This window comes from Tabrizicola sp., from assembly GCF_041913445.1.
Lineage (GTDB): Bacteria > Pseudomonadota > Alphaproteobacteria > Rhodobacterales > Rhodobacteraceae > Tabrizicola.
Genome location: NZ_JAYSFG010000022.1, coordinates 1 through 50821, shown reverse-complemented (window position 1 = coordinate 50821; position 50821 = coordinate 1). Strand labels below are relative to the sequence as shown.

Below are 50821 nucleotides of genomic sequence, written 5' to 3'. Positions count from 1 at the left end.
GCCAAGGTGCTCCGGTCAAGGTTTCCCGAAAAGGACAGGCAATGGAACAGACCCGCCAGAATTATCTTGCATGGCTGCGCGAGGCACATGCGATGGAGAGACAGTCCTTCACCATGCTGCAGGACATGACCAGCAAGATGGAAGATTACCCAAGGCTGCGCGCCAGGCTCCGCGAGCACCTGCGGGAAACCGAAGGCCAGCTCTCTGCCCTGGCAAAGCTTCTGGGCCGGAAAGGCGCCGAGACGTCCCTGGTCAAGGACACGATGGGCCAGGTGACCGCCTTCACCCGGTCGATGTCCGATATCTTCACGGGCGAAGAAGTGGTGCAGGGCACGCTGGCCAGCTACACCTTCGAGAATCTGGAAATCGCCTCTTACCGTATCCTGATCACCGCGGCCGAGCAGCTGGGCGATGCCGAAGCGGTCGAGGTGTTCCAGCGCTCCCTCGCGCAGGAAGAGGCCATGGCGGACTGGCTCGCCAGCCATTCAGGCGAGATCACGCGCAGTTACCTCAGCCGGGCCGAACTGCTGCTTTAGAAGCGCAGCCATGACGGGATAAGGAAAGGCCGCATTCCGAAGGATGCGGCCTTGTCCTGCTTGCGGTTGCGGGGGTCAGGGCGAGGTGGTCGTACCGCCCGTGCCGGTGGTGCCTCCCGTCGTGCCCTCGGTGGTCCCGCCGGTGGTGCCACCCGTGGTGCCACCCGTTGTGTCACCCGTCGTGCCGCCGGTGGTGCCTCCGGTGCCTTCCGCATTGTCACCGCCGGTCGTGGCCGGGGCCGGTTCGGCGGGCACGACCTCGGTCGCATCCGGAGCATCGTCGGTAACCGGCTCTGCCGCCGTGTCGACCACGCTTGTCGAGCGGTCCACGCTGAAAGCGATGGCGGCCAGGATCACGGCCGCAAGGACCAGGAAGACCAGCCACATGCTGGCGTTGGACTTGCGGGCGGGCTCGGGAATCGGGCGCGGATCGGTCCGAGGCGGAACGCCGCGCGGCGGCGGGGCATTGGGGGGCGGAACATCTGTCATGGTGTATCCTTTCTGACGAAAAGTCTCCCAGCGGGGTCAACAGGACAGGCCGTCGAATGTTCCGTGAGCACCCTGAAGCGCAGTGTCCATAGGGTTAAGGAAGCGTGTACGCCAAAATCTAACCCGTTGATTTCCATTGCGTCCCAGCGATTGTCCACCGTGGACAGGTCAGATCATCGGCTGCCCGCCGGTCACCGCGATGGTGGCACCCGAGACGTAACTCGACATCGGCTCCGCCAGCATCACATAGGCCGAGGCCAGCTCCACCGGCTGCGCAGGGCGCTTCATCGGGCTGTCCTGCCCGAATTTCGCGACCTTCTCGCCATCCATGCTGGACGGGATCAGCGGCGTCCAGACCGGCCCTGGTGCCACGCAGTTCACCCGGATCCCCCGCTCGGCCAGCAGCTGGGCCAGGCCCACGGTGAAGTTCTGGATCGCCCCCTTCGTGGTCGCATAGGCCAGGAGCGTCGGGTTCGGCTTGTCGGCGTTGATCGAGGTCGTGTTGATGATCGAGCTTCCCGCCCCCATGTGCGGCACCGCAGCCTGGCAAAGGTGGAAGATCGCATCGATGTTGATGGCGAAGGTCTTCTCCCACTCCTTCGGCGGGATGTCCTCGAATTTCTCGAACACCGCCTGGTGCGCGGCGTTGTTGACCAGGATGTCGATCCGGCCCCATTCCTGCACGACCTTCTCGATAATGCGGCGGCAGGCGTCGGGGTCGGCCAGATCGGCCTCGATCCGCACGCAGCTTTGCCCCTCGTCCTCGATCAGCTTCGCGGTGTCCTTCGCGTCCTCGGTCTCCGAGAGGTAACACAGCGCGATGTCCGCCCCCTCGCGGGCGAAGGCGATGGCCACCGCGCGGCCGATCCCGCTGTCGGCGCCGGTGATCACCGCGACGCGACCCTGAAGCCGCCCCGCGCCGACCCAGGTCGTCTCGCCGTGGTCAGGCATCGGCTGCATCTGGACGAAGCTGCCCGGAGGCTCCTGCGTCTGTTCGGGGAAGGGGGGTTTGGGATAGTCAGTCATGTCTGGTTGTCCTCTTCGGTCCGCTGCCCGCCGCGGATACTGCCGCCGGGCTGCTTGCGGTTGGCATCGGGGCGGGCGTCCGGGTCCTCGCGGTGACGACCCGCGGGGTCGATCTGCTGCTGGCGCTGGTCGATCACATTCGGCGCGGGCCGCCGCATCTTTTCGTTGGCGGGGCCGGGGTCAGGGTTTGCGCTGTTGTTGGACATCTTGCACTCCAAGGGCGAAAGAGCGGCCCCGCGATCCGGGCGCGGGGCCGCCTGCTTCGTCCGGCAAAGGGGAGTGACTAGCCGGACGGAGCAGTCGTTCAGGCCGCCTGCAGGGCCGCCTGGTTGATCGAACCGTCGGCGAGCTGGGTCAGCGACTCGTCGGTCATGCCTTCCTCTTGCAGCGTCTGGTCCAGAAGCTTGGCCGCATCCTTCATGCCCATCACCTGGGCCCAGCGATGCAGCGTGCCGTAGCGCGCGATCTCGTAGTGTTCGACCGCCTGGGCTGCAGCGATGAGGCTCGCGTCCAGCGCCGGGCTGTTGGCAAAGGCCTGCAGCGCCTCTTCGCCTTCCTCGATGATCCCGTCGATCGCCGGGCAGGTCTTGCCGCGCGCGGGCTTCCCGATCAGCTCGAACACCTGTTGTAGGCGTTCCACCTGCATCTGGGTCTCTTCCTCGTGCTTCTGGAAAGCCGCTTTCAGCTCTTCCGAGTTCGCCCCCCGCGCCATCTTCGGCAGTGCACGCAGGATCTTCCGCTCGGCGTAGTAGATGTCCTTGAGCGTCTCGTGGAACAGCTCTTCCAGGGTCTTCGTCTTCATGTCGCTCTCCTTGCGTTGCGTGTGTCGTGTTCCCGAGCCTCAACCAAACCGGGGCGCGAAAGTTCCCCGAAGGCTCAGACCTCTTCGCCAAGCGCGGTCTGCAGAAGCTTGCGGCCGCGGTTGATCCGGCTCTTGATCGTGCCGATGTCGCATTCCAGGATTTCAGCGGCGGACTGGTAGCTTTCGCCCGTCACCAGGACGAGCATCACCGCCTCGCGGTAGGCCTGCGGCAGCCCCATCAGCGCCGCTTCGATCTCGCGCCCGCGGACGTGCCAGTACTGGTTGTCGGGCGTGGTCGGGACCGACGAGATGCAATCCTCGGCCCCGGGTCTTTCGCGGGCAAGCTTCACGCGGTCGTTGTAGAACCGGTTCCGCATGATCGTGAACAACCACGCCCGCATGTTGGTGCCGGGCGTGTAGGACTGAGCACTGGCGATGGCGCGGACCAGAGTATCCTGTACCAGGTCATCCGCATCGCCGTAGCGCCCGGTAAGCGACCGCGCAAAGAGGCGCAGTGCCGGGATATGACTCAGCACATCATCGGACATAAAGGCGGGCTCCTGCTGACTGCGGGAGTTAATGCGGCCCGGGGGACACGGTTCCGGTGTTTCTGGACAGTGAAAATCGCCTTGGCGAGTTCCAGCCGAAATCCCGTCCGCGGGTCGGAACCGACCGGCGAGTGGCGCGGTTCAGACTGCGGTCGGGTGTCCACCGGCAGGTCGAAGGGGTTGGAGCACATGGCACCGCGCGCGAACTGGAAGGGTCGGATCCGGCTGGGCGAGATCAGCATCGGGGTGGCGCTTTACACGGCGGCGACGACTTCGGACCGCGTGGCGCTGCACATGGTCAACCGCCGCACCGGGAACCGGCTGAAGAACGAGATGATCGACTCCGAGACCGGCAAGCCGGTCGAGAAAGATGACGAAGTGATGGGCTACGAGGTCGACTCGGGCGACTACGTGCTGCTGGAGCAGGAAGAGATCGCCTCGGCCGTCCCCGCCTCGGACAAGGCGCTGCCCATCGAGGCCTTCATCCCCTGCACAGACATCGACACGCTTTACTTCGACCGGCCCTACTATCTGGGCCCTTCGGATGCCGCCTCGGTCGAAGCCTACGCGCTTCTGCGCGAGGGGATGGAGCGCGAAGGCGTCGCCGCCCTGGCCCGCACGGTCCTGTTCCGCCGCTTGCGCACCGTGATGATCCGCCCGCATGGCGCGGGGCTGATCGCCAACACGCTGAACTTCGATTACGAGGTCCGGTCCGCCGAACGCGCCTTCTCGGACATCCCGGACCTCAAGATCGAGGGCGAGATGCTGGAACTGGCCGAGCACATCATCAAGACCAAGCTGGGCGACTTCGATCCCTCGGCCTTCGACGACAGGTACGAGGCGGCGCTGGCCGACCTGGTGAAGGCCAAGCTCGACGGCCGCCCGCCGCCACGGCAGAAGGAAGCCCCGCGCGAGAAGGTCGTGGACCTGATGGCGGCGCTGCGCGAAAGCGCCAAGGCGGCGAAGGGGCGGAAGGCGCCCGCGAAGGACAAGGAAAAGGCCCCGCGGCGGAAGGCGTCCTGAGATGGTGCTGGAAACCTATCAGTCGATGCGTGACTTCGAGGCGACCCCGGAACCCAAGGGCCGCAAGCGCAAGTCGAAGGGCGATCCGGTCTTCGTCATCCAGAAGCACGACGCCACCCGCCTGCACTACGACCTGCGGCTGGAGATGGACGGTGTCCTGAAAAGCTGGGCTGTCACGCGCGGGCCAAGCCTCGTCCCCGGAGAAAAACGGCTCTCGGTCCATGTCGAGGATCACCCGATGGACTATGGCGACTTCGAGGGCACGATCCCGGAAGGCCAGTACGGTGCCGGCACCGTCATTGTCTGGGATCGGGGCACTTGGACACCCGTCTTCGATGCGGCCAAGGGCTATGCCAAGGGCCATCTGGAATTCGAGCTGAAGGGCGAGAAGCTTTCCGGCCGCTGGCACCTGATCCGGATGCGCGGCAGGCCCCGCGAAAAGCGCGAGAACTGGCTGCTCATCAAAGGCGAGGACGCCAGCGCCCGCGATGAGGGCGCACCGGACATCCTGGAGGAGCGCCCGGAATCCGTGAAGACGGGCCGCACCATCGAGGAGGTCGGCCAGAAGCCGGCCCGCAAGACGAAGGCGCGGAAGACGGGTGCGGCGAAGGCCAAGGCCCCGGACGCCGCTGAAAGCCCGAAGGCCGAGCTTCCCGGCTTCATCCCGCCGATGCTCGCAACTCTGGTCAAGTCCACCCCGGGCGACGAACGCTGGCTGCACGAGATCAAGTTCGACGGCTACCGCATCCAGGCCCGGATCGCCGAGGGCAAGCTGACCCTCTTCACACGGTCCGGCCGCGACTGGACCGACCGCTTCGGCCCCGCCATCGCCAAGGCCCTGACCGCTCTGCCCGTCCGGCAGGCGGTGCTGGATGGGGAAGTCGTGGTCGAATCCTCCGGCCGTTCCTCGGACTTCTCGGCACTGCAGGCCGACCTGGCCGAGGGCCGCACCGACCGCATGGTCTACTACGTCTTCGACCTTCTCCACCTCGACGGGCGCGACCTGACCGGCCTGCCGCTCGTGGACCGCAAGCGATTGCTGGAAGGGCTGCTTTCCCCCGCCTCTGGCCCGCTTCGGATCAGCGAGCACCTTTCGGACAAGGGCGAGGTCGTCTTGCGCCACGCCTGCCGGCTGGGTTTGGAGGGGATCATCTCCAAGCTGCGCGATGCACCCTATCTGCCCGGCCGGGGCAAGGCTTGGGTCAAGTCGAAATGCTCGGCGCGGCAAGAGTTCGTCGTGGCGGGCTTCCTGCCCTCGACCGTGTCGCCCCGCGCCATCGGGTCCTTGGTTTTGGGGGTCTATGAGGGCGACCGGCTGAAATCGGTGGGCCGGGTCGGGACGGGCTTTTCGGTGACGCTGGCCGAACAGCTGTTCACGAAGCTGGAAGCGCTTCAGACCGACAGCCAGCCCTTCGATCCGCCCCTTCCCCGGGCCGAGGCGCGGGGGGTTCGTTTCGTCCGGCCCGAGCTGGTGGCCGAGGTCGACTTCCGCGCCTGGACCGGCGACGGCAACCTGCGCCACGCCTCGTTCAAGGGACTGCGCGAGGACAAGGACCCGCGCGAGGTGACGGGCGAAGGGCTGCCGCCGCAGGTGGCCGAACCCACCGAGCCACCCCCGGTGCGCCGGATCAAGCTCACTCATCCGGAACGGGTGTACTGGCCGGACGAGGGGGTGACGAAGGCCGGCCTCGCCGACTACTACACCGAGGTCTGGCCCTGGATCGCCCCGCATATCGTCGGCCGCCCGCTGGCGCTTCTGCGCCTGCCCGATGGGGTCGGCGGGCGGCAGCAGTTCTTCCAGAAGCACGAATGGAAGGGCATGAACGCCGCCATCCTGAAGGTGCAGGACCCGGCGGAACCGAAGGACGCCCCCTCGCTGGCCATCGCCGACCTCGACGGGCTGATCGCGCTGGCCCAGTCGGCGGCGCTGGAGATCCATCCCTGGGGCAGCACGCTGAAGGACTGGGAGCGTCCCGACCGGATCGTCATCGACCTGGACCCCGGAGACGGGGTGGAGTGGCAGGACCTCGTTACCGCCGCGCAGGAGGTGAAGGACCGGCTGGAAGCCAAGGGCCTGGCCGCCTTCGCCAAGACCTCGGGCGGGAAGGGCCTGCACGTGGTCGCACCCCTGAAGCCCAAGGCGAAATGGCCCGAGGTGAAGGCCTTCTGCCACCAGCTGGCGCGCGAAATGGCCTCGGACGATCCCTCGCGCTATGTCTCGACCATCACCAAGTCGAAGCGGCAGGGGAAGATCCTGGTCGACTACCTGAGGAACCAGCGCGGAGCGACGGCGGTGGCCGCCTTCTCGACCCGCGCGCGGCCCGGCGCCCATGTTTCGGCGACCGTGACTTGGCAGGAGCTGCAGGCGGGCATCGCGCCGTCAGATTTCACCGTCCTCACCATGCCCGTGCGCCTGTCAAACCTGCGCGCCGATCCCTGGGAGGGCTTCGCCGAAGCCGCGCGGCCCATAAAGGCCTAGCGCTTCCGGGTGGCGGGCTTCTCGGCGGCGATGCTGCGCTTCAAGGCGTCGATGATGCTGACCACTTTGCCGGTCTCGCGCGGCTCCTCGGACTTCGACTTGCGGGACGGCTTCCGGCCCTTCTTCTTGTCCTCGATCAAGTCCAGAAGACGGTCCTGCACCGGGTCCTCGACCATCTTCGGGTCCCATTCCGTCGTCCGCGCGCGAATCAGCTTCGACACCAGTTTCAGCGCCTCGCTGTCCGGCTTCACCTCACGCAGGTCGTCGAAATAGTCGCGTTCATCCCGCACCTCGTCGCCATAGCGCAGGGTCCAGAGCACGATTCCCTTGCCGCAGGGCTGCAGCATCACCGCCCGTTCGCGCCGGTACAGCACCAGACGGGCGATGCCCACCGTCCCCGTCGATTGCATCGCGTCCCGGATCACCGAAAAGGCCTCTTCGGCCACCGTGTCGTCGGGCATGAGGAAGTGCGGACGGTCGAACCAGATCCAGGCGATCTTGTCCGAGGGCACGAATTCCTGGATGTCGATGGTCCGCGTGCTTTCCAGTGCGACCTCGTCCAGCTCTTCCTCCTCGAGGATCACGTGGTCATGCTCGCCCCGGGGATAGCCGCGGGCCTGGTCTTCGTCCTCGACCCGCTTTCCGGTTTCGGCATCGACATACTGGCGCTGGATGCGGTTGCCGGTTTTGCGGTTCAGCGTGTGAAACCGAAGCCGGCCGCCCTCGGTCACGGCGGGCATCATCGCCACCGGGCAGGTGACAAGCGAAAGCTTCAGGTAACCCTTCCAGAAACTGCGCGGCGGCACGGCGACCCTCCCTTTGACATGCGGGACAACCGGCTGCGGCACTGCCGGTTCCTGCAACCAGGCCGGGAACATTTGGGGTCGACGCCGGTTCTTCCATTCCAGCCGCCTCGCACGGCGGTCCAACTGCAACAGGAGAAGACCAATGGCGAACAACCAGAATCAGCAGGGCCAAGGCCAGCAGGGTCAGCAAGGCCAACAGGGCCAGCAGAACCAGCAGGGCCAAAAGGGTGGCCAGCAGCAGCAGGACCAGGACCGGAACAAGACCCAGCAGGGTGGCCAGTCCGGCCAGGGCCAGCAGCAGCAGAACAACCAGCAGAAGGGTCAGCAGCGCTGACGGCTGGAGGCGCGTGGCCCGAAAGGGCCATGCGTTCGCGGATCGCGGGACACCGCACCGCAGTCCACGCAGGGCCACGGCATGATGTCCCCCCGACCTTGCGATGCTTCGCCCTTCGTGACGGGAAGCCCGGCCCCCTGGCCGGGCTTCGCCTTTCCTACTCTTCGGCCACCGGAGCGGCGGCAGGCTCGGTGCCCGTCTCGGCAGGCTGGACGGTGTCTGGCGTCGGCGAGTTGCCCTCGGCGGCTTCCTCGAACTGCCAGAAGACGATCAGACCGACGCCAAAGATCACCACCAGCGCCATGCCGATCAGGGGACCGATGTGCCGGCGTTTCTGGGTTTCTACGTTGGTTCTCGGGGCGGACATGGGTTTCTCCCTGAAGGTGACTCCAGGGAGGGAAACCCCCTCTCGGGCGTGAAGTTCCCTCAGACCTTGTCCGCCAGCCCCCGCGCGACAAGGTTCCGCATCAGCGCCCGGGTGCCGAAGGTCCATTCCGGGCACTGGTCGGTGCGCATCACCCGGTTGACCAGACGGCCAAGGCGGGGGGTCGCGATCTCGACCATATCGCCCACCTCGTGCGTGAAGCCCTGGCCCGCGCCCCGCCGGTCCTTCACAGGGGCGAACATGGTGCCAAGGAACAGGACCGCGCCGTCGGGATACTGGTGGTTCCGGTTCAACAGCTGCCGCGCAAGGTCCGAGGGCTTCCGGCTGATCGCCGCCATCGCGCTTTCGCCGGTCATCTCGAACCCGTCCTGCCCGGTCACCCGAAGCGAGACCTTCACCGCCTCCAGCGCCGCCATGTCGAAATCGCCGTGGAACAGCCGGATGAACGGCCCCACGGCGCAAGAGGCGTTGTTGTCCTTGGCCTTGCCCAGAAGCAGCGCCGAGCGGCCCTCGACATCACGCAGGTTCACGTCATTGCCCAAGGTCGCGCCAAGGATGGTGCCGTCGGACCGGATCACCAGCACGACCTCCGGTTCCGGGTTGTTCCATTCCGAGATCGGGTGGATCCCCACATCCGCCCCGCAGCCGACCGAGGCCATCGGCTGAGCCTTGGTGAAGATCTCGGCGTCAGGACCGATCCCGACCTCGAGGTACTGCGACCAGAGGCCCAGGTCCTGCAGCACCCGCTTCACCTCGCGCGCCTTCTCCGATCCCGCCGGGACGCCGCGCAGGCTGTCGCCGATGACGGGGGCCAGCCGGTCGCGGATTTCCTGCGCGCGGCCGCTGTCGCCCTTCGCCTGCTCTTCGATCACCCGTTCGACCATGCTGTCGGCAAAGGTCACGCCCGCCGCCTTCACCGCCTGCAGGTCGATGGGCGCCAGAAGCGTCAGACCCTTGCCCGAAAGCGCGTCGTCCACCGACCCAAGGTCCGCCAGCCCCTCGGCCTGCGCGAGCCAGTCGGCCAGGCCGTCGATCTCCATCAGGCCGGAAACCGTCGCGGCCAGCGTGGTCAGGTCCAGAAGCCTGCCGTTCCGCACCAGGACGGGACAGGGCCCTCCCGCCGCATCCGACCAGACCCGGCCCACCAGGATCGCCTGACCGGCATCAACGGGAAGCACGTCACGCGCGGAAAGTTGCATCTGTCTTCCTCCTCGACCGGGCGGGCCGAGAGATAGCCCGCTGCCTGCCGCGCGTCTACGACAACCTGACCTGCCGGACAGGCCTTGTACCAAGCGGGTTCCCCTTGGGAACATCTTGGGTCCGGGCGGGTTGATGCCGGGAACCACCCTCGTAGTCGTTTTTGGGAGAAACCGATGGAACCCCCCCGCATCCAGGAAGACCAAGTCCGCGAGCGCGCCTACAGCCTGTGGGAAGCCGAAGGTTGCCCCGATGGCTGCGCCGACCGTCACTGGCAGCAGGCCGAGGCAGAGCTCTTCGCCACCGGCGACGATGGTCAGGGTGCAGAAGCGCGGAATGCCAGCACTGCCGAACTGCAGCCGGAAGACGCCGCCAGCGACGCCCCCGGTGTCGCGGGCAGATCGCGGCGCAGGGCCTGAATGGCGCGGTATCTGGCAGGAGCCGCCTGATCGTGGCGCAGATCGGTTTCCACGCGTCGCACGAACAGTTTGCCCCGTCCCGCCTTCTGACGCTGTGCCGCAGCGCTCAGGATGCGGGGTTCGACATGCTCAAATGTTCCGACCATTTCCACCCCTGGAGCGAGCGCCAGGGCCAGTCCGGGTTCTCCTGGGCCTGGCTTGGGGCCGCGATGCAGGCCTGTGACCTGCCCTTCGGGTCCATCGCCGCGCCGGGCTACCGGACGCATCCGGCCGTGCTGGCCCAGGCCGCCGCCACGCTGGCCGAGATGTTCCCCGGTCGCTTCTGGTTAGCCCTTGGCAGTGGCGAGGCGATCAACGAGGCGATCACCGGTCTGCCCTGGCCCGAGAAGGCCGAGAGGAACGCGCGCCTCAAGGAATGCGCCCAGATCATCCGCGCCCTCTTCGACGGCGAGGAAGTGACCCACCGGGGCGGCGTCACGGTGATCGGCGCGAAGCTCTACTCTCGGCCGAAGGAGCGGATCCCGCTGTTCGGTGCCGCCGTCAGCAAGGAAACGGCCGCCGAAGTGGCGGCCTGGGCGGATGGCCTTCTGACCGTGGGCGGCAAGGCCGAGGATGTGGCCCCCGTCCTCGAGGCCTTCCGCGAGAACGGCGGCGAGGGCAAACCCGTCCATATCCAGCACGCCCTGTCCTGGGCCCCGGACCGCGCAGCCGCGATGGCCGAGGCGATGCACCAGTGGCGTCACGCGGTTCTGGGCGGCGAGGCCATGTGGGACCTGCGGCGCCCGCAGGACTTCGATACGGCCTGCGACGCGGGCTCTGAGGACGCGCTGGCGGACCGGCTGACCATCTCGGAAGACCTTGGCCGCCACACCGGCGATATCGCTGCACTCCTGGCGCTTGACGCGACCGTGCATCTCCACTGCGTGGGCCGGAACCAGGAGGCGTTCATCGAGGCCTTCGGTGCCAACGTCCTGCCGAACCTGAACTGAAGATGGGAAGAATGGACTTCGTAAAGCACGACGGGCCAGGGATCGCCTCCCGGCAAGTTTGGGGGGCGCGGCCCGCAGGATCGGGCTGCTGGACCATCGCGCTCTGGGCGCCGTCCACCGACCAGCTGATGCTGCATCTGGGCGACCAGCCGCCTTTCGCGATGCAGCGCGGCGAGGATGGCGTCCACCGGGCCGAGGTCGAGGCGCGCGAGGGCACGCGCTATGCCTTCTCGACCGGCGGCGCACCCTTCGCCGATCCGGCCTCGCTCCAGCAGGCGGACGGGGTCGAGGGGTGGTCGATCCTGCGCGATCCGGCAAGTTTCCGTCAGGCGACCGTCACCGTCCCCGACCGCGCCTTCGACGAGATGGTCTTTTGCGAGCTGCACATCGGCAGCTTCACCCGCGAGGGCACCTTCCCCGCTGCCGCGCGCTCTGCCGAATTGCGTCGGCTTGCCGACATCGGCATCACCGCCATCGAGATCATGCCCCTCGGCCAGTTTCCGGGCGCTCGTGGCTGGGGCTACGACAGCGTCCTGCCCTGGGCCCCGCAGCACAGCTACGGCACGCCCGAGGACCTGGCCGCGCTGGTGGACGCGGCGCACGGGATGGGACTGTCGGTCTTCCTGGACGTCGTCTTCAACCACTTCGGCCCCAAGGGCTGCAAGCTGGACGAGATCTGCCCCGAATTCTTCCTGGATGAAGAGAACGACTGGGGCCGCAAGATCGACTACAGCCGCCCCGAGGTCCGCGCCTACTTCATCGGCTGCGCACGGCACTGGCTGGACGCCTATGGCTTCGACGGGCTGCGGGTTGACGCGGCCCATTCGATGGAAGACCCCTCCGACCCGCATATCGTGGTCGAGATGGCCCAGACCCTAAGCCAGACCGATTTCGGCCACCGCATCCACCTGGTGGCCGAGGACAGCTCGAACAAGGTCGGCTGGTACGACCCGGCGGCGGGCCTCTTCGATGCCACGTGGGACGACGACTACCACCATGCGTTGCACGTCCTGCTGACGGGGGAAGGCTTCGGCTACTACAAGGATTTCGTGAGGGACCCCCACGCTGACCTGCGCCTTGCACTCCGCGATGGCCAGGCGCTGCAGGGCCAGCCCCGTCGGTCGGGCGACGTGAAGGGCGAGCCTTCGGGCCACCTGCCGCCGCGCTGCTTCGTGAACTTCAACCTGAACCACGACCATGCCGGGAACCGGCCAAAGGGCGAAAGGCTGATCTCCTTGATCGGCGCCGACCGCGCGCTGGCGGCCCATGCCCTGCTCTTGTCATCCCCCTGCATCCCCCTGATCTTCATGGGCGAAGAGATCGGCTCGCGCCGGCCCTTCCCCTGGTTCGCCGATTACGGCGGCAAGGCAGCCCAGAAAATGCGCGAGGGGCGCGTCAAGCAGTTCGAGGACCTGCCCGGCAAGGGAAAGGACATGATCGACCCCTTCGATCCCGCGACGCTGCAGCTTGCCTTTCCCTATGCCGGACCGGAACCCCGCGACGCCGAGCTTTGGCTTCGGGTGACGCGCGAGGTGTTGGCACTGCGCCGCGACCGTCTGGTGCCGATGTTCCGGTCAGGCCGCAGCCAGGAATTCGAAATCTCGCGTCTTGGCGACCGCGGCCTGTGCGCCCTGTGGCATTTCAACGCCGGAACGCTGCAGGCCGAGGTGGCCTTCGATCCGGGCGATCCGGAACCGGAGGTCCCGACCGACTTCCGACCGCTTTACCAGCTGGGCCAGGCGGGGGCGCCCCGGTTCCGGTTGGGGATCCTTACCTAAAGCGGGGTGCCAATGATCTTGTCGTCCCGAAGGGTCGCTGCCCGTCGGCGACGCTCGCCGTCCAGGCGGTCGGCACTGCGTGAGGACCAGACCAACCCGGCAAAGGAAATGGCCAGAAGGATCAGGAACACCACGGCTCCGATGGTACGTACGTCGTCCATTGTGTCGCTCCATTGCGGTTTCCGGCCCGTCCGTCCGGGCCTGCCGACCAGCAACCCCGCCGCCGCCGCATTGTTCCCCCGCGGATCCCGACTTGGACAAAGGCGTTAGCGCCACATATCAACGGCCAAAGGCAGTCCGGACGCAGCATGGCGAAAGAGCCGCTTCTCCTTCCCCGGCCCGAGGGGCTGTACTGCCCCGCCGGGGATTTCTTCATCGACCCGCTGCGCCCCGTGCCGCGCGCGCTGATCACGCACGGCCATTCCGACCACGCTCGCCCCGGCCACGGGTCGGTGCTGGCGACGCGGCAGACGCTGGACATCATGGCGATCCGCTATGGCGAGGATTTTGCGGGCAGCCGTCAGGCCTATGACGGCCCGGTCACGCTGGGCGAGGCGAGGGTCACCTTCCACCCGGCGGGCCATGTCCTTGGCTCGGCCCAGATCGCGGTCGAAGGCCGGGGCTGCCGGATCGTGGTCTCGGGCGACTATGCCCGCGTCCCCTCGCCCACCTGCGCCCCGTTCGAGCCGGTGCCCTGCGACATCTTCGTAACCGAGGCGACCTTCGCGCTGCCCGTCTTCCGCCACCCGCCGCCCGAGGTGGAGATCGCGCGCCTTCTCGCCTCGGTCGCGGCCTTTCCCGAACGGTCGCACCTGATCGGGGCCTATGCGCTTGGCAAGGCCCAACGGCTGATCGGGGCGCTGCGCCAGGCCGGGTGGGACGCGCCCATCCACATCCATGGGGCGTTGCAGCGGCTTTGCGACTACCACATCGCGGAAGGCATCGACCTTGGTGACCTGCGCCCGGCGACGACGGGGACGAAGGCGGATTTCGCCGGGGCCATCGTCATCGCCCCGCCCTCGGCCTTCGCCGCCACCTGGGCGCAGCGCTTCCCCGACCCGGTGATCTCCGCCTCGGGCTGGATGCAGGTCCGCGCCCGCGCCCGCCAGCGGGGCGTCGAACTGCCGCTGATCATCTCGGACCATGTCGACTGGCCGCACCTCACCGCCACCATCGAGGAGCTGAACCCCGCCGAGGTGTGGATCACCCACGGCCGCGAGGACGCGCTGATGCGCTGGTGCGAGTTGCAGCAGAGGAAGGCCCGCCCCCTGCACCTCGTCGGCTACGAGGACGAAGCGGAATGAGCCTCGTCGCCTTCGCCACACTTCTGGAACGCCTCGCCTTCACGCCGCAGCGGCTGGGGAAGGAAAGGCTTCTGGCCCAGGCCTTTACCGACAATCCGGACCCACAGCGCGGGCTGATGCTGGCCGCGATCACCGGGGATCTGAAGCTGCGGCAGGTCACACCCAGCCTTCTGCGCGGCCTGACCGAAACGCGAGTAGATGCTCAGCTTTTTGCCGCAAGCTACGACTTCGTCGGCGACCTGGCGGAGACGATCTCGCTGATCTGGCCCGAGGGCACGCGGTCCGACCCGCCGCTGTCCGAGGTGGTGGAGGAACTCGCGACCACGCCCAAGACCCGGCTTCCCGCCGTGATCACCGGGCGGCTCGACAGCCTCGGTCCGTCCGAGCGCTATGCCTACCTGAAGCTTGCCACCGGCGCGCTGCGGGTGGGCGTCTCGGCGCGGCTGGCACGGGCGGCTTTCGCCGGGTGGGCCAACCTGCCGCTGACCGAGGTCGAGGAAATCTGGCACGCCCTGCGCCCGCCCTACCTTGACCTTTTCGCCTGGGCGTCCGGTGCCACCCGCCCCGAGGCTGCCGCCCGCGCGCCGTTCCGGCCGGTGATGCTGTCCACTCCGACCGACCTGGAGCAACTTTCGGCTCTGGATCCCGCCGCCTATGCTGCCGAATGGAAATGGGACGGCATCCGCATCCAGGCCGTCAGCGACGGCGGGACGCGCAGGCTATACTCAAGGACAGGAGAGGACATCAGCGGGGCCTTCCCCGACATCGTTGACCTGATGGACTTCGAGGGAACGCTGGACGGTGAGCTTCTGGTCCGCCGCGGGGACGAGATCGCCAGCTTCGGCGACCTGCAGCAGCGGCTGAACCGCAAGACGGTGACGCCCGCCATGCTCCGTAGCCACCCGGCGGGCCTGCGGCTTTACGACGTGCTGATCTGGGACGGCGAGGACCTGCGCGACCAGCCCTACGACGCCCGCCGCGCGGTGCTGGCCCGGGCGGTGGCGGCGCTGGACGCGCGCATCGATCTGTCGCCCGAATTGCCGTTCCAGACCTGGGACGATCTCGCCGCCCTGCGGGCCGATCCGCCTGCCACGGTGATCGAAGGCGTGATGATCAAGCGCCGCGACAGCCTCTACATGGCGGGCCGGGTGAAAGGCCCCTGGTTCAAGTGGAAACGCGACCCGCACCTGATCGACGCGGTCCTGATGTATGCCCAACGCGGTCACGGCAAGCGGTCGGGCTATTATTCCGACTTCACCTTCGGTGTCTGGAAGGACGACGAGCTTGTCCCCGTCGGCAAGGCCTATTTCGGCTTCACGGACGCCGAACTGAAGGACCTCGACCGCTTCGTCCGCAACAACACGGTGGAACGCTTTGGCTCGGTCCGATCCGTCGCACGGACCAAGGTGGTCGAAGTGGCGTTCGAGGGCCTGAACCGATCCACCCGCCACAAGTCCGGCGTGGCAATGCGCTTCCCCCGGATCAACCGCATCCGCGACGACAAGCCGGCGGCCGACGCCGATCACCTGTCCACGTTGCAGGCGATGCTCAACCGCGACGCCTAGCGCGCCGGATGCGGCCAGCGCGGGTGCAGGGCGTCGATCACGAAGGCATGGCGATGCGCAGCCCCGTGCGCCAGAAGATGCGGATGGTCGGGCGCAAGGTCGGGGTGGTCATGCCTCAGCGCCTCGGGGTCCTGCGCGGGCCAGAGCCGCAGGGTCAGCCCCAACGCCGCGGCGCCCAGCCCCGCCAGCACCAGCGCGACAGCCGACAGGCCCAGTCCCGCACCCAGCCATCCCGCCAGCGGATAGGTCACCAGCCAGCAGGCATGGCTCAGCGCGAACTGCGCCGCAAACAGGGCTGGGCGGTCGCTTTCGTTGGCCGAGCGGTTCAGGATCCGGCCGATCGGTGTCTGGGTCAGCGAGAAACCGAACCCCGCCAGGGCCCAAAGCAGGACCAGCCCCGCGAGTCTTCCCGCCAGCGGCACGGAGGCGACGGCCGCGACCATCAGCCCGGCCCCGCCCAGCATCAGCGGCCGGTCCTCCAGCCGCTGCAGAAGCCGGGGGAGCAGGAGCGCCGCCAGGATCGACCCTCCCCCGAACCCGACGAAGGCAAGCGCCACCTGCGGCGCGCCGAGGTCGAGGCGCGTTTCCACCAGCACCACAGTGTTGACATAGACCATCGCCCCCGCCGCCGCGACGGCTGCCTCCAGCGCCAGAAGCCCCCGCAGGCGCGGGGTGGCGGCATAGATGTGCAAGCCGCGTGTCGCTGTGGCAAGGAACGGCTCGGCCGTTGCCGGTGTCCGCGCGGGCAGGCGTGAGGTGCCGACCAGCAGGGCGGACAGCAGGAAGCCAAGCACCGTGCCGCCAAACAGGACCGGGAAGGAGACCAGCGTCAGCAGGGCGGCGGCGATCAGGGGCGAGGCGATCTGTTCCAGATCCTCGGCCAGGCGCATCAGCGACAGGGCCTGGGTGTAGTCATCCTCCTGCGGGAGGATCTCGGGGATCGTGGCCTGGAAAGCAGGGGTGAACCCGGCCGAGGCGGCCTGGAGGAGGAAGATCAGCACATAGACCTGCCAGACCTGGTCGACGAAGGGCAGCGCCAGCATCACGACCGCGCGGATCAGGTCCAGCGCCACCAGGAAAGCCCGTCGCGGCAGGCGCGCGGCCAGGGCGGCGGCAAGGGGCGCCAGGGTGACATAGGCCACCATCTTGATCGCCAGCGCGGTGCCCAGGACCGCGCCCGCACTATCTCCGGCGAGGTCGTAGGCAGAAGGCCCAGCGCCACGGTCGCCAGACCCGTCCCGGTCAGCGCAACGGCCTGTGCGGCGAAGAGGCGGCGGAAGACGGGATGGGACAGGGGCGCGAGCATGGGCCAAGGCCGTATGGCGGAGAAAAGGCCCGACCGTTGGGCCGGGCCTTGTGGTCCCTGCGTCAGGCCCAGGGACGCAGCGTGGCGTTCTTCTTCTCGAAGCTGTCGATGGCCGCGGCCTTCTCCAGCGTCAGGCCGATGTCGTCGAGGCCGTTCAACAGGCAATGCTTCTTGAACGCATCGACCTCGAACTTGAACGTCTTGCCGTCCGAGGCGGTGACGGTCTGGCTCTCCAGGTCCACCGTGATGCGCGCGTTGGCGCCCTTGCGGGCGTCGTCCATCAGGTGGTCGACCGCGTCCTGCGGGAGGACCACGGGCAGGATTCCGTTCTTGAAGCAGTTGTTGAAGAAGATGTCCGCGAAGCTGGTCGAGATCACGCAGCGGATGCCGAAATCCAGCAGCGCCCAGGGCGCGTGTTCGCGCGACGATCCGCAGCCGAAGTTGTCGCCCGCGACGATGATCTGCGCGTTGCGGTAGGCGGGTTGGTTCAGGACGAAGTCCGGGATCTCTTTCCCGTCCTGGGTGTAGCGCATCTCGTCGAACAGGTTCTTGCCCAGGCCCGACCGCTGGATGGTCTTCAGGAACTGCTTGGGGATGATCATGTCGGTGTCGATGTTCACAAGCGGCATGGGCGCTGCGACGCCGGTCAGGGTGGTGAACTTGTCCATGTCTATCGTCCTTCTTCGCCCGCAAGGGGCACGGGTTGCGGGATCGGTCCCTTGGGATCAAGGACCCAGTCGTAGATCGCGCCGATCTGGCGCGCTTTCCGGTCCCAGGTGAAATGCGCGTCGACGCGGGCCAGGGCGGCGGCGGCAAGGGCTGGGATGGTTGCGGGGGCGGCAATGAGTTCGGCCAGGGCCTTGCGGAAGCCCGCAACGACCTCGGACCGCGAGCCCATCTTGACCTTGATGCCGGTGCCTTCGGTGACAAGTTCTCCTGGTCCGGCGTAGTCGGCGATGACGGGGACGACGCCAAGCGCCATCGCCTCAAGCACGACGCCACCGCCGAATTCGCGGACCGAGGGGAAGGTAAGGAGCTGCGACCGGGCGAGAAGGGTCTGCACGTCCTTGTGGTCGATCCAGCCGTGCAGGGTGACCGACTGCGACAAGCCCCTGGCGGCGATCATGTCCTTCAGCGCGGGCATAAGCGGGCCATCACCCAAGATGTCGAGCACCATGGTGCCGTCGCGCAGGAAGGGTTCGGCGGCCTCAATCAGCATGTCGGGGCCCTTGTAGGGCACGAGGCGGCCGACGAAGGCGCAGCGGATGGGAAGGGTGCCGGGTTGCGCGGCGCGGAGGGAAAAGCGAGCTGGGTCGATGCCGTTTTCCGGGATCAGGGTCAGGCGGTCGCGGGCGGCGCGGAACTCGGACGCGGTGTGGCACGAGCCTGCGATGATGGCGGCGCTGGCGCGGATCATGCGGCTGCGCGCGGGCGACAGGCGATAGGCGCCCCGGACGTAAGAGAGCCATTCCCGTTCGCGCCTGCGTTCGGCGTCAAAGCCCTTGGGCCAGGGGACGCCGCCGTTGAGCGGGCCCATGACGAACGGGACGCGCGCCTTCCGGCAGCGGGCGGCGATCAGGCTGTTCGCCGTGGGGGTCAGCGGCGTGACGCGGTGGACGATATCGAACGCGCCCGCCTGGATGCTGGGGCCGAACTTGGCCCAGAGCTTCCGTTCGAAATAGGGGTAGGCGAGTTTCGAGGATAGGGCCGTGACCATGGTCCAGCCCTTGCCCTTGCCCATGCGCAGGACCTCGGCCAGTTTCCAGATCGGCCTTGCGACGGCCTCGCTGTCGATGGCGGTGAAGTCCTGACCCTCGACCAGGCCCGCGCGCAGGAAGGCGTCGCGGTTGCGGATTTGGGTCACGATGTGGACGTCGTAATGGGCGCGCAGCGCGGTGGCGATGGACCAGCCAACCAGCGGGACCGAAACCCATTCAGGGTTCGCGGCCTCGGCAATGACCAGGACCCGCATCCGAGGGGCGGGGGGCTGGTCATCTGGGGTCGGCTGGTCGGGCATCGGTCAGACTGTCTCGCCCATCAGCTCGCGCACGTCGGTCAGGTGGCCGGTGATCGCCGCCGCCGCCGCCATCGCGGGGGACATCAGATGCGTGCGACCGCCCCGGCCCTGACGGCCCTCGAAGTTGCGGTTGGACGTGGCCGCGCAGCGCTCGCCCGGTTGCAGCTGGTCGGGGTTCATCGCCAGGCACATCGAGCAGCCGGCAAGCCGCCATTCGAAGCCCGCGTCGATGAAGATCTGCGCCAGGCCCTCTTCCTCGGCCTGCGCCCGGACAAGGCCCGAGCCGGGGACGACCATCGCCCGCATCCCGTCCTTGATCTTCTTGCCCTTCAGGATCGCCGCGGCGGCCCGCAGGTCTTCGATCCGGCCGTTGGTGCAGGAGCCGATGAAGACCGTGTCGATCTTGATGTCGGTCAGCTTCATCCCCGGCGTCAGGCCCATGTAGTCCAGCGACCGCTTCGCCGCCTCGACCTTGCCACCAGAGAAGCTTTCGGGCGCCGGGACCAGGCCGGTGATCGGCAGCACATCCTCGGGCGAGGTGCCCCAAGTCACGACCGGCGCGATATCCTCGCCGCGGATCGTCACGACCTTGTCGAAATGCGCGCCCTCGTCGGTGAAAAGGGTCTTCCAATAGGCCAGAGCGGCCTCCCACTTCGCGCCTTTCGGAGCGTGCGGGCGGCCCTTCACATACTCGAAGGTCTTCTCGTCCGGCGCAATGAGGCCCGCCCGGGCGCCGCCCTCGATCGCCATGTTGCAGACGGTCATCCGGCCTTCCATCGACAGCTCACGGATCGCCTGGCCGCAGTATTCGATCACATAGCCCGTGCCGCCCGCCGTGCCGGTGGCACCGATGACCGACAGCGTGATGTCCTTGGCCGTCACGCCGGGGCGCAAGGACCCGGTGATCTCGACCTTCATGTTCTTCGACTTCTTCTGGATCAGCGTCTGGGTGGCCAGCACATGCTCCACCTCCGACGTCCCGATCCCGTGCGCCAGCGCGCCGAAGGCCCCGTGCGTTGCCGTATGCGAGTCACCGCAGACCACGGTCATCCCCGGCAGGGTCCAGCCCTGTTCGGGGCCGACGATGTGGACGATGCCCTGGCGGATGTCGGTCACGGGATAGTAGTTGATCCCGAAATCCTTGGCGTTCTTGTCCAGCGCCGCCACCTGGATGCGGCTTTCCTCGGGCATCTGCGCCGGGTTCTCGCGGCCTTGCGTCGTCGGCACGTTGTGGTCCGGCACGGCGATGGTCTTCTCCGGCGCGCGGACCTTGCGGCCGGTCATGCGCAGGCCTTCGAATGCCTGGGGGCTGGTCACTTCGTGGACCAGGTGCCGGTCGATATAGAGGAGGCAAGTGCCATCCTCGGCCTGATGGACGACGTGGTCGTCCCAGATCTTGTCATAAAGCGTACGAGGAGCCATGGCTCTCACCTGTTCTTGGGATGGCTGGGATAGGCGAAGCGGCGCGGGCGCGCGGGACGGCGGGCGTCAGGCGCGGGCGAGGATCGAGCGGGTCATGCCGAAGAAGCGGGCCGGAAGCCGCGCATGATCGGTGATGTTGAAGTAGATGAACCCGTGCATGGCGGCGATATACGCTCGAAATCGCCGTGAAGCAAGCTATCTGCCCTTCCCAGACAATGGAGAATGGCGATGCGCGGGGCGATGATGGCGGTGGCACTGGGGGCGGCGATGGCGACAGGGGCGATGGCCGAAACCTACAAGGGCTACGAGATGCCGCCCTACCGCGTCGAACAGGCCGACGGGCCGATGGAACTGCGCAGCTACGACACGCATGTCGTGGCCGAAGTCACCGTGCGCGGCGGGCGCGAAGGCGCGATCGGGGCCGGGTTCCGGACGCTTGCGGGCTACATCTTCGGCGGCAACGAACGGGGCGAGAAGATCGCGATGACCGTCCCCGTGGCGCAGACCCCGGTGGCCGAGGGCACCTGGACCATCCGCTTCATGATGCCCGCCGCCAAAGCCCCGGACCTGCCCGCGCCCGAGGCCGGCGCCATCCGCTTCGTCACCGTCGAGCCGGGCCGACAGGTGGCCCTGCGCTTCTCCGGCGGGCGGGGCGAGAAGGTGCTGGCCGAGCGCGCCGCCGAACTGCGCGACTGGGCTGCGTCCAAGGGTCTGACGATCACGGCGGGACCGCACTACTACTTCTACGACGGGCCGATGACCCTGCCCTGGAACCGCCGGAACGAGGTCGCCTTCTCGGTCGAATAGCCGGCACATCGGGCCTTTCGCCGCCCCACGGCAGGTGATAGCCAGCCCGCGTCATGACTTCCTCTCGCAATCCGGTCCTGGGCATCTGGCTGATGGTCGCCGCCGTCGCGGCCTTCGCCGCGCAGGACGCCTTCGCCAAGCATCTGGCGGGGACCTATTCGACCCAGATGATCATCATGATCCGCTACTGGGTCTTCGCGGGCTTCGTCCTCCTCCTCGCCCTGCGTCGACCCGAGGGACCACGCGCCGCGATCCGCTCCACCCGCCTGCCCGCGCATCTGGTCCGATCCTGCCTTCTGGTCGCCGAGATCTGCCTGATCGTCTGGGGCTACACGCAGATCGGCCTGATCAATTCCTTGGCCGTGTTCTCGGTCTGCCCGCTTCTGATCGTCGCGCTTTCTGGCCCGATCCTGGGCGAGCGCATCAGCTGGCAACGCTGGGCTGCCGTGGGCGCGGGGCTGGTCGGTGTCCTTGTCATCCTGCGGCCCGGAATGGGCGTCTTCTCCTGGGCCGCGATCCTGCCGCTGGCGGCGGCCTTCCTCTTCGCGCTCTACTCCGTCCTGACCCGGCTCACCACGCGGGACGAGCCGACCTTCCCCGCCTTCTTCTGGCCCGGCGTGATCGGAGCGGTGCTGATGACCGGCCTCGGCCTGCCGCATCTGAAGCCGATGCTCCCCAGCGATGCAGGCTTCCTGGCCGTCTATGTCGCGCTCTCGATCCTGTCGCACTGGCTGCTTCTCAAGTGCTACGAACAGGTCGAGGCGTCGCGCGTGCAGCCCTATTCCTACCTGCAACTGGTCTTCGTCACCGGCATCGGCATGGCGGTCTATGGCGAGGTGCTGGAGCTTCCCGTCGCCATCGGCAGCGTCATCGTGGTCGGCGCGGGCCTCTATGCCCTCTCGCTGGAACGGAAGACCGCATGACCCACCAGGCGGTGCAGAACACCAGGCTCGGCATCTGGCTGATGATCGCGACGACGCTGGTCTTCGCGGCGCAGGACGGCATCTCGCGCCACCTTGGGTCGAACTACCCGGTGACGATGGTGGTGATGATCCGCTTCTGGTTCTTCGCCCTTTTCGTCCTGGTGCTTGCGGCACGGTCCGAGGGCGGCCTGCGTGCGGCGGCCCGGTCGCATTTCCCCTGGGTGCAGCTTGCCCGCGGCCTGATCCTGGTGGCGGAGATCGCGGTGATGGTCGTGGGCTTCGTGAAGCTGGGCCTGATCAACGCCCATGCGGTCTTTGCCTGCTATCCGCTTCTCGTCGCCGCCCTCTCCGGTCCGATCCTAGGCGAGAAGGTGGGGTGGAGGCGCTGGCTCGCGATCCTGGCCGGGGCCGTCGGCATCCTGATCATCCTGCAGCCCGGCATCGGCGTCTTCTCGCCCTGGTCCCTGGTCGCGCTGTTGGCCGCCGCCATGTTCGCGGTCTACGGCCTTCTGACCCGCTACGTCGCGCGAAAGGACAGCGCCTCGGTCAGCTTCTTCTGGACCGGCGTGGTGGCCGCGATCGCCGCCACTCCCTTCGGCCTGATGCACTGGACCTGGATGACCCCCGCCGACTGGGGATGGATGGCGGTCCTGTGCTGCACGGCCGTGCTGGGGCACTGGCTTCTGATCAAGGCTTTCGCCGTGGCCGAAGCCTCGGCAATCCAGCCCTTCGCCTACCTGCAACTCGTCTGGGCCTCGGGCATCGGCCTTGTCCTCTTTGGCGAGACGCTGCAGATCAACGTCGCCATCGGCGCGGGGATCGTCGTCGCGGCGGGCGTCTTCACCCTCTGGCGCCAGCGCGTGCGCGAGAAGGCTGCGCTGCGGGACGCCTGAAGCGGCAGTTGCCCCGGCCCCGGCCACAGCGTAAAACCGCCGCGGAACCAGACCGGAGACCGCCATGCCCGCCCCGAAACCCGTCGTCCTGTGCATCCTCGACGGCTGGGGCATCGGCCCGAACCCGGAAACCTCGGCCCCCGCCCAGGCGCACGTGCCGACCTTCAACCATCTCTGGGCCACCTGTCCCCATGCCACGCTGACGACCTTCGGCCCGGACGTGGGCCTGCCGACCGGGCAGATGGGCAACTCCGAGGTCGGCCACACCAACATCGGCGCGGGGCGAGTCGTGGCGATGGACCTTGGCGCAATTGACTTGGCCGTCGAGGACGGAAGCTTCGCGAAGAACCCGGCGATCCTGGACTTTGCTGCCAAGGTGAAAGCCAAGGGCGGCACCGCGCACCTGATGGGCATCGTCTCGGACGGGGGCGTGCATGGCCATGTGAACCACGTCCTCGCCGCCTGCCGGGCCATCACGGCGCTTGGCGTCCCCGTCGCGCTGCACGCGATCACCGATGGCCGCGACGTCGCGCCCTCCTCGGCGCAGGGCTTTGTCGAGGCACTGGTCAAGCGCCTGCCCTATGGCGCCAGCATCGCCACCGTGACGGGCCGCTATTGGGCGATGGACCGCGACAACCGGTGGGAGCGGGTGTCCCGCGCCTACGACGCGATCATCCGCGCGCAGGGCGAAACCGCGCCCGACGCTTTGACCGCCGTGTCGAACAGCTATGGCAAGGGCGAGACCGACGAATTCCTCGCCCCCACCGTGATCGACGGCTACTTCGGCGCGCGCGACGGCGACGGCCTCTTCTGCCTGAACTTCCGCGCCGACCGCGCGCGCGAGATCCTGGCGGCTATCGGCGCGCCGGATTTCTCGGCCTTCGAGACCGGCCCGCGCCCCGACTGGTCGGCCCTTCTGGGCATGGTCGAATACTCCGACCTCCACAACGCCTACATGGCCACCGCCTTCCCGAAGCGCGTGCTGGTCAACACGCTGGGCGAATGGGTCGCCGCCCACGGCCTGACCCAATTCCGCCTGGCGGAAACCGAGAAATACCCCCACGTCACCTTCTTCCTGAACGGCGGGCGTGAGGCACCCTATCCCGGCGAGGACCGCGCCATGCCGCCCTCGCCCAAGGTCGCGACCTATGACCTCATGCCCGAGATGAGCGCGGACGAGGTCTCCGACCGCTTCGTCGAGGCGATCGAGAAGGGCTATGACCTGATCGTCGTGAACTACGCCAACCCCGACATGGTCGGCCACACCGGCAGCCTGCCCGCCGCGATGAAGGCCTGCGAGGCGGTGGACCGCGGCCTGACCCGGGCCTTGGCAGCACTGACGGCCAAGGGCGGGGCGATGATCGTCACCGCCGACCACGGCAACTGCGAGGTGATGGTGGACCCGGTGACCGGCGGTCCGCACACCGCGCATACGGTGAACCCGGTCCCGGTGATCCTGGTCGGCGGCCCGGCCGGGGCAACCCTCCGCACCGGGCGTCTTGCGGACCTGGCACCTACGCTCCTCCAGCTCATGGGCCTGCCGCAACCGCCCGAAATGACCGGACAATCGCTCATCGCATGATCCGCACCGCCGCCCTTCTCTGCCTTCTGGCGCTGCCCCTTCGGGCGGAAACCGTGGCCGAACAGGCGGCGAGGGCAGCGGCCGACCTGCAAGAAGCCGTCGCTGCGCTGGAAACCGCGACCGAGACGCGGGACCGGGTTTCGGCCCTGTCGCAGACCATCCGGGCCTATGAAGCTGGCCTTGCCGCCCTGCGTGGCGCACTGCGCGAAGTCGCGCTTCGCGAGGCCGCGCTTACCCGGGCCTTCGACGCCAAGCGCGAAGGGATCGGCCGGCTTCTTGGCGTGCTCGCCACGATGGAGGCGAACCCCGGCCCGCTTCTCCTTCTGCATCCCGAAGGCGCCGTCAGCTCGGCACGGTCCGGCATGATCCTCGCCGACGTCACCCCTGCGCTTCAGTCCGAGGCCGCCCAGCTGAAGGTCGAACTCCAGGAACTCGCCGACCTCCGCGCCTTGCAGCTTTCGGCGGGCGCAGTGCTGGAGAAAGGCCTCGCCAGCGCTCAGGCCGCGCGGACCGAACTGTCGAAAGCGATCTCGGACCGGACCGATCTGCCGAAACGTTTCACCGAGGACCCCGAAGTCCTGAAAGGCCTGCTCGACAGCGCCGACACGCTGGACGCGTTTGCCGCCGGCCTGTCGCCCGATGCGGAAAGCGGCACCTCCTTCGCGGGCGAAAAGGGCCGCCTGCCGCTGCCGGTGCTTGGCACCATTCTCCGCCGCCCCGACGAGGCCGACGCCGCCGGTGTCCGCCGCCCGGGCGTGACGCTTGCCACCCAGCCCCTTGCCCTTGTCACCGCGCCGTGGCCCGCGACCATCCGCTACCGCGGTCCGCTGCTCGACTACGGAAATGTGATGATCCTCGAGCCGGGGGACGGCTATCTGTTGGTTCTTGCAGGGATGGAAACCCTGTATGGCGAAGTGGGAGAAGTGGTCGCCGCGGATGCTCCGCTTGGCCTCATGGGCGGGTCCTCGGGCGGATCGGCGGAATTCGTGGCGGGGTCGCCAGATGGCTCTGGTGGGCGCGACACGGAAACGCTTTATATGGAACTCAGACAGGGGGCCGCCCCCGTGGACCCGATCCCGTGGTTCGCCGGACTTGCCCGCACAGGAGACTGACGAGGATGAAGAAGCATGTGATGGCCGCCCTGGCCGGAACCGTCGCCGGTGTGATCGCCACCACCCAGATCGCCGGCCCCCTCGTCGCGCAGGAGGCGGTCCAGGAAAGCACGGTCTACGATCAACTCGACCTCTTCGGCGACATCTTCGAACGGGTGCGCGCGCAATACGTGGAAGAGGTGCCGACCGACGAACTGGTCACCGCCGCGATCAACGGGATGCTCACCTCGCTCGACCCGCATTCCAGCTACCTCTCCGCCAAGGACTTCGAGGACATGCAGGTCCAGACCCGGGGCGAGTTCGGCGGCCTCGGGATCGAGGTCACCCAGGAAGAGGGTTTCATCAAGGTCATCGCGCCGATGGACGACACCCCCGCCGACAAGGCCGGGATCCTGGCGGGCGACTACATCACCCATGTCGACGGCGAGCCGGTCTCCGGTCTTCTGCTGGACGAGGCGGTGGAAAAGATGCGCGGCCCCATCGGGTCGGAAATCATCATCACCATCGTCCGCGAAGGCACGCCCGAACCCTTCGACGTGTCGATCATCCGCGACACGATCAAGCTGACGGCCGTGCGGGGCCGCGTGGTCGGCAATACCGTCGTGCTGCGGATCACCACCTTCAACGACCAGACCACCAGCGGGATGACCGAAGCGCTGAAGAAGGGGCTGGAGGAACTTGGCGGCATGGCGAACCTTGACGGCGTCGTCGTCGACCTGCGCAACAACCCGGGCGGCCTTCTGAACGAGGCGATCACCGTGTCCGACAGCTTCCTCGACAAGGGAGAGATCGTTTCGACCCGGGGCCGCGACCCGCAAAGCGGCGAGCGTTACAATGCGCAACCCGGTGACCTGATCGAAGGCAAGCCGATCGTGGTCCTGATCAACGGCGGCTCCGCCTCGGCCTCCGAAATCGTCGCCGGCGCGCTGCAGGACCACCGCCGCGCCATCGTCGTCGGCACGAAAAGCTTCGGCAAGGGGTCCGTCCAGACGCTGATCCCGCTGCGTGGAGACGGGGCGATGCGGCTGACCACGGCGCGCTACTACACGCCGTCGGGCCGTTCGATCCAGGCGCTTGGCATTTCCCCGGACATCGTCGTCCAGCAACCCGCCCCGCCGCCCGCGGACGAAGCTACCGCCGAAGAGGAGAAATCGGCCGCACTGCGCGAACGGTCCGAGGCCGACCTGCGCGGCGCGATTTCCAACGACTCGATGACCGACGAGGAAAAGCGGCTCTACCAGGAAGAGCAGCAGCGTGCCGAGGAATCGGCCAAGCTGAGGGATGAGGACTATCAGCTCGCTTACGCCGTCGACATCATCAAGGGCCTGACCGCCATCGCGCAGGAAGAACCCTGACGCGATGGCTGACGCCGACGGCCTGCCCTATCGTCCCTGCGTGGGCGTCGTCCTGATCGACGCCCGCGGCCTGGTCTTTGCCGGCCAGCGGATCGACAGCCCCTCGCCCGCATGGCAGATGCCGCAGGGCGGGATCGACGAGGACGAAAAGCCCAAGGAAGCCGCCTACCGCGAGCTGTGGGAGGAAACGGGCGTCACGCGCGACAAGGTTGATTTCGTCGCCAAGACCCACGGCTGGGTGACCTACGACCTCCCGCCCGAACTGCTGGGCAAGGTCTGGGGCGGCAAGTATCGCGGCCAGCGGCAGAAGTGGTTCCTGTTCCGTTTCAAGGGTCAGGACAGCGACATCAGGATCGCCACCGACCACGCCGAATTCTCGACCTGGCGCTGGATCCTTGCGGACGAGATGGTGGAAAGCATCGTGCCCTTCAAGCGCGCGGTCTACGACGAAGTCATCCGCAGCTTCCGGGCCTATCTGGCCTGACCCCGCATTGATGTATCGCAAGGCTTGCAGGGCGGGTTCCCGCTACCATATCGCTATGGTCAGCCGGGGTGCCTTACATGAACATCGCCTTGTCCTTGGTCCTGGTATTCGCGTCGCTCCTTCTGGCCGAGTTGGCCGCGCAGGCCCTGCTCGTTGCGGCTTCCGCTGCGCCCGAGCCGGCGCACGGCCCCTTTGGCCTTCTTCCCGGGCTTGCTCTGACCCGGCTTGGCATGGCGCTCGCCTTCGTCGGCCTGTGGTTGATGGTGCGCTATGACCAGGTCGAGAGGATCTGGACCTTCGTCCTCTTCTGGTGGGTGATGCTCGCGCTTTACGAGGTCGGCCAGGCCGTCGGTCCCAGCTATGGCTGGAGTGACGCGGTCAGCGGGATTGTTGCCGCAAGTGTCGGGCTGCCGCTCGCGGGACTCGTCGTTTCGCGGTTGCTGCGGGCCTGACGCGAAAAGAGGCGGACGAAGGAACCCGTTCCCGAAACCGGCGGTCTTTGCCGATCCGGCGGGAAATCCATCCAGCCCACCCTTGCATCGCGGAACACCTGCCCGCGCCATTCCCGCAGCACGGCATTTCCGCCTTTTCTTGTGCGCGCCAACCGGCGGTTGCTTGAATTCCGCCCCTTTCCCGGGCTACGGACCCGCGCAACTGCGGCCTTGTCCGTGCTGAAAGGTTGTCCGATGTCCCTGCAAATCCACGCCCCGATCCCCGAGCTCTACGTCTCCTACGACAGCGCCCAGAAGCTGAAGGTCGAGGCCGGGAACCTTCCCTCCTGGGATCTGACCCCGCGCCAGATCTGCGACCTGGAGCTTCTGATGAACGGCGGCTTCCATCCGCTCAAGGGGTTCATGAGCGAGGCCGACTACGACGGCGTCGTCGCCAACATGCGCACCGCCGATGGCACGCTTTGGCCGATGCCGATCACGCTGGACGTGTCGGAGGCCTTCGCCGACAAGGTCGAGCCCGGCCAGGACATCGCGCTGCGCGACCAGGAAGGCGTGATCCTGGCGATCCTGTCGATCAGCGACAAATGGGTCCCGAACAAGGCCGTGGAGGCCGAAAAGGTCTTCGGCGCCGACGATCTCGCCCACCCGGCGGTCAACTACCTGCAAAACCAGGCGGGCAAGGTCTACCTCGGCGGCCCGGTGACCGGCATCCAGCAGCCCGTCCACTATGACTTCAAGGCCCGCCGCGACACGCCCAATGAACTCCGCGCCTTCTTCCGCAAGATGGGCTGGCGCAAGGTCGTGGCCTTCCAGACCCGCAACCCGCTCCACCGTGCGCACCAGGAACTGACCTTCCGCGCCGCGCGCGAGGCCGAAGCCAACCTCCTGATCCACCCGGTCGTCGGCATGACCAAGCCGGGCGATGTCGACCACTTCACCCGTGTCCGCTGCTATGAGGCAGTGCTGGACAAGTACCCGGCCCAGACCACGGCGCTCAGCCTCCTCAACCTCGCCATGCGCATGGCCGGCCCGCGTGAGGCGGTCTGGCACGGCATCATCCGCAAGAACCACGGCTGCACCCACATGATCGTCGGCCGCGACCATGCCGGCCCGGGCAAGAACTCCCAAGGCAAGGACTTCTACGACCCCTACGCCGCGCAGGAGCTTTTTGCCCAGCACGCCAAGGAAATCGGCATCGAGATGGTCGACTTCAAGCACATGGTCTACGTGCAGGAAAAGGCCCAGTACTACCCCGCGAACGAGATCCCGGAAGGCTCCACGGTCCTCGACATCTCGGGCACCGAACTGCGCCGCCGTCTGCGCGAAGGCCTGGACATCCCGGAATGGTTCTCGTTCCCGGAAGTCGTCGCCGAACTCCGCAAGACCAGCCCCGCGCGGTCCAAGCAGGGCTTCACCGTGTTCTTCACCGGCCTCTCCGGCTCGGGCAAGTCCACCATCGCCAACGCGCTGATGGTCAAGCTGATGGAGATGGGCGGGCGCCCCGTGACGCTTCTCGACGGTGACGTGGTGCGCAAGCACCTGTCGTCGGAACTCGGCTTCTCCAAGGAACACCGCGACCTGAACATCAAGCGCATCGGCTATGTCGCCTCCGAAATCACCAAGAACGGCGGCATCGCGATCTGCGCCCCCATCGCGCCATATACCGCGACCCGCCGCGCCGTGCGTGAGATGATCGAGGCCTTCGGCGCCTTCGTCGAGGTCCACGTGGCGACCAGCCTCGAGGAATGCGAACGCCGCGACCGCAAGGGTCTCTACAAGCTGGCGCGGGAAGGCAAGATCAAGGAGTTCACCGGGATCTCCGACCCCTATGAAGCCCCGACGAACGCCGAGTTGGTGGTGGACACCGAGAATGTCGACGTCGACCACTGCGCGCACCAGGTGCTTCTGAAGCTGGAGCAGATGGGCCTGATAAAGGCCTGACCGACCCGGCAACAATCGAAAAGGCCGCGCTTCCGGGCGCGGCCTTCTGCATTACTCGGCCCGCATCATCCGGCGCAGCAGCCCGTCCTTCAGCACATACTGGTGATAGAGCGCCATCAGCGCATGGCCCAGGACGACCAGCATCAACAGGTTCGCGGCCAGCCCGTGCACCTCGCCCACATCGAGGCCCAGGAAGAACACGCTGATCCCGCCCAGCGGCACCGCGATCATCAGAAGGTAGATCAGCCGGTGGCCCCAGTCGGCGGCCATCACCGACAGGCTCCCCGGCTCACCCGGGGCCGCGGGGGCACCTCGGCCAAGCCGCACCAGCACCCGCACCACGACCAGCGCCAGGATCGCCAGGCCGATGGCGACATGGGGCACGAAACCCGCCGCGCCGCCCTCTTCGACGACCTCCATCGCCTCTTCCGCGCCCTCGCCGGTGAACCAGGCGGTGACGATCAGGATGGCGATCAGCCAGTGCAGGCCGATCTGCAGGCCGGAATATCCCGTGGTGGTTTTCATGACTGACCCTCGTTCGTGACGGAACCAATACGGCAAAGTCTACCGGTTCCGTCGCAGAAGGCCAGTCAGCACGCGCCTTGCAGCGCGGCGCGTCAGTGCACGCTTACGGGCGTGAAGTCATGTTCCCGCGCCAGATGGAAAGCGAGCTTCTTGTCCGCGACCAGGGCCAGCTGGCGACCATCCGCCCCATGGACCGACCAGATCACCTCAACCTCGCCCACCTGCTCACGCACTTCGTCCGGCAGCTCGGCCACCGCGACCTCGCGGACATAGACGATGCGGTCCGCGCCCTGCGGCAACCCGTTGAATGGCGTATTCATCATTTGCCCCCTTTCTGGCTGGCATCCTTGCGGCCGATCCGGATCGTCTGCACCACGGTTTCCGGGACATGGCGGCGCAGGTCGACGTGAAGAAGCCCGTTCTCCATCGTGGCCCCTGCAACCTCGACCCCGTCCGCCAGCACGAAGCTCCTCTGGAACGCGCGGCTGGCGATCCCGCGATGCAGGAACACCCGTTCCCCCGCGTCGTCGGCCTGACGGCCCCGGACGACCAGTTGGCGGTCCTCCACGGTGATCGACAGGTCTTCCTCGCGGAAGCCCGCGACGGCCAGCGTGATCCGGTAGGCGTGTTCCGCCACCGCCTCGATGTTGAACGGAGGATAGCCCTCGGCCCCCGATTTCGCGGTGCGTTCCACCAGCCGTTCCAGCTGCTCGAACCCCAGAAGGTAGGGATGGGCCGTGAAGCTCAGTTTCGTCATCGGACAGTCCTTGGCATAAGCGACGGTTCGGTCTTCGCGGCCCTGGATCAGGCACCGCATGGCATGAATATGGGGCCGCCGAGAGAACCCCGCAAGCCCCCGCCGCCCCGCAGAATCCGGTCATTCCGATGCGAATTCGCGCAGAAACCTTCACGCTTTGCCAAGGCTTCCTATATCCTGTCCGAAAGGCAGGAATCGATTCGTCAGCCATGAACGCCCCCACCGAACTCAGCCATGAAGAGATGCTGGGCATCCGTCTGGAAGTCCTCCGTCGCGAACACCGCGACCTGGACGAGGCCATTCATGCCCTGGAAACCAACGGCCGCCCCGACCAGCTGACCCTGCGCCGGCTCAAGAAGCAGAAGCTGGCGCTGAAGGACCAGATCGTGAAGATCGAGGACATGCTGATCCCCGATATCATCGCCTGACGCTTGCCCCTTTGTGCAAGCCAAGGTAATCGCCCCTGAAACCAAGGGGGCGCGCATGGCCGTATCCGTCGGAATCATCATGGGGTCGCAAAGCGACTGGCCCACCATGAAGGCCGCCGCCGAAATCCTGGACGACCTCGGCATCCCTTACGAGGCGAAGATCGTCTCTGCCCACCGCACCCCGGATCGCCTCTGGGACTACGGCAAGACCGCCGTGGCACGGGGCTTGAAGGTCATCATCGCGGGCGCGGGCGGGGCCGCGCACCTTCCCGGCATGATGGCGTCGAAGACCCGCGTGCCGGTGATCGGTGTGCCCGTCCAGACCAAGGCGCTGTCGGGCGTCGACTCGCTCTATTCCATCCTCCAGATGCCCAAGGGCTACCCCGTCGCCACCATGGCCATCGGCGGCGCGGCCAACGCGGGCCTGATGGCGGCGGCGATCCTTGCCACCTCTGATCCCGCCATCGCCCAGCGTCTGGACGCCTGGCGCGACGCCCTCTCCGCCTCGATCCCCGAGGAGCCTTCGGATGACTGAACTCCCCCAAGGCTCCACCATCGGCATCCTCGGCGGCGGGCAACTCGGCCGGATGCTCTCGGTCGCCGCCAGCCGGCTTGGCTACCGCTGCCACATCTATGAACCGGGGGCCGCCCCCGCAGGCGACGTGGCCCACAGCGTCACCACCGCGCCCTATGAAGACGAAGCCGCCCTTCGCCGCTTTGCCGAAGCCGTGGACGTCATCACCTACGAATTCGAGAACGTCCCCACCTCGGCCCTCGACCTCCTGGAATCGCTGAAACCCATCCGCCCGAACCGCCGCGCCCTGGCGATCAGCCAGGACCGGGTCAGCGAGAAGAGCTTCCTGAACGACCTCGGCCTTGCCACCGCCCCCTGGGCCGCCGTGAACTCCGAGGCCGACCTCCGCGCCGCGGTCGACAAGCTCGGCCTCCCCGCGATCCTGAAGACCACGCGCCTTGGCTATGACGGAAAGGGCCAGGTCAAGCTGACCGCCGCCGCAGATATCCCCGCGGCCTGGGCCTCGATGGACGACGCGCCCTGCGTCCTGGAAGGCTTCGTCGCCTTCGACCGCGAGGTCAGCGTCATCGCCGCCCGCAGCCTCGACGGCCAGGTCGCCTGCTTTGACCCGGGTGAGAACGTCCACCGCGAAGGCATCCTGCGCACCACCACGGTCCCCGCACGCCTGTCCCCCAGCCAGCGCTCCGACGCCATCCTGCTGGCCGCCCGCATCCTGAACGCGCTGGACTATGTCGGCGTCATGGGCGTCGAACTTTTCGTCACCCCGCAGGGCCTGCTAGTGAACGAGATCGCCCCGCGCGTCCACAACTCCGGCCACTGGACGCAGCAAGGCTGCACCGTCGACCAGTTCGAACAACACATCCGCGCCGTCACTGGCCTGCCCTTGGGCGACGGCAACCGCTACGCCGACGTGGTGATGGAGAACCTGATCGGCGACGATGTCCTCAAGGTCCCCGACCTCCTCAAGGCCCGCAACATCGCCGTCCACCTCTACGGCAAGGGCGCCCCCCGTCCCGGGCGCAAGATGGGCCATGTGAACCGGATCACTCGGACCTGACGCCTCCTCGTGCGCCTTCGGCTTCTCGTCGGAAGACCCCGCGAGGAGAACCGAAGTGCACGACGAGCCCGCCGGTTGATCCCGATCAGGGCACCGATCCCCACCTTGTGCGTTACCTCGGTCATCGACCCCCGCCGAGGCACATCATGGCCGAGAAATCCTCCGTCTACACCCGCACCGCCCGATGGATTGCGCAGCTTTCTGGCCGCCCGATCACCTTCCTCCTGGCCGTCGCCTCGATCGTCGTGTGGCTGGTCACCGGTCCCATCTTCGGCTTCTCGGACACCTGGCAACTGGTCATCAACACTGGCACCACCATCATCACCTTCCTGATGGTCTTCCTGATCCAGAACACCCAGAACCGCGACACCACCGCGATGCAGCTGAAGCTGGACGAGCTGATCCGGGCCACCAAGGGCGCGCACCTGTCGCTTCTGGACCTGGAAGAGCTGGAAGAACGCGAGCTTGCCGCCTTCGTCAAGCAGTACGAGGAACTCGCCGCGATGGGGCGCAAACAGCTGGACAAGGGCAAGCCCGATACCGGGACGCCCGAGATCGTCAGCCAGACTGCACCACCTGAAAAGTCTCTTTCACAACGGCGGCCAGCGTCAGCGAAGGATCGAACCGCCCCTCGCGCAAGAAGGCGATCACCTGGCGGATGACCACGGGGTTCACCATCATGAAGGTATGGGTCACCGGCAGGACGAGGTGGTCGGCCATCCCTTCCAGCTTGGTGCTTTCCACTGTGACCTTGCCGTCATTCGCCCCCGGCAGCATCGCGTTCCACACGGGGTTCAGGCTGCGAGTCCCCGCGATTATCCCCAGCGGGTAATCGGCAGGCGGCAGCCGGTTCGGCCAGCTTTCCGGCCCGGTCCCCAGCGACAGGCCCGCCTTGCCGTTCACCATGCTGAACACCGGATTGTCGCCAAGGCGGTCCACCAGTTCGGACCCGTGGTTCGGCGGGGCCAGCATCACGACCCGACCCATCAGCGCCGGACGCTCCCGCGTCAGCCAGTCGCGCAGAAGGATGCCGCCCATCGAATGCGTGACGAAATGCACCCGGCCCGGCCCCGCCGCCGTCACGGCGCGGCCGACTTCCTCGACCAGGTCCTCGGGCGCGGCCTTGGTCGACGGATAGGCCCAGTTGACCACCCGGAACCCCGACTTCTTCAGCGCAAGGGCCATCGGCGCCAGCGAGGCGTCGGTCCGCGCCAGCCCATGCAGCAGCACCACGACCTCACCCGGCCCCGCGCCTTCCTCGGTCGCAGGGGCGGGCAGGAAGCGGGCAAGGCGTCCGGTCAGCCACATGGCGGCAGCTTGCGCCCCGCCGTCCCGCGCCTCAAGCCCGGAATTCCTCCCACTGGACAAAGCCGACGCAGCGTCACAGGCTTCCCCGCATGGCAAAGTTCAAGCCCCGCCTCGCCGCCCGCGCGCTGATCCTGCACGAAGACCGGCTCTTGCTGGTGAACGCCTATCCCAAGGCGCGGCTCGGCCTCTGGTGCGCCCCCGGCGGCGGATGCGAGGCCGGGCAGTCGCTGCCCCAGAACCTCGCCCGTGAAGTCCATGAGGAAACCGGCCTGACAATCACCGTCGGCGCCCCGGTCCTGGTGAACGAATTCCACGACCCCGACACCGGCTTCCACCAGGTCGACCTCTTCTTCCGCTGCACCCTTGTCGCCGGCAAGCTCGACAACGCCTGGCGCGACCCCGAAGGCGTCGTCACCCAGCGCCGCTTCTTCAGCCGGACCGAGCTTGCTGCGGGTCACATCCGCTTCAAGCCCGACAGCCTCCCCGATGCCGCCTGGGGGACCGCCGCGGCCCTTTACGACCGGCTGGAAGTGATCCTGAAATGAGCCGCGCTTTCGTCAACGAAGACGCCGGAGCCGACCGCCCCGACCTGCCGGAGCTTCCCGTTCCCCCCGGCCCGAACATCGTCACCCCCCGTGGCCTTGCCGCCCTTCACGCCCAGATCGCCCAGCGGCAGGCCGACCTTGCGGCCCTGAAATCCCGACCTGACCGGCTGGACAAGCTCCCCGAAGCCGCCGCCGAGCGTGACCTCCGCTGGCTGGAGGCCCGCCTGAAAGCCGCCGTCGTCATCGACCCTGCCGCCCACGACCTGACCGAAGTCGCCTTCGGCCTCGCCGTCACCGTGGCCGACGAGGACGGCAAGGAAACCACCTACGAGATCGTGGGCGAGGACGAAGCCGACGCCCCCCGCCATCGCATCGCGCCCAATTCCCCGCTTGCCCGGGCGCTTCTCGGCGCGCAGGTCGGGGATGTGGTGACCTGGCGCCGACCTTCCGGCGCGCTGGACCTGGAAGTTGTCCGGATCACCCATGCGGATCCGTGAGCTCTTCCCCTCCGAGACCGCCCTCGTCGCCCAGTTCTACCGCGAAGCGCCGGATTACTGGCTGATGGCCGAGGGGCGCTGCGACCCCGCCGCCCAGGCGCAGGACTTCTTCACCGACGCCCCGCCGAATTGCGACCCAGCGCAAAGTGACCGGCTTGGCCTGTTCCTCAACCAGCGGCTCTCTGGCGTGGCCGAGGTCTCCTATGGCTTCCCGGACCCAGGCGACGCCTACCTCGGCCTGATGATCCTCGGCCCCTGGGCGCAAGGGTCGGGCAATGGCAAGACCTTCCTCGCCCATGTCGAAGCGCTGGCCCGCAAACGACACGCCCCCCGGCTTTACCTCGCCGTCCTCGACGCGAACCCGCGCGGACGGGCCTTCTGGGAACGCGAGGGCTTCAAGGGCACCGGCCTGACCCGCAAGGACGCGATCACCGGTCACCTGATCGAGCGGCTTGTCAAACCCCTGTAGGGCAGGCTCGCCAGCGCCACCCCGCCCAACACCAGCGCCGCCGCCCCCCAGAACCGCAGCCCCGGCGGCTCGGCCAACAGCACCGCCCCACCCAGCGCCGCGATCACCGGTACGGTCAACTGCGCCACCGCCGCTCGCGCGGCCCCAAGCTGGGGCAGGACCGCGTACCACAGGGCATAGCCCAGGCCCGAGGTGACCGCCCCCGAGATTACCGCAAGCGCGATGCCCGCCCCGTCCGGCGCGACCGGTCCGGCAAGAAGCCCCAGCGGCAGCACCAGCGGCACCGACAAGAGGAAATTCCACGCCGTCGCCGCCAGCGGGTCCACGGCGCCCCGCCCGGCCAGCGAATAGACACCCCAGCCCACCCCGGCCGCCGCCATCAGCAGAAGCGGCATCAGTGCCACCGCCCCCGGCGCTGCAATCAGCGACAGCCCGCCCAGCGCTAGCCCGGCCCCGAGCCAGCGCCGCACCGGCACCGCCTCGCGCGATACCAGCGCGCCGGCGAACATCGTGACCTGCACCGTCCCGAACAGCACCAGCGCGCCCGTCCCGGCATCGAGCCCCCGATAGGCCAGCGAAAAGCCCGTCAGGTAAGCCGACAGCCCCAGCACGCCCGCAACCCGGCCATGTTTCCCCGGCCAGGCCAGCCCGCCCCGCTGCCACAACACCAGCGCCGCCAGCATCGCCGCACCCGACACCAGCCGGATGACCGCGAACTCCACCGCGCCGATATGCCCCGGCCCCACGGCCCAGCGGTTCAGCACGGAATTGGCGGCGAAGGCCAGCATCGTCAGGGCGGTCAGCAGGAACAGGCGCATGCGCCCACCCTGATGCCTTGCCGCCCAAAGGAAAAGGGGCGGTCCGAAGACCGCCCCCCTGTTTCTCGACCGGAGAGATGGATCAGAAGTCCATCCCGCCCATGCCGCCGCCACCCGGCATCGCCGGGGCAGCTTTCGGCTCGGGACGGTCGGCGATCATCGCTTCGGTGGTGATCAGCAGCGAAGCCACCGACGCCGCGTCTTCCAGAGCGGTGCGGGTCACCTTGGCCGGGTCGATCACGCCGAACTTGAACATGTCGCCATATTCTTCGGTCTGGGCGTTGAAGCCGAACGAGGTGTCCTTCGACTCGCGGACCTTGCCAGCCACCACGGCACCGTCGACGCCGGCGTTCTCGGCGATCTGGCGCAGCGGAGCTTCCAGCGCGCGGCGGACGATGGCGATGCCGGCGTCCTGGTCGCTGTTGGCGCCCTTCAGCCCGTCAAGACCCTTCGAGGCCTGGACCAGAGCCACGCCGCCACCGACGATCACACCTTCCTGCACGGCCGCACGGGTCGCGTTCAGGGCGTCGTCAACGCGGTCCTTGCGCTCTTTCACTTCGACTTCGGTCATGCCGCCAACGCGGATGACGGCAACGCCGCCAGCCAGCTTGGCCAGACGCTCCTGCAGCTTCTCGCGGTCGTAGTCCGAGGTGGTTTCCTCGATCTGAGCGCGGATCTGGCCGACGCGGGCTTCGATCTCGGCCTTGTCGCCAGCGCCGTCGATGATCGTGGTGTCATCCTTCTTGATGACCACTTTCTTGGCGCGGCCCAGCATGTCGAGGCCGACATTCTCCAGCTTCATGCCCAGGTCGTCGCTGATCACTTGGCCGCCGGTCAGGATCGCGATGTCCTGCAGCATGGCCTTGCGACGGTCGCCGAAGCCCGGAGCCTTCACGGCAGCGATCTTCAACCCGCCACGCAGCTTGTTGACGACGAGGGTGGCCAGAGCCTCACCTTCGACGTCTTCAGCCACGATCACCAGCGGACGCTGCGACTGGATCACGGCTTCCAGCAGCGGAACCATCGGCTGCAGCGACGACAGCTTCTTCTCGTGCAGCAGGATGAAGGCGTCTTCCAGTTCCGCGATCATCTTGTCGGCGTTGGTGACGAAGTAGGGCGACAGGTAGCCGCGGTCGAACTGCATGCCTTCGACGACGGTGGTTTCCGTCTCCAGGCCCTTGTTCTCTTCGACGGTGATCACACCCTCGTTGCCGACCTTCTGCATCGCTTCCGCGATCTGGCGGCCGATTTCCGTCTCGCCGTTGGCCGAGATGGTGCCGACCTGAGCGACTTCGGCCGAGTCCTTCACCGGACGAGCCATCGCCTTGATCTGCTCGACAACCTTGGCGGTCGCGAGGTCGATGCCGCGCTTCAGGTCCATCGGGTTCAGGCCAGCGGCGACCGACTTCATGCCTTCGCGGATGATGGCCTGGGCCAGCACGGTCGCGGTGGTGGTGCCATCACCGGCTTCGTCGTTGGTGCGGGAAGCGACTTCCTTCACCATCTGCGCGCCCATGTTCTCGAACTTGTCGGCCAGTTCGATTTCCTTGGCGACGGTCACGCCGTCCTTGGTGATGCGCGGAGCGCCGAACGACTTGTCGATGACCACGTTGCGGCCTTTCGGGCCCAGGGTCACCTTCACCGCGTCGGCGAGGATGTTCACGCCACGCAGCATGCGGTCGCGGGCGTCGGTGTCGAACTTGACGTCTTTAGCAGCCATTATGATAGCTCCTTGAATGGGTTGTGGATTGCGCGGGCCGGGGTTTCCCCCAACGCCCCTCAGCCGATGATGCCGAGGATGTCGCTTTCCTTCATGATCAGCAGCTCTTCGCCGTTCAGGGTCACTTCGGTGCCCGACCACTTGCCGAAGAGGATGCGGTCGCCGGCCTTGACCGACGGTGCGATCAGCTCGCCCGAATCCTTACGGGCGCCTTCGCCCACGGCAATGATCTCGCCCTCGGCGGGCTTTTCCTTGGCGGTATCCGGAATGATCAGCCCGCCCTTGGTCTTTTCGTCGGACTGGATACGCTTGACCAGGACACGGTCATGCAGCGGTTTGAAAGCCATCTGGGGTACTCCCTTGAGTGTTCCAGGTTTGAATGCCGATTAGCACTCGTTGCACCTGAGTGCTAACGGCGCATGAGGTAGGCGATCACATTTGCCGAGTCAACACCCGCGACCCGGCTTTTCGGTTGCCTTTTGCCGACCGGCTGCCACGATGGCCGCAATCGTCCCAAGTCCCATAGGTCGCATGTCCCGCCTGCTTTCCGCCCTCACGACCCTCGTGCTCTCCCTTGGCCTCGCCCTCCCCGCCTCCGCCACCTGCGCCGGACGCAACCTGTTCACCGAGATGACGCCCGAACGCCGGGCGGAAATCGAGGCATCGGCCGCAGAATTCCCCTTCGCCACCGGCAATTTCTGGCGCGCGACCCGGGGGGACGAGGTCATCACCATCGCCGGGACCTACCACTTCGACGATCCGCGCCACGCGCCCAACATCGCTGCCCTGACGCCCCATATCACCGCGGCCACCACCGTCCTTGTCGAAGCCGGACCCGAAGAGGAAAAGGCCCTCATGGCGCATATCGCCCAGGACCCCTCGACCATGGTCATCACCGAGGGCCTGCCGCTGAACCAGCGCCTCCCGACCGAAGTCTGGGACCCGCTGAAAAAGGCGCTCTCCGACCGGGGCATCCCGCCCTTCATGACCGCCAAGTTCCAGCCCTGGTACGTGCTCACGCTCCTGTCGATTCCGCCCTGCGCCATGACGACGATGACCGAAAAACCCAAGGGCCTTGACGGCGCGGTGATCGACACCGCCCTTGCCGCCGGGGTGCCCGTCCGCGGCTTGGAGCCGTTCGACACGCTCTTCACCATCTTCGACGGCATGACGCCCGAGGAACTGACCGAGATGCTGGTCTCCACCCTCGCCATCGAGGAGATGAGCGAGGACTACTTCACCACCCTCGTCGACAGCTACTTCGCAGGAGAAAGCCGCAAGGCGTGGGAGCTGATGCGCTTCGTCTCCTATGATCTGCCAGGCTACACCCGCGACCAAATCGACGCCGACTTCGCCCGGATGGAGGAACTGGTCTCCTCCTCCCGCAACCGCGCCTGGATCCCGGTCCTGACCGAAGCCGCCGCCCAGGGCCCCGTTTTCACCGCCTTCGGAGCCCTGCACCTGTCGGGCGAGGATGGCGTCCTGAACCTTCTCCAGAAGGAAGGCTTCACTTTGGAAGAACTGCCGCTTTGATCCTTCCCGGCCAGATTACCCGCCTCTACATCCTCGACCTCGGCCTCTTCGACGTCTGCGGCGGGGAGCGGATCATCGGCATCCCCGGCTACCTGCTGCAGACCGACCGGGGCGCGAACATCCTGATCGACACCGGCTTCCCGCCTGAATACCTGACCGACCCCGACCGCTCGGAGACGGACGGTCTGCCCCGTTTTGGCCGCCTGATCGACTTCCGCCTCGAGCAGACCGCCGAAGGCGCGCTGGCCCTCCTCGGTCTGACCCCGCAGGACATCGACCTCGTCATCCTTTCCCACGGCCACATCGACCACGTCGGCTCCCTGCCGCTCTTCGCCCACGCGCCTATCGTGATGACCACCCGCGAACGGGCCGAACCCGCGCCGCTCTACTACGGAACCGTCCGCCCGATCCCTTGGCCCGAGGCGACCTACCACCTGATCGACGCCGACACCCCGGTCTGCGAGGGGCTCACCCTCATCCCCACCCCCGGCCATACGCCCGGCCACCTGTCTGCCCTCGTCGACCTGCCCGACGGCCGCCGCGTGATCCTTGCCGCCGACGCGATCAACCGCGCCTCCGAATCCGACGAGGCCTTCGCCGACTCAATGGACCCCGCGGCCTCGCAGGCATCCTCCGACCGCCTCCTGTCGTTCATGACCCGCGGCGCAACGCTGATCTACGGCCACGAGCCCACGCAATGGCCCGTCCTGCCCAAAGCCCCCAAACCGTGGTAGACGCCCACCGCCAGGGCATCCTCATGCTCCTCGGCGCAACGCTCGCATGGAGCACCTCGGGCCTCTTCGCCCGCGCCATCACGGTAGACACGCCCACGATGATCCTCTGGCGCGGCCTCGCCGGAGCCGCTGGCCTGCTCGTCGTCCTCTGGTGGTTGAAGGGGGCCGAGGGCTTCCGCGACTTCCGGCGTCTCGGCTGGGCCGGCTGGGCCTATGCCTTCTGCTCGGGCATCGCCATGCTTCTCTTCGTGGGCAGCCTGCGCATGACCTCGGTCGCCCATGTCGCCATCATCTACGCGACGCTCCCCTTCGTCGCGGCCTTCCTCGGCTGGCTTATCCTCAAGGAGCCACCCGGACGCGCCGGGATCGCCGCCGCCGCCCTGGCGCTGGCCGGCGCCGCCGTCATGGTCGGCCTCGGCAACGACGGGGCGCTGATCGGCGACCTCATGGCCTTCGGCATGGTGCTTGCCGTTGCCGGCATGATCCTCATCGCCCGCGGCAACCCCGAGGCCCCCACCCTCGCCGCCGGAACCCTGTCCGCCATCTGGGCCCCGCTCGCGATGGTCCCCTTCTCCACCCTCGCCGGGATCGACGCCCCGAACGTGCTGCTGATGATCGCCTTCGGCCTTATCAACTCCACTCTCGGCTTCGCGCTGTTCGTCATCGGCTCGCGCCACACCAGCCCCGTGGAAACCGCCCTGATCGGAGCGCTTGAAACCGCCCTCACCCCGGTCTGGGTCTGGCTGGTGTTCCTGGAAACCCCGACCACGCCCACGCTGATCGGTGGAGCGATGGTGATGACCGCCTCGGTCGGCCACATCCTCTGGACCGCGCGGCAGCCCGCCGCAGGATAGGGGCGCCCAAGTAAGGACGCCCCCCGAAGCTTTACCGCTGCCCCGATTTGCCGGGGATCATCCCCCGCTTCGGCACCAGCTTCAGGCCCTGCGGCCCTTTCGAGGCCCGCAAACTGGCCGGGTCAAACCCCGGCCCCTTCGCGGTCTTGGGCAACGGCTTCAATCCCGCCAAGGCGGGTTTCCCGGTTTTCGTGTTCGGCATGATCTGCCCCTGTTTTGAAATGGAGGTCGGCCGGCATCCGGCCACGAAACGGCGCTTACGCCGAAACGGTCTTGTCCATTGTCAGGGCACTCCTTGGTCAAAGGGCTGCATCTGGGGCTCGTGATGCCCCGTTTCCGGCCCCCATGGGGGCGTCAGGCCAGCTTGTCCATCGCTTGCGCACTCCTCTGCCACGGCGCGCATCCTGCCACGAATCCCGCTGCGTGACAATCCGCGCGACCCAGCCTATACCGCGCCCGAAACCGCCAACCTTCCCAAGGGCTCCCCATGACCACCCTCGTCTTCGGCCACAAATCCCCCGACACCGATTCCACCGGCTCGCCCATCATCTGGGCCTGGTACCTGAATGAAACCGGCACCCCGGCAAAACCCGTCCTGTTGGGAGAGCCGAATACCGAAGCCGCCTTCGTGCTGAAACACTGGGATCTGGAAAAGCCCGCGATCATCCAGGACGTCACCGCCGAGGACAAGGTCGTCATCGTCGACACCAACAACCCCGCCGAACTGCCCCCCTCGATCAACGAGGCCAAGATCCAGGGCATCATCGACCACCACCTCCTGGTCGGCGGCATCAAGACCAAGAACCCGATCGACATCACCATCCGCCCGCTGGCCTGCACCGCCACGATCATGCACGACCTGATGGGCGACCACGTCGCCAAGGCCCCGAAGGCGATCAAGGGCGCAATGCTCTCTTGCATCCTTTCGGACACGCTGGAGTTCCGCTCGCCCACCACCACGCCGCACGACCGCGCCGTGGCCGAGAAGCTGGCCGCCGACCTGGGGGTCAACATCAACGACCTCGCCACGAAGATGTTCGAGGCCAAGTCCGACGTCTCCGCCTTCTCGGACGCCGAACTCCTCCGCATGGACTCCAAGGAATACAACGTCGCGGGGAAAGAGCTCCGCGTCTCGGTGCTGGAGACCACCGCGCCCAAGGTCGTCCTTGACCGCAAGGACAGCCTGATGCGCTCGATGGTCGACGTGGCCAAGGAAGACGGCGCCGACCAGGTCCTCCTCTTCGTCGTCGACATCATCAAGGAAGAGGCCACGCTCCTCGTCCCGAACGATCTGGTGAAGCAGCTGGCCGAGGCTTCCTTCGGCGCCAAGGTCACCGGCGACACCGTCGTCCTGCCCGGGATCATGAGCCGCAAGAAGCAGATCATCCCGGCGCTGAAGCTCTGATTTCAGCCCCTGTTGCGCAACCGTCCGTGCATACGCGCGTATGCATGGGCGGTATACGCGATGTAGACGGGTCGTAGACGGCCGGTTTTGCCCCGAAAGGACCCCCGAATGACCGAGATCATCCGCTCGCTGGCCGACCTCACAGGCCGCTATGACGCCGTCTTCTGCGACCTCTGGGGGTGCCTCCACAACGGCAAGGCCGCCTATCCCGCTGCCGTCGCCGCCCTCCAGGGTTTCCGCGCGACAGGTGGCAAGGTCGTCCTCCTGACCAACGCGCCACGGCCAAAATCCAGCGTCATTAAGCAGTTGGACGGCCTTGGCGTCCCCCGCGACGCCTATGACCTGGTGGTGACTTCGGGCGATGCCGCCCAGATGGGGATGCTCTCAGGCGCCGTGGGTCGCAAGGTCCACTTCATCGGCGCGCCCAAGGATGAGCCCTTCTTTACCGATTTCGCCGAAGATCTGGCCGCCTACGCCGCCACGCAGCCGCCCATCACCCGCGTTCCCCTGAACGAAGCCGAGGGGATCGTCTGTACCGGCCTTTTCGACGACCTGACCGAAACGCCCGACGACTACCGCTCCACCCTCCTCATGGCAAAAACCCTCGGCCTGCCAATGCTTTGCGCCAACCCCGACATCATCGTCGACCTCGGCGACCGCCGTCTCTACTGCGCGGGCGCACTGGCACAGGCCTATGAGGAGATGGGCGGCCAGACGCTCTACTTCGGCAAGCCCCACCCCCCGATCTACGACCTCGCCCGCCGCCGCCTGGCTGAATCCGGGGCCCCCGCCGATCCGCAGATCCTCTGCATCGGCGACGGCCTGCGCACCGACGTCCAGGGCGGCATCGGCGAGGGACTGGACACCCTCTTCATCACCGGCGGGCTCGAGGCCGAGCGTTTCGGCACCGACGTCGAATCCCCCGAGGCCGGTCTCCTCCTCCCCTGGCTGGAGGGCGAGCAGCTCTCCCCCACCTTCGCGATGGGCCGCCTCCGCTAGGTAACATTCGTTCACCCATCGCGCGTCGATTGAACAATTCTTGCGCAACGGATTGTGCCGCACTGCGGCGTATGCTAGCCTTTCCCCCACGTGGACAAGGATTCGCTTACCATGCTGGACAACATGCCCCGCGGCACGATCTGCATCGAGGACATCGAAATCGGCATGTCCCGCCACCTGATGAAGGTCGTAACCGACCGGGATATCGAGCTTTTTGCCGAGGTCTCCACTGACCGGAACCCCGTCCACCTCGACGATTCCTATGCCCAGGACACCATCTTCGAAGGCCGCATCGCCCATGGCATGCTGACTGCCGGTCTCATCTCTGCCGTCATCGGCGAGCAACTCCCCGGCCACGGCACCGTCTATCTCGGCCAAAGCCTCAAGTTCATGGCCCCCGTCCGCCCCGGCGACATGGTTAGGGCTGAGGTCACCGTGACCGCCATCGACCACGCAAAGCGCCGAGTCACCCTTGAAACCCTGGCCTCGGTGGGTAAAACCGTAGTGCTGAAGGGTGAGGCGCTGGTTCTCGCGCCCAGCCGCAAGTTCGACTGACGGGGCAGACGCCCCCTGCAAGGGCGCGGATGCAGATTCACCAGGATTACCAGTGGCTTGACCCGAAAGCCCGCGGCGCATCGGTCGCCATGGGCAACTTCGACGGCGTGCATCGTGGCCACCAGTCGGTGATCGACCTCGCCCGCACCGACGCGCCCCTTGGCATCATCACGTTCGAACCCCACCCCCGCCAGTTCTTCGCGCCTGCAAGCCCGGCCTTCCGCCTGATGAACGCCGAGGCCCGCGCCAACCGACTTGCGCGCCTGGGGGTTCAGCACCTCTACCAACTCCCCTTCGACGCCACCCTCGCCAGCCTCACTCCGGAAGGCTTCGTCACCAAGGTCCTGCACGAAGGCCTCGGCATCTCTCACGTCGTCGTGGGGGCCGACTTCTGCTTTGGCAAGGGCCGCGCTGGCACCGCCCAAGACCTCGCAACCCTCTGCGAAGCCAAGGGAATCCGCACCACCATCGCCCCCCTCGTCGCCGACAACGGCACCGAGATCTCCTCGACCAATATCCGCCGCGCCCTGACCGAGGGCCGCCCGCGAGACGCCGCCGCGATGCTCGGCCACTGGCACCGGATCGAGGGCGCGGTCCTGCACGGCGAAAAGCGCGGCCGCGAGCTTGGCTACCCCACCGCCAACATGTCCGTGGACGGCCTCCACCTGCCGAAGCTCGGAGTCTACGCCGTCCTCGTCGACATCCTGACCGGCCCACAGGCAGGCCCCCACCACGGCGTCGCAAGCCTTGGCGTCCGGCCCATGTTCGGCGAGAACCGCCCGAACCTGGAAACCTTCCTCTTCGACTTCAAGGGCGACCTCTACGGCCAGCACCTCTCCATTGCCTTGGTCGACTACCTGCGGCCCGAGCTGAAATTCGACGGCCTCGACGCCCTCATCACCCAGATGGACGCCGATTCTGCCAAGGCCCGCGCCATCCTGGCCGCGCTATGACGCTGCGCCCGCGCTTCTGGGAAACTGTTCCCCTGAACAAGATGACCCAGCAGGAATGGGAGGCCCTTTGCGACGGCTGCGGCAAGTGCTGCCTGAACAAGCTGGAGTATGAGGACACCGGCGAAGTGGCCTACACACGGATCTCCTGCCGCCTGTTCGACGGCGACAGCTGTCAGTGCCGCGACTATCCGAACCGCAAGTTGCACGTCCCGGAATGTGTGGTCCTGACACCCAAGACCCTGCCGAAGATCGCCTACTGGATGCCCGCGACCTGCGCCTACAAGCTTCTGTTCCAGAAGAAGAAACTGCCAGAGTGGCACCCGCTTCTGACCGGCGATCCGAACAGCACCCACACGTCGGGCAGTTCGATCAAGGGCATCACGCTGTCGGAAACCGAGGTGCCCGAAGATGACTGGGAAGACTACCTGATCGAGGAAACCCCCTGATGCGCTTTGCCTCTGACAACACCTCCGGCGCCGCCCCCGAGATCCTGGCCGCGATCCTGAAGGCCAACGAGGGCTATGAGCGCAGCTACGGCGCCGACGCCGCGATGGCCCGCGTGACCGAGCTTGTCCGCGAGTTGTTCGAGGCCCCCGAGGCCGAGGTCCGCCTGGTCGCCACCGGCACCGCCGCCAACGCGCTTGCCATCGCCACCCACGTTCAGCCCTGGGACGGCGTCTTCTGCCACCGCCTGGCCCATATCGCCGAAGACGAATGCAACGCGCCCGAGTTCTACTCCGGCGCCAAGCTGGTCCTGATTCCGGGTGAGCACGGCAAGATCACCCCCGACGCCCTGTCCGCAGCCCTTGCCACCACCGGCGAAAGCGGTGTCCACGGCGTCCAGCGCGGGATGCTGTCGCTGACCAACGTCACCGAGGCGGGCACCGTCTACACCCCCGCCGAAATCACCGCCCTGACGGCCCTCGCCAAGGCCAAGGGCATCCCCTGCCACCTCGACGGCGCGCGCTTCGCCAATGCCCTCGTCGCCACTGGTGCCACGCCCGCCGAGATGACCTGGAAGGCGGGGATCGACGTCCTCTCTCTTGGCGGCACCAAGAACGGCTGCCTCGGGATGGAGGGCGTCGTCCTCTTCAACCCCGCCAAGGCCTGGGAGCTGGAACTCCGCCGCAAGCGGGGCGGGCACCTCTTCTCCAAGCACCGCTTCCTTTCGGCGCAGATGGAGGCCTACCTGACCGACGGCCTCTGGCTGAAGCTTGCCACCCAGGCAAACGCGATGGGCCAGCGGCTGGTCGAAGGCCTGCGGCAGCGGCAGGCCCACGTGCCCCCCGCCCATGCGAACATGCTCTTCCCCGAATGGCCCGCCGGCCATCACGCACGGCTCGAAGCCGCAGGCGCGCACTACTACCGCTTCCCGGCCCCCGAGGGTCGCGAAAAGGCCCGCCTCGTCGCCTCGTGGTCAACCACCGAAGCCGACGTCGACCGCTTTCTCGACGCCTTCTGACCCCATTCCGCCACAACACAGGAAATTCGCACCGTTAGCGGTCGCGCCCGTTTGCAACCGCTAAACCCGGTGGTAAGCGGAGCGCATTCCGAATCCGCTGCCCCGGAGACCCCCATGCCCGCCGTCACCGAACCGAAGCTCATCGCCGGGAACGCCAACCTGCCCTTGGCCAAGTCCATCGCCCGCCGCATGTCGATGCACCGGGGCATGAGCGTGAACCTGGTGGATGCCCGGGTGGAACGGTTCAACGACCAGGAAATCTTCGTCGAAGTCTTCGAGAACGTCCGCGGCGAGGACATGTATGTCATCCAGCCGACCTCGAACCCGGCGAACGACAACCTGATGGAGCTTCTCATCATGGTCGACGCGCTGCGCCGCTCCTCGGCCAGCCGCATCACCGCCGTGATCCCCTACTTCGGCTACGCCCGCCAGGACCGCCGCGCCAAGGCCCGCACGCCGATCAGCGCCAAACTCGTCGCAAACCTGATCACCCAGGCCGGGGTCGACCGGGTCCTCACCCTCGACCTCCACGCGGCCCAGATCCAGGGCTTCTTCGACATTCCGGTGGACAACCTCTACGCCTCGCCCGTCTTTGCCCTGGACATCGAACACCAGTTCAAGGGCCAGATGCAGGACCTGATGGTCGTCTCCCCCGACGTCGGCGGCGTGGCCCGCGCCCGCGAGCTGGCCAAGCGGATCAACGCCCCCCTCGCCATCGTCGACAAGCGGCGCGAGAAGGCGGGCGAAGTGGCCGGCATGACCGTCATCGGCGACGTGAAGGGCCACAAGTGCATCATCGTCGACGACATCTGCGACACCGCCGGCACCCTGTGCAAGGCCGCCGAGACGCTCATGGAGGCCGGCGCGACCGAGGTTCACAGCTACATCACCCACGGCGTCCTCTCCGGCCCGGCGGTGGAGCGGGTCTCGAACTCCGTCATGAAGTCGCTGGTGATCACCGACAGCATCGAAGCGACCGATAAGGTGAAGGCCGCGCCGAACATCCGCATCGTCCCCACCGCGCCGATGTTCGCCCAGGCGATCCTGAACATCTGGGGCGGGATGTCCGTGTCCTCGCTGTTCGAGACCGACACCCTGGTCCCGATCTACGAAGGCCTCTACCAGCGCAGCTGACGCCGATTTGCGCTGGTCTTGCCATAAAGTCAGCGCAATGACCGCATAGCACGCGGATTGTTGCGGCCTTGGGGGCAAGACAGCGTATGTGGTCAAAAGCAGAATCGCAGGGCCTTGGGTCATTTGTCCGCCTCCTCGCAGTCGAGCGGCAGATGCTTCTGTTCATCGCGGCCATCGGCCTGCTGGCCGTCGGCCTCGCCCTGGTCCTGCAGCGTCAGGTGAACTGGCCGCCCTTCGTCGGGGGTTACCTGGCAACCCTCGGCATCGCTGCGATCGGCGGCTACGTCCGGCAGACGAAGTCCGCCCCCCGCCTGGGCCTTGCCCTGGTCGGAGCCGCCATCTTCACCGGCTTCACTGCGGTGTCGTCTGTCTTCATCTTCACGCTTTTCCCGCTGGCCAACCCGCTGATCGATCCAAGCCTGATCCGGATCGACCAGGCGCTTGGCTACCACTGGCCGGGCCTCATCGCCTGGCTGGCGGACTACCCCGTGGCCGCCAGATCGCTGGGCTACATCTACCACTCGTCGCTGATCCAGATCCTCCTGACCATCGTGCTGCTGTCCGCCCTGTCACGCACTCTGGACCTGCATCGCTTCCTGGCTGTGGGCATCATCACACTGATCATCGCCGTCGCGGTTTGGTGGATCGCACCCAGTGTCGGCCCCTCGGCCTTCCAGGAGATTCCCGAGGCGCATCGCCTGGCCACCGGGCTTTACTATAGCCCTGCCTACGGGGACTACCTGCGCAGCCTGGCCGAGGTCGGGCCGCCGGTGATCAGCCCCGAGATCATCACGGGCGTCGTGGCCTTCCCGTCCTACCACATGGTGATGGCGCTGCTGGTGGTCTGGTTCACCCGGGGCACCTGGGCCTTCCTGCCTGCAGCCGCGGTCAATACCGCGATGGTTCCGGCCACGCTCTCGCACGGGGGGCACCACCTGATCGACCTGATCGGCGGCCTCCTGGTCTTTGCCATCGGGGTCTGGATCGGCAACCGGCTGATCCGACAACAGGACTAGGCGACGTCCCAGTCATCCTCGTCCCGGGCCTGGCCGATGGCCATCCAGTCGGCGCGGATACGCGCGACGCGGGTATCGGCCCAGGTCCGGAAGACGATCACGAATCCGCGGGCCGTGATGTTCTCGGCCGTGATGTCGACCCGGCTGTTCGTCTGATGCGCGATGTCCCACATCGACACCCCCACCGTGACCATCGGCGGCTCGACGAAGTGCTCCCGGAACTCCTGCACATGGCGGACTTCGCGCGGGCCCGAGCCCGTCCACATCGCCCCGTCATGGGCATAATCGGAGAACAGGATCTTCGAACCCTGTTCGATGCCGATCGGACCGCTGAAACGTCTCATGACCACCCGAATGCCCCACCCCACGGGCATTCTGCCGCAAGTCGGTGGAGAAGTCAGTGAAAAGACGAAGGCCCCGGAGTTCCGGGGCCTTCGCCAATTCCGTCAGGGCAAGGCAGACTAGATGCCGGCCTGGGCCCGCATCGCGTAAAGGTCGGCGACGGCCTTGTCGGCCGCGTCCTTGTCCGAATTGACCGCCGCCGCCTCGCAGGCGTCAGCCACCAGGGCGTCCAGCTGCGCCGGGGTCATCTCGTCCAGGGCCACCGCCTGCTCGGCCAGGACCGAGACACCGGTGGCGCTGATCTCGGCGAAGCCGCCGGTCACGACATAGGCTTTCGTGCCCTCGGCGCCCGACACCTTCAGAAGGCCCGGCCGCAGCGAGGTGATGGTGGCCGCATGACCTTCCATCGCCGTCAGATCACCCATCGCACCGGGGATCTGGACCTCGGTCGCCTGGAACGACGCAAGGCGGCGCTCCGGGCTGACGAGGTCGAATTGAACCGTGCTGGCCATCTCGCCCCCTTACGCCGCTGCCGCAGCGAGCTTGGCGGCCTTGGCTTTCACTTCCTCGATGTCGCCGACCATGTAGAAGGCGGCTTCCGGCAGGTGGTCGTATTCGCCGTTCACCACCGCCTTGAACGAGGCAATGGTCTTCTCCAGCGGCACCTGCACGCCGGGCGAGCCGGTGAACACCTGGGCCACGTCGAACGGCTGGGACAGGAAGCGCTGGATCTTCCGGGCGCGTGCCACGGTCAGCTTGTCCTCTTCCGACAGTTCGTCCATGCCAAGGATGGCGATGATGTCCTGCAGCGACTTGTAGCGCTGAAGCATCCCCTGAACCGCACGGGCCACGTCATAGTGCTCTTGACCCACGACCAGCGGGTCAAGGATACGGCTGGTGGAGTCCAGCGGGTCCACGGCCGGGTAGATGCCAAGCTCCGAGATGGCGCGCGACAGAACGGTCGTGGCGTCAAGGTGGGCGAAGGACGTCGCGGGCGCCGGGTCGGTAAGGTCGTCGGCCGGAACGTAGATGGCCTGCACCGAGGTGATCGAGCCTGCCTTGGTCGAGGTGATGCGTTCCTGCAGCGCGCCCATGTCGGTCGCCAGCGTCGGCTGGTAGCCCACGGCCGAAGGGATACGGCCGAGGAGAGCCGACACTTCCGAACCCGCCTGGGTGAAGCGGAAGATGTTGTCGACGAAGA

General features: G+C 67.0%; 58 protein-coding genes and 2 pseudogenes. 36 read left to right on the top strand and 24 right to left on the bottom strand.

Going from position 1 to position 50821, the window contains the following annotated elements:
• Nucleotides 1-41: 41 nt before the first annotated feature.
• Nucleotides 42-536 (top strand): ferritin-like domain-containing protein, encoded by a 495-nt coding sequence (locus ACE3Q6_RS18850; RefSeq protein WP_374435839.1) that lies wholly within the window; start codon nucleotides 42-44, stop codon nucleotides 534-536.
• A gap of 75 nt (nucleotides 537-611) precedes the next feature.
• Here the strand turns inward: ACE3Q6_RS18850 and ACE3Q6_RS18845 are convergent, their stop codons facing one another.
• The 5 genes from ACE3Q6_RS18845 to ACE3Q6_RS18825 form a co-directional block, all read right to left on the bottom strand.
• Nucleotides 612-1025: a hypothetical protein gene (locus ACE3Q6_RS18845; RefSeq protein ID WP_374435837.1), complete on the bottom strand. Its 414-nt coding sequence runs from the start codon at nucleotides 1023-1025 to the stop codon at nucleotides 612-614.
• Nucleotides 1026-1193: 168 nt separating this feature from the next.
• Nucleotides 1194-2051 carry an SDR family oxidoreductase gene (locus ACE3Q6_RS18840; RefSeq protein ID WP_374435835.1) on the bottom strand — a complete coding sequence of 286 codons (858 nt, stop codon included), beginning with the start codon at nucleotides 2049-2051 and terminating at the stop codon, nucleotides 1194-1196.
• Nucleotides 2048-2257, bottom strand: a complete 210-nt coding sequence (locus ACE3Q6_RS18835; protein ID WP_374435833.1) for a hypothetical protein — start codon at nucleotides 2255-2257, stop codon at nucleotides 2048-2050. The genes ACE3Q6_RS18840 and ACE3Q6_RS18835 overlap by 4 nt, the downstream gene beginning before the upstream one ends.
• A 98-nt stretch (nucleotides 2258-2355) precedes the next feature.
• The gene (locus ACE3Q6_RS18830) at nucleotides 2356-2853 is read right to left on the bottom strand and encodes a ferritin-like domain-containing protein (protein ID WP_374435831.1); all 498 of its coding nucleotides are present in this window, start codon (nucleotides 2851-2853) and stop codon (nucleotides 2356-2358) included.
• A gap of 74 nt (nucleotides 2854-2927) precedes the next feature.
• On the bottom strand, nucleotides 2928-3401 hold the full coding sequence (locus ACE3Q6_RS18825; RefSeq protein WP_374435829.1) for a sigma-70 family RNA polymerase sigma factor: 474 nt from the start codon (nucleotides 3399-3401) through the stop codon (nucleotides 2928-2930).
• A gap of 189 nt (nucleotides 3402-3590) precedes the next feature.
• Between ACE3Q6_RS18825 and ACE3Q6_RS18820 the strand changes: the two genes are divergently transcribed.
• Together ACE3Q6_RS18820 and ligD are read left to right on the top strand one after the other, a co-directional pair.
• Nucleotides 3591-4424 (top strand): Ku protein, encoded by an 834-nt coding sequence (locus ACE3Q6_RS18820; protein WP_374435827.1) that lies wholly within the window; start codon nucleotides 3591-3593, stop codon nucleotides 4422-4424.
• Between the two features lies 1 nt (nucleotide 4425).
• Entirely contained in the window at nucleotides 4426-6903 is a 2478-nt protein-coding gene (ligD, locus tag ACE3Q6_RS18815) for a DNA ligase D (RefSeq protein WP_374435824.1), read from the top strand.
• Here ligD and ACE3Q6_RS18810 read toward each other — a convergent pair.
• The gene (locus tag ACE3Q6_RS18810; protein ID WP_374435822.1) at nucleotides 6900-7709 is read right to left on the bottom strand and encodes a Ku protein; all 810 of its coding nucleotides are present in this window, start codon (nucleotides 7707-7709) and stop codon (nucleotides 6900-6902) included. The genes ligD and ACE3Q6_RS18810 overlap by 4 nt on opposite strands.
• A gap of 142 nt (nucleotides 7710-7851) precedes the next feature.
• Here ACE3Q6_RS18810 and ACE3Q6_RS18805 point away from each other — a divergent pair, with 142 nt between their 5' ends.
• A complete protein-coding gene (locus ACE3Q6_RS18805) occupies nucleotides 7852-8043 on the top strand; it encodes a hypothetical protein (protein WP_374435820.1) in 192 nt (63 codons plus the stop codon).
• A 157-nt stretch (nucleotides 8044-8200) separates the two neighbouring features.
• Here the strand turns inward: ACE3Q6_RS18805 and ACE3Q6_RS18800 are convergent, their stop codons facing one another.
• A complete protein-coding gene (locus tag ACE3Q6_RS18800; RefSeq protein ID WP_374435818.1) occupies nucleotides 8201-8410 on the bottom strand; it encodes a hypothetical protein in 210 nt (69 codons plus the stop codon).
• Between the two features lie 59 nt (nucleotides 8411-8469).
• Nucleotides 8470-9627 carry a fumarylacetoacetate hydrolase family protein gene (locus tag ACE3Q6_RS18795; RefSeq protein ID WP_374435817.1) on the bottom strand — a complete coding sequence of 386 codons (1158 nt, stop codon included), beginning with the start codon at nucleotides 9625-9627 and terminating at the stop codon, nucleotides 8470-8472.
• Between the two features lie 174 nt (nucleotides 9628-9801).
• Here ACE3Q6_RS18795 and ACE3Q6_RS18790 point away from each other — a divergent pair, with 174 nt between their 5' ends.
• From ACE3Q6_RS18790 to ACE3Q6_RS18780, 3 genes are read left to right on the top strand one after another with little or no spacing between them, the layout of a single operon-like run.
• Complete coding sequence (locus tag ACE3Q6_RS18790; protein ID WP_374435815.1) at nucleotides 9802-10044, top strand: DUF2934 domain-containing protein; 243 nt, start codon at nucleotides 9802-9804, stop codon at nucleotides 10042-10044.
• A 32-nt stretch (nucleotides 10045-10076) separates the two neighbouring features.
• Nucleotides 10077-11033: a TIGR03885 family FMN-dependent LLM class oxidoreductase gene (locus tag ACE3Q6_RS18785; RefSeq protein ID WP_374435813.1), complete on the top strand. Its 957-nt coding sequence runs from the start codon at nucleotides 10077-10079 to the stop codon at nucleotides 11031-11033.
• Nucleotides 11034-11044: 11 nt separating this feature from the next.
• Nucleotides 11045-12811: an alpha-amylase family glycosyl hydrolase gene (locus ACE3Q6_RS18780; RefSeq protein WP_374435811.1), complete on the top strand. Its 1767-nt coding sequence runs from the start codon at nucleotides 11045-11047 to the stop codon at nucleotides 12809-12811.
• Here ACE3Q6_RS18780 and ACE3Q6_RS18775 read toward each other — a convergent pair.
• Complete coding sequence (locus tag ACE3Q6_RS18775) at nucleotides 12808-12972, bottom strand: hypothetical protein (protein ID WP_374435809.1); 165 nt, start codon at nucleotides 12970-12972, stop codon at nucleotides 12808-12810. The two genes, ACE3Q6_RS18780 and ACE3Q6_RS18775, sit on opposite strands and share 4 nt — an antisense overlap.
• Before the next feature lie 147 nt (nucleotides 12973-13119).
• On the opposite strand from ACE3Q6_RS18775, the gene ACE3Q6_RS18770 reads away from it, so the two are divergent.
• Together ACE3Q6_RS18770 and ACE3Q6_RS18765 are read left to right on the top strand one after the other, a co-directional pair.
• Nucleotides 13120-14115, top strand: coding sequence for a ligase-associated DNA damage response exonuclease (locus ACE3Q6_RS18770; protein ID WP_374435807.1), 996 nt, complete (start codon nucleotides 13120-13122; stop codon nucleotides 14113-14115).
• Nucleotides 14112-15680 carry a cisplatin damage response ATP-dependent DNA ligase gene (locus tag ACE3Q6_RS18765; RefSeq protein WP_374435805.1) on the top strand — a complete coding sequence of 523 codons (1569 nt, stop codon included), beginning with the start codon at nucleotides 14112-14114 and terminating at the stop codon, nucleotides 15678-15680. Before ACE3Q6_RS18770 ends, ACE3Q6_RS18765 begins: the two co-directional genes overlap by 4 nt.
• On the opposite strand, the pseudogene ACE3Q6_RS18760 reads toward ACE3Q6_RS18765, so the two are convergent.
• The 4 genes and pseudogenes from ACE3Q6_RS18760 to leuC all read right to left on the bottom strand — a co-directional run bounded on the left by ACE3Q6_RS18760 (nucleotide 15677) and on the right by leuC (nucleotide 20425).
• A pseudogene (locus ACE3Q6_RS18760) lies at nucleotides 15677-16986 on the bottom strand (MFS transporter). The gene ACE3Q6_RS18765 and the pseudogene ACE3Q6_RS18760 sit on opposite strands and share 4 nt — an antisense overlap.
• Before the next feature lie 62 nt (nucleotides 16987-17048).
• Complete coding sequence (gene leuD / locus ACE3Q6_RS18755) at nucleotides 17049-17654, bottom strand: 3-isopropylmalate dehydratase small subunit (RefSeq protein WP_374435802.1); 606 nt, start codon at nucleotides 17652-17654, stop codon at nucleotides 17049-17051.
• A gap of 2 nt (nucleotides 17655-17656) precedes the next feature.
• Nucleotides 17657-19003, bottom strand: coding sequence for a glycosyltransferase family 4 protein (locus ACE3Q6_RS18750; protein WP_374435800.1), 1347 nt, complete (start codon nucleotides 19001-19003; stop codon nucleotides 17657-17659).
• A 3-nt stretch (nucleotides 19004-19006) separates the two neighbouring features.
• Entirely contained in the window at nucleotides 19007-20425 is a 1419-nt protein-coding gene (gene leuC / locus ACE3Q6_RS18745) for a 3-isopropylmalate dehydratase large subunit (protein WP_374435798.1), read from the bottom strand.
• Nucleotides 20426-20653: 228 nt separating this feature from the next.
• Here leuC and ACE3Q6_RS18740 point away from each other — a divergent pair, with 228 nt between their 5' ends.
• The 9 genes from ACE3Q6_RS18740 to ACE3Q6_RS18700 all read left to right on the top strand — a co-directional run bounded on the left by ACE3Q6_RS18740 (nucleotide 20654) and on the right by ACE3Q6_RS18700 (nucleotide 29974).
• Nucleotides 20654-21232, top strand: coding sequence for a heme-binding protein (locus tag ACE3Q6_RS18740; protein WP_374435796.1), 579 nt, complete (start codon nucleotides 20654-20656; stop codon nucleotides 21230-21232).
• Nucleotides 21233-21285: 53 nt separating this feature from the next.
• Entirely contained in the window at nucleotides 21286-22155 is an 870-nt protein-coding gene (locus ACE3Q6_RS18735) for a DMT family transporter (protein WP_374435793.1), read from the top strand.
• Nucleotides 22152-23048, top strand: coding sequence for a DMT family transporter (locus ACE3Q6_RS18730; RefSeq protein ID WP_374435790.1), 897 nt, complete (start codon nucleotides 22152-22154; stop codon nucleotides 23046-23048). The genes ACE3Q6_RS18735 and ACE3Q6_RS18730 overlap by 4 nt, the downstream gene beginning before the upstream one ends.
• A gap of 64 nt (nucleotides 23049-23112) precedes the next feature.
• Complete coding sequence (gene gpmI, locus ACE3Q6_RS18725) at nucleotides 23113-24630, top strand: 2,3-bisphosphoglycerate-independent phosphoglycerate mutase (RefSeq protein WP_374435788.1); 1518 nt, start codon at nucleotides 23113-23115, stop codon at nucleotides 24628-24630.
• Nucleotides 24627-25742, top strand: coding sequence for a murein hydrolase activator EnvC (locus tag ACE3Q6_RS18720; protein ID WP_374435786.1), 1116 nt, complete (start codon nucleotides 24627-24629; stop codon nucleotides 25740-25742). The genes gpmI and ACE3Q6_RS18720 overlap by 4 nt, the downstream gene beginning before the upstream one ends.
• Before the next feature lie 5 nt (nucleotides 25743-25747).
• Nucleotides 25748-27097, top strand: coding sequence for a S41 family peptidase (locus ACE3Q6_RS18715; protein ID WP_374435783.1), 1350 nt, complete (start codon nucleotides 25748-25750; stop codon nucleotides 27095-27097).
• 4 nt (nucleotides 27098-27101) lie between these two features.
• Nucleotides 27102-27581, top strand: a complete 480-nt coding sequence (locus ACE3Q6_RS18710; RefSeq protein WP_374435781.1) for an RNA pyrophosphohydrolase — start codon at nucleotides 27102-27104, stop codon at nucleotides 27579-27581.
• A gap of 77 nt (nucleotides 27582-27658) precedes the next feature.
• Nucleotides 27659-28033 (top strand): hypothetical protein, encoded by a 375-nt coding sequence (locus tag ACE3Q6_RS18705; protein WP_374435779.1) that lies wholly within the window; start codon nucleotides 27659-27661, stop codon nucleotides 28031-28033.
• 234 nt (nucleotides 28034-28267) lie between these two features.
• Nucleotides 28268-29974, top strand: a complete 1707-nt coding sequence (locus tag ACE3Q6_RS18700) for a bifunctional sulfate adenylyltransferase/adenylylsulfate kinase (protein WP_374435777.1) — start codon at nucleotides 28268-28270, stop codon at nucleotides 29972-29974.
• Between the two features lie 51 nt (nucleotides 29975-30025).
• On the opposite strand, the gene ACE3Q6_RS18695 is transcribed toward ACE3Q6_RS18700, so the two are convergent.
• The 3 genes from ACE3Q6_RS18695 to ACE3Q6_RS18685 form a co-directional block, all read right to left on the bottom strand.
• Complete coding sequence (locus ACE3Q6_RS18695) at nucleotides 30026-30499, bottom strand: cytochrome b (protein WP_374435775.1); 474 nt, start codon at nucleotides 30497-30499, stop codon at nucleotides 30026-30028.
• Between the two features lie 92 nt (nucleotides 30500-30591).
• On the bottom strand, nucleotides 30592-30819 hold the full coding sequence (locus ACE3Q6_RS18690) for a DUF1150 family protein (protein ID WP_374435772.1): 228 nt from the start codon (nucleotides 30817-30819) through the stop codon (nucleotides 30592-30594).
• Nucleotides 30819-31256 carry an Hsp20 family protein gene (locus ACE3Q6_RS18685; protein WP_374435873.1) on the bottom strand — a complete coding sequence of 146 codons (438 nt, stop codon included), beginning with the start codon at nucleotides 31254-31256 and terminating at the stop codon, nucleotides 30819-30821. Before ACE3Q6_RS18685 ends, ACE3Q6_RS18690 begins: the two co-directional genes overlap by 1 nt.
• Before the next feature lie 209 nt (nucleotides 31257-31465).
• Between ACE3Q6_RS18685 and ACE3Q6_RS18680 the strand changes: the two genes are divergently transcribed.
• From ACE3Q6_RS18680 to ACE3Q6_RS18665, 4 genes are all read left to right on the top strand, one after another.
• On the top strand, nucleotides 31466-31684 hold the full coding sequence (locus tag ACE3Q6_RS18680; RefSeq protein ID WP_374435770.1) for a YdcH family protein: 219 nt from the start codon (nucleotides 31466-31468) through the stop codon (nucleotides 31682-31684).
• A gap of 55 nt (nucleotides 31685-31739) precedes the next feature.
• Nucleotides 31740-32219, top strand: coding sequence for a 5-(carboxyamino)imidazole ribonucleotide mutase (gene purE, locus ACE3Q6_RS18675; RefSeq protein ID WP_374435768.1), 480 nt, complete (start codon nucleotides 31740-31742; stop codon nucleotides 32217-32219).
• Nucleotides 32212-33276 (top strand): 5-(carboxyamino)imidazole ribonucleotide synthase, encoded by a 1065-nt coding sequence (locus ACE3Q6_RS18670; RefSeq protein WP_374435765.1) that lies wholly within the window; start codon nucleotides 32212-32214, stop codon nucleotides 33274-33276. Before purE ends, ACE3Q6_RS18670 begins: the two co-directional genes overlap by 8 nt.
• 146 nt (nucleotides 33277-33422) lie before the next feature.
• Nucleotides 33423-33938, top strand: coding sequence for a low affinity iron permease family protein (locus ACE3Q6_RS18665; RefSeq protein ID WP_374435763.1), 516 nt, complete (start codon nucleotides 33423-33425; stop codon nucleotides 33936-33938).
• On the opposite strand, the gene ACE3Q6_RS18660 is transcribed toward ACE3Q6_RS18665, so the two are convergent.
• Nucleotides 33835-34584: an esterase/lipase family protein gene (locus ACE3Q6_RS18660; protein ID WP_374435761.1), complete on the bottom strand. Its 750-nt coding sequence runs from the start codon at nucleotides 34582-34584 to the stop codon at nucleotides 33835-33837. The genes ACE3Q6_RS18665 and ACE3Q6_RS18660 overlap by 104 nt on opposite strands.
• Nucleotides 34585-34673: 89 nt before the next feature.
• On the opposite strand from ACE3Q6_RS18660, the gene ACE3Q6_RS18655 reads away from it, so the two are divergent.
• From ACE3Q6_RS18655 to ACE3Q6_RS18645, 3 genes are read left to right on the top strand one after another with little or no spacing between them, the layout of a single operon-like run.
• Nucleotides 34674-35129 carry an NUDIX domain-containing protein gene (locus ACE3Q6_RS18655; protein WP_374435759.1) on the top strand — a complete coding sequence of 152 codons (456 nt, stop codon included), beginning with the start codon at nucleotides 34674-34676 and terminating at the stop codon, nucleotides 35127-35129.
• A complete protein-coding gene (locus tag ACE3Q6_RS18650; RefSeq protein WP_374435755.1) occupies nucleotides 35126-35626 on the top strand; it encodes a GreA/GreB family elongation factor in 501 nt (166 codons plus the stop codon). Before ACE3Q6_RS18655 ends, ACE3Q6_RS18650 begins: the two co-directional genes overlap by 4 nt.
• Nucleotides 35613-36095 (top strand): GNAT family N-acetyltransferase, encoded by a 483-nt coding sequence (locus tag ACE3Q6_RS18645; protein ID WP_374435753.1) that lies wholly within the window; start codon nucleotides 35613-35615, stop codon nucleotides 36093-36095. The genes ACE3Q6_RS18650 and ACE3Q6_RS18645 overlap by 14 nt, the downstream gene beginning before the upstream one ends.
• Here the strand turns inward: ACE3Q6_RS18645 and ACE3Q6_RS18640 are convergent.
• The 3 genes from ACE3Q6_RS18640 to groES form a co-directional block, all read right to left on the bottom strand.
• Entirely contained in the window at nucleotides 36062-36913 is an 852-nt protein-coding gene (locus ACE3Q6_RS18640; RefSeq protein ID WP_374435751.1) for a DMT family transporter, read from the bottom strand. The genes ACE3Q6_RS18645 and ACE3Q6_RS18640 overlap by 34 nt on opposite strands.
• Before the next feature lie 82 nt (nucleotides 36914-36995).
• Complete coding sequence (gene groL / locus ACE3Q6_RS18635) at nucleotides 36996-38633, bottom strand: chaperonin GroEL (RefSeq protein WP_374435749.1); 1638 nt, start codon at nucleotides 38631-38633, stop codon at nucleotides 36996-36998.
• A gap of 59 nt (nucleotides 38634-38692) precedes the next feature.
• Nucleotides 38693-38980, bottom strand: a complete 288-nt coding sequence (gene groES, locus ACE3Q6_RS18630) for a co-chaperone GroES (protein ID WP_197646140.1) — start codon at nucleotides 38978-38980, stop codon at nucleotides 38693-38695.
• A gap of 184 nt (nucleotides 38981-39164) precedes the next feature.
• On the opposite strand from groES, the gene ACE3Q6_RS18625 reads away from it, so the two are divergent.
• From ACE3Q6_RS18625 to ACE3Q6_RS18615, 3 genes are read left to right on the top strand one after another with little or no spacing between them, the layout of a single operon-like run.
• Nucleotides 39165-40166, top strand: a complete 1002-nt coding sequence (locus ACE3Q6_RS18625) for a TraB/GumN family protein (protein WP_374435745.1) — start codon at nucleotides 39165-39167, stop codon at nucleotides 40164-40166.
• The gene (locus tag ACE3Q6_RS18620) at nucleotides 40163-40900 is read left to right on the top strand and encodes an N-acyl homoserine lactonase family protein (RefSeq protein WP_374435743.1); all 738 of its coding nucleotides are present in this window, start codon (nucleotides 40163-40165) and stop codon (nucleotides 40898-40900) included. The genes ACE3Q6_RS18625 and ACE3Q6_RS18620 overlap by 4 nt, the downstream gene beginning before the upstream one ends.
• Nucleotides 40894-41754 carry a DMT family transporter gene (locus ACE3Q6_RS18615; protein ID WP_374435741.1) on the top strand — a complete coding sequence of 287 codons (861 nt, stop codon included), beginning with the start codon at nucleotides 40894-40896 and terminating at the stop codon, nucleotides 41752-41754. The genes ACE3Q6_RS18620 and ACE3Q6_RS18615 overlap by 7 nt, the downstream gene beginning before the upstream one ends.
• A 31-nt stretch (nucleotides 41755-41785) precedes the next feature.
• On the opposite strand, the gene ACE3Q6_RS18610 is transcribed toward ACE3Q6_RS18615, so the two are convergent.
• Nucleotides 41786-41956 carry a hypothetical protein gene (locus ACE3Q6_RS18610; RefSeq protein WP_374435739.1) on the bottom strand — a complete coding sequence of 57 codons (171 nt, stop codon included), beginning with the start codon at nucleotides 41954-41956 and terminating at the stop codon, nucleotides 41786-41788.
• A gap of 285 nt (nucleotides 41957-42241) precedes the next feature.
• Between ACE3Q6_RS18610 and ACE3Q6_RS18605 the strand changes: the two genes are divergently transcribed.
• The 8 genes from ACE3Q6_RS18605 to ACE3Q6_RS18570 all read left to right on the top strand — a co-directional run bounded on the left by ACE3Q6_RS18605 (nucleotide 42242) and on the right by ACE3Q6_RS18570 (nucleotide 49278).
• Nucleotides 42242-43159, top strand: coding sequence for a manganese-dependent inorganic pyrophosphatase (locus tag ACE3Q6_RS18605; protein ID WP_374435737.1), 918 nt, complete (start codon nucleotides 42242-42244; stop codon nucleotides 43157-43159).
• Between the two features lie 108 nt (nucleotides 43160-43267).
• Entirely contained in the window at nucleotides 43268-44158 is an 891-nt protein-coding gene (locus tag ACE3Q6_RS18600) for a TIGR01459 family HAD-type hydrolase (protein WP_374435734.1), read from the top strand.
• A 111-nt stretch (nucleotides 44159-44269) separates the two neighbouring features.
• Nucleotides 44270-44713, top strand: a complete 444-nt coding sequence (locus ACE3Q6_RS18595; RefSeq protein ID WP_374435871.1) for a MaoC family dehydratase — start codon at nucleotides 44270-44272, stop codon at nucleotides 44711-44713.
• 29 nt (nucleotides 44714-44742) lie between these two features.
• Complete coding sequence (locus tag ACE3Q6_RS18590) at nucleotides 44743-45666, top strand: bifunctional riboflavin kinase/FAD synthetase (protein WP_374435732.1); 924 nt, start codon at nucleotides 44743-44745, stop codon at nucleotides 45664-45666.
• Nucleotides 45663-46112, top strand: coding sequence for a YcgN family cysteine cluster protein (locus ACE3Q6_RS18585; protein ID WP_374435730.1), 450 nt, complete (start codon nucleotides 45663-45665; stop codon nucleotides 46110-46112). Before ACE3Q6_RS18590 ends, ACE3Q6_RS18585 begins: the two co-directional genes overlap by 4 nt.
• A complete protein-coding gene (locus ACE3Q6_RS18580) occupies nucleotides 46112-47128 on the top strand; it encodes a low specificity L-threonine aldolase (RefSeq protein WP_374435728.1) in 1017 nt (338 codons plus the stop codon). The genes ACE3Q6_RS18585 and ACE3Q6_RS18580 overlap by 1 nt, the downstream gene beginning before the upstream one ends.
• A gap of 114 nt (nucleotides 47129-47242) precedes the next feature.
• Nucleotides 47243-48262 (top strand): ribose-phosphate pyrophosphokinase, encoded by a 1020-nt coding sequence (locus ACE3Q6_RS18575; RefSeq protein ID WP_374435725.1) that lies wholly within the window; start codon nucleotides 47243-47245, stop codon nucleotides 48260-48262.
• A gap of 152 nt (nucleotides 48263-48414) precedes the next feature.
• Nucleotides 48415-49278 (top strand): phosphatase PAP2 family protein, encoded by an 864-nt coding sequence (locus ACE3Q6_RS18570; protein WP_374435722.1) that lies wholly within the window; start codon nucleotides 48415-48417, stop codon nucleotides 49276-49278.
• On the opposite strand, the gene ACE3Q6_RS18565 is transcribed toward ACE3Q6_RS18570, so the two are convergent.
• From ACE3Q6_RS18565 to ACE3Q6_RS18555, 3 genes and pseudogenes are all read right to left on the bottom strand, one after another.
• A complete protein-coding gene (locus ACE3Q6_RS18565; RefSeq protein ID WP_374435719.1) occupies nucleotides 49275-49622 on the bottom strand; it encodes an H-type lectin domain-containing protein in 348 nt (115 codons plus the stop codon). The genes ACE3Q6_RS18570 and ACE3Q6_RS18565 overlap by 4 nt on opposite strands.
• A 117-nt stretch (nucleotides 49623-49739) precedes the next feature.
• Nucleotides 49740-50132, bottom strand: a complete 393-nt coding sequence (locus tag ACE3Q6_RS18560) for a F0F1 ATP synthase subunit epsilon (RefSeq protein ID WP_374435717.1) — start codon at nucleotides 50130-50132, stop codon at nucleotides 49740-49742.
• Nucleotides 50133-50141: 9 nt separating this feature from the next.
• A pseudogene (locus ACE3Q6_RS18555) lies at nucleotides 50142-50821 on the bottom strand (F0F1 ATP synthase subunit beta); the annotation flags it as partial.

What these genes read in the sequence shown, in the direction of transcription:
- ACE3Q6_RS18850 (WP_374435839.1), top strand. Translation starts at nt 42, where the DNA reads ATGGAACAGACCCGCCAGAATTATCTTGCATGGCTGCGCGAGGCACAT.
- ACE3Q6_RS18845 (WP_374435837.1), bottom strand. Translation starts at nt 1,025, where the DNA reads ATGACAGATGTTCCGCCCCCCAATGCCCCGCCGCCGCGCGGCGTTCCG.
- ACE3Q6_RS18840 (WP_374435835.1), bottom strand. Translation starts at nt 2,051, where the DNA reads ATGACTGACTATCCCAAACCCCCCTTCCCCGAACAGACGCAGGAGCCT.
- ACE3Q6_RS18835 (WP_374435833.1), bottom strand. Translation starts at nt 2,257, where the DNA reads ATGTCCAACAACAGCGCAAACCCTGACCCCGGCCCCGCCAACGAAAAG.
- ACE3Q6_RS18830 (WP_374435831.1), bottom strand. Translation starts at nt 2,853, where the DNA reads ATGAAGACGAAGACCCTGGAAGAGCTGTTCCACGAGACGCTCAAGGAC.
- ACE3Q6_RS18825 (WP_374435829.1), bottom strand. Translation starts at nt 3,401, where the DNA reads ATGTCCGATGATGTGCTGAGTCATATCCCGGCACTGCGCCTCTTTGCG.
- ACE3Q6_RS18820 (WP_374435827.1), top strand. Translation starts at nt 3,591, where the DNA reads ATGGCACCGCGCGCGAACTGGAAGGGTCGGATCCGGCTGGGCGAGATC.
- ligD (WP_374435824.1), top strand. Translation starts at nt 4,426, where the DNA reads ATGGTGCTGGAAACCTATCAGTCGATGCGTGACTTCGAGGCGACCCCG.
- ACE3Q6_RS18805 (WP_374435820.1), top strand. Translation starts at nt 7,852, where the DNA reads ATGGCGAACAACCAGAATCAGCAGGGCCAAGGCCAGCAGGGTCAGCAA.
- ACE3Q6_RS18800 (WP_374435818.1), bottom strand. Translation starts at nt 8,410, where the DNA reads ATGTCCGCCCCGAGAACCAACGTAGAAACCCAGAAACGCCGGCACATC.
- ACE3Q6_RS18795 (WP_374435817.1), bottom strand. Translation starts at nt 9,627, where the DNA reads ATGCAACTTTCCGCGCGTGACGTGCTTCCCGTTGATGCCGGTCAGGCG.
- ACE3Q6_RS18790 (WP_374435815.1), top strand. Translation starts at nt 9,802, where the DNA reads ATGGAACCCCCCCGCATCCAGGAAGACCAAGTCCGCGAGCGCGCCTAC.
- ACE3Q6_RS18780 (WP_374435811.1), top strand. Translation starts at nt 11,045, where the DNA reads ATGGACTTCGTAAAGCACGACGGGCCAGGGATCGCCTCCCGGCAAGTT.
- ACE3Q6_RS18775 (WP_374435809.1), bottom strand. Translation starts at nt 12,972, where the DNA reads ATGGACGACGTACGTACCATCGGAGCCGTGGTGTTCCTGATCCTTCTG.
- ACE3Q6_RS18770 (WP_374435807.1), top strand. Translation starts at nt 13,120, where the DNA reads ATGGCGAAAGAGCCGCTTCTCCTTCCCCGGCCCGAGGGGCTGTACTGC.
- ACE3Q6_RS18765 (WP_374435805.1), top strand. Translation starts at nt 14,112, where the DNA reads ATGAGCCTCGTCGCCTTCGCCACACTTCTGGAACGCCTCGCCTTCACG.
- leuD (WP_374435802.1), bottom strand. Translation starts at nt 17,654, where the DNA reads ATGGACAAGTTCACCACCCTGACCGGCGTCGCAGCGCCCATGCCGCTT.
- ACE3Q6_RS18750 (WP_374435800.1), bottom strand. Translation starts at nt 19,003, where the DNA reads ATGCCCGACCAGCCGACCCCAGATGACCAGCCCCCCGCCCCTCGGATG.
- leuC (WP_374435798.1), bottom strand. Translation starts at nt 20,425, where the DNA reads ATGGCTCCTCGTACGCTTTATGACAAGATCTGGGACGACCACGTCGTC.
- ACE3Q6_RS18740 (WP_374435796.1), top strand. Translation starts at nt 20,654, where the DNA reads ATGCGCGGGGCGATGATGGCGGTGGCACTGGGGGCGGCGATGGCGACA.
- ACE3Q6_RS18735 (WP_374435793.1), top strand. Translation starts at nt 21,286, where the DNA reads ATGACTTCCTCTCGCAATCCGGTCCTGGGCATCTGGCTGATGGTCGCC.
- ACE3Q6_RS18730 (WP_374435790.1), top strand. Translation starts at nt 22,152, where the DNA reads ATGACCCACCAGGCGGTGCAGAACACCAGGCTCGGCATCTGGCTGATG.
- gpmI (WP_374435788.1), top strand. Translation starts at nt 23,113, where the DNA reads ATGCCCGCCCCGAAACCCGTCGTCCTGTGCATCCTCGACGGCTGGGGC.
- ACE3Q6_RS18720 (WP_374435786.1), top strand. Translation starts at nt 24,627, where the DNA reads ATGATCCGCACCGCCGCCCTTCTCTGCCTTCTGGCGCTGCCCCTTCGG.
- ACE3Q6_RS18715 (WP_374435783.1), top strand. Translation starts at nt 25,748, where the DNA reads ATGAAGAAGCATGTGATGGCCGCCCTGGCCGGAACCGTCGCCGGTGTG.
- ACE3Q6_RS18710 (WP_374435781.1), top strand. Translation starts at nt 27,102, where the DNA reads ATGGCTGACGCCGACGGCCTGCCCTATCGTCCCTGCGTGGGCGTCGTC.
- ACE3Q6_RS18705 (WP_374435779.1), top strand. Translation starts at nt 27,659, where the DNA reads ATGAACATCGCCTTGTCCTTGGTCCTGGTATTCGCGTCGCTCCTTCTG.
- ACE3Q6_RS18700 (WP_374435777.1), top strand. Translation starts at nt 28,268, where the DNA reads ATGTCCCTGCAAATCCACGCCCCGATCCCCGAGCTCTACGTCTCCTAC.
- ACE3Q6_RS18695 (WP_374435775.1), bottom strand. Translation starts at nt 30,499, where the DNA reads ATGAAAACCACCACGGGATATTCCGGCCTGCAGATCGGCCTGCACTGG.
- ACE3Q6_RS18690 (WP_374435772.1), bottom strand. Translation starts at nt 30,819, where the DNA reads ATGAATACGCCATTCAACGGGTTGCCGCAGGGCGCGGACCGCATCGTC.
- ACE3Q6_RS18685 (WP_374435873.1), bottom strand. Translation starts at nt 31,256, where the DNA reads ATGACGAAACTGAGCTTCACGGCCCATCCCTACCTTCTGGGGTTCGAG.
- ACE3Q6_RS18680 (WP_374435770.1), top strand. Translation starts at nt 31,466, where the DNA reads ATGAACGCCCCCACCGAACTCAGCCATGAAGAGATGCTGGGCATCCGT.
- purE (WP_374435768.1), top strand. Translation starts at nt 31,740, where the DNA reads ATGGCCGTATCCGTCGGAATCATCATGGGGTCGCAAAGCGACTGGCCC.
- ACE3Q6_RS18670 (WP_374435765.1), top strand. Translation starts at nt 32,212, where the DNA reads ATGACTGAACTCCCCCAAGGCTCCACCATCGGCATCCTCGGCGGCGGG.
- ACE3Q6_RS18665 (WP_374435763.1), top strand. Translation starts at nt 33,423, where the DNA reads ATGGCCGAGAAATCCTCCGTCTACACCCGCACCGCCCGATGGATTGCG.
- ACE3Q6_RS18660 (WP_374435761.1), bottom strand. Translation starts at nt 34,584, where the DNA reads ATGTGGCTGACCGGACGCCTTGCCCGCTTCCTGCCCGCCCCTGCGACC.
- ACE3Q6_RS18655 (WP_374435759.1), top strand. Translation starts at nt 34,674, where the DNA reads ATGGCAAAGTTCAAGCCCCGCCTCGCCGCCCGCGCGCTGATCCTGCAC.
- ACE3Q6_RS18650 (WP_374435755.1), top strand. Translation starts at nt 35,126, where the DNA reads ATGAGCCGCGCTTTCGTCAACGAAGACGCCGGAGCCGACCGCCCCGAC.
- ACE3Q6_RS18645 (WP_374435753.1), top strand. Translation starts at nt 35,613, where the DNA reads ATGCGGATCCGTGAGCTCTTCCCCTCCGAGACCGCCCTCGTCGCCCAG.
- ACE3Q6_RS18640 (WP_374435751.1), bottom strand. Translation starts at nt 36,913, where the DNA reads ATGCGCCTGTTCCTGCTGACCGCCCTGACGATGCTGGCCTTCGCCGCC.
- groL (WP_374435749.1), bottom strand. Translation starts at nt 38,633, where the DNA reads ATGGCTGCTAAAGACGTCAAGTTCGACACCGACGCCCGCGACCGCATG.
- groES (WP_197646140.1), bottom strand. Translation starts at nt 38,980, where the DNA reads ATGGCTTTCAAACCGCTGCATGACCGTGTCCTGGTCAAGCGTATCCAG.
- ACE3Q6_RS18625 (WP_374435745.1), top strand. Translation starts at nt 39,165, where the DNA reads ATGTCCCGCCTGCTTTCCGCCCTCACGACCCTCGTGCTCTCCCTTGGC.
- ACE3Q6_RS18610 (WP_374435739.1), bottom strand. Translation starts at nt 41,956, where the DNA reads ATGCCGAACACGAAAACCGGGAAACCCGCCTTGGCGGGATTGAAGCCG.
- ACE3Q6_RS18605 (WP_374435737.1), top strand. Translation starts at nt 42,242, where the DNA reads ATGACCACCCTCGTCTTCGGCCACAAATCCCCCGACACCGATTCCACC.
- ACE3Q6_RS18600 (WP_374435734.1), top strand. Translation starts at nt 43,268, where the DNA reads ATGACCGAGATCATCCGCTCGCTGGCCGACCTCACAGGCCGCTATGAC.
- ACE3Q6_RS18595 (WP_374435871.1), top strand. Translation starts at nt 44,270, where the DNA reads ATGCTGGACAACATGCCCCGCGGCACGATCTGCATCGAGGACATCGAA.
- ACE3Q6_RS18590 (WP_374435732.1), top strand. Translation starts at nt 44,743, where the DNA reads ATGCAGATTCACCAGGATTACCAGTGGCTTGACCCGAAAGCCCGCGGC.
- ACE3Q6_RS18585 (WP_374435730.1), top strand. Translation starts at nt 45,663, where the DNA reads ATGACGCTGCGCCCGCGCTTCTGGGAAACTGTTCCCCTGAACAAGATG.
- ACE3Q6_RS18580 (WP_374435728.1), top strand. Translation starts at nt 46,112, where the DNA reads ATGCGCTTTGCCTCTGACAACACCTCCGGCGCCGCCCCCGAGATCCTG.
- ACE3Q6_RS18575 (WP_374435725.1), top strand. Translation starts at nt 47,243, where the DNA reads ATGCCCGCCGTCACCGAACCGAAGCTCATCGCCGGGAACGCCAACCTG.
- ACE3Q6_RS18570 (WP_374435722.1), top strand. Translation starts at nt 48,415, where the DNA reads ATGCTTCTGTTCATCGCGGCCATCGGCCTGCTGGCCGTCGGCCTCGCC.
- ACE3Q6_RS18565 (WP_374435719.1), bottom strand. Translation starts at nt 49,622, where the DNA reads ATGAGACGTTTCAGCGGTCCGATCGGCATCGAACAGGGTTCGAAGATC.
- ACE3Q6_RS18560 (WP_374435717.1), bottom strand. Translation starts at nt 50,132, where the DNA reads ATGGCCAGCACGGTTCAATTCGACCTCGTCAGCCCGGAGCGCCGCCTT.